At 64.9% G+C, this 56,462-nt stretch carries 54 protein-coding genes (2 of these 54 running past the window's edge); 42 read left to right on the forward strand and 12 right to left on the reverse strand.

The genetic code is table 11. The annotated features are described in order from the left end of the window. The 5 genes from PV773_RS14325 to PV773_RS14345 all read right to left on the reverse strand — a co-directional run. Nucleotides 1–846, reverse strand: partial view of an intradiol ring-cleavage dioxygenase gene (locus PV773_RS14325; RefSeq protein ID WP_347966988.1) — the 5' portion only. It extends 36 nt beyond the left edge of the window; only the first 846 of its 882 coding nucleotides appear in the window; its start codon is at nucleotides 844–846; the stop codon falls past the left edge of the window. A gap of 17 nt (nucleotides 847–863) precedes the next feature. After that, entirely contained in the window at nucleotides 864–2,618 is a 1,755-nt protein-coding gene (locus tag PV773_RS14330) for an FAD-dependent monooxygenase (RefSeq protein ID WP_347966989.1), read from the reverse strand. A gap of 126 nt (nucleotides 2,619–2,744) precedes the next feature. After that, on the reverse strand, nucleotides 2,745–2,915 hold the full coding sequence (locus PV773_RS14335) for a hypothetical protein (protein ID WP_347967056.1): 171 nt from the start codon (nucleotides 2,913–2,915) through the stop codon (nucleotides 2,745–2,747). A gap of 42 nt (nucleotides 2,916–2,957) precedes the next feature. Then, complete coding sequence (locus PV773_RS14340) at nucleotides 2,958–4,025, reverse strand: maleylacetate reductase (protein ID WP_347966990.1); 1,068 nt, start codon at nucleotides 4,023–4,025, stop codon at nucleotides 2,958–2,960. Then, on the reverse strand, nucleotides 4,022–4,888 hold the full coding sequence (locus tag PV773_RS14345) for a dioxygenase (protein ID WP_347966991.1): 867 nt from the start codon (nucleotides 4,886–4,888) through the stop codon (nucleotides 4,022–4,024). Before PV773_RS14345 ends, PV773_RS14340 begins: the two co-directional genes overlap by 4 nt. 101 nt (nucleotides 4,889–4,989) lie before the next feature. Here PV773_RS14345 and PV773_RS14350 point away from each other — a divergent pair, with 101 nt between their 5' ends. The 8 genes from PV773_RS14350 (at nucleotide 4,990) to PV773_RS14385 (ending at nucleotide 13,411) form a co-directional block, all read left to right on the forward strand. Next, nucleotides 4,990–5,940: a LysR family transcriptional regulator gene (locus PV773_RS14350; RefSeq protein ID WP_347966992.1), complete on the forward strand. Its 951-nt coding sequence runs from the start codon at nucleotides 4,990–4,992 to the stop codon at nucleotides 5,938–5,940. 218 nt (nucleotides 5,941–6,158) lie between these two features. Beyond that, nucleotides 6,159–6,983, forward strand: coding sequence for an aldolase (locus tag PV773_RS14355; RefSeq protein WP_347966993.1), 825 nt, complete (start codon nucleotides 6,159–6,161; stop codon nucleotides 6,981–6,983). A gap of 10 nt (nucleotides 6,984–6,993) precedes the next feature. After that, nucleotides 6,994–8,151 carry a Gfo/Idh/MocA family oxidoreductase gene (locus PV773_RS14360; RefSeq protein WP_347966994.1) on the forward strand — a complete coding sequence of 386 codons (1,158 nt, stop codon included), beginning with the start codon at nucleotides 6,994–6,996 and terminating at the stop codon, nucleotides 8,149–8,151. Next, nucleotides 8,148–8,819: a D-lyxose/D-mannose family sugar isomerase gene (locus tag PV773_RS14365; RefSeq protein WP_347966995.1), complete on the forward strand. Its 672-nt coding sequence runs from the start codon at nucleotides 8,148–8,150 to the stop codon at nucleotides 8,817–8,819. Before PV773_RS14360 ends, PV773_RS14365 begins: the two co-directional genes overlap by 4 nt. Further along, a complete protein-coding gene (locus PV773_RS14370; protein ID WP_347966996.1) occupies nucleotides 8,816–9,832 on the forward strand; it encodes a carbohydrate kinase family protein in 1,017 nt (338 codons plus the stop codon). The genes PV773_RS14365 and PV773_RS14370 overlap by 4 nt, the downstream gene beginning before the upstream one ends. 35 nt (nucleotides 9,833–9,867) lie before the next feature. Further along, complete coding sequence (locus PV773_RS14375; RefSeq protein ID WP_347966997.1) at nucleotides 9,868–10,833, forward strand: substrate-binding domain-containing protein; 966 nt, start codon at nucleotides 9,868–9,870, stop codon at nucleotides 10,831–10,833. 68 nt (nucleotides 10,834–10,901) lie between these two features. Continuing rightward, a complete protein-coding gene (locus PV773_RS14380; protein WP_347966998.1) occupies nucleotides 10,902–12,410 on the forward strand; it encodes a sugar ABC transporter ATP-binding protein in 1,509 nt (502 codons plus the stop codon). Beyond that, nucleotides 12,407–13,411, forward strand: coding sequence for an ABC transporter permease (locus PV773_RS14385; RefSeq protein ID WP_347966999.1), 1,005 nt, complete (start codon nucleotides 12,407–12,409; stop codon nucleotides 13,409–13,411). The genes PV773_RS14380 and PV773_RS14385 overlap by 4 nt, the downstream gene beginning before the upstream one ends. A gap of 47 nt (nucleotides 13,412–13,458) precedes the next feature. Here the strand turns inward: PV773_RS14385 and PV773_RS14390 are convergent, their stop codons facing one another. Further along, nucleotides 13,459–14,490, reverse strand: a complete 1,032-nt coding sequence (locus tag PV773_RS14390; RefSeq protein ID WP_347967000.1) for a LacI family DNA-binding transcriptional regulator — start codon at nucleotides 14,488–14,490, stop codon at nucleotides 13,459–13,461. A 299-nt stretch (nucleotides 14,491–14,789) separates the two neighbouring features. Here PV773_RS14390 and PV773_RS14395 point away from each other — a divergent pair, with 299 nt between their 5' ends. The 8 genes from PV773_RS14395 (at nucleotide 14,790) to PV773_RS14430 (ending at nucleotide 22,824) form a co-directional block, all read left to right on the forward strand. Then, on the forward strand, nucleotides 14,790–15,776 hold the full coding sequence (locus tag PV773_RS14395; protein WP_347967001.1) for a sugar-binding domain-containing protein: 987 nt from the start codon (nucleotides 14,790–14,792) through the stop codon (nucleotides 15,774–15,776). A gap of 133 nt (nucleotides 15,777–15,909) precedes the next feature. Beyond that, entirely contained in the window at nucleotides 15,910–17,268 is a 1,359-nt protein-coding gene (locus PV773_RS14400) for an ABC transporter substrate-binding protein (RefSeq protein ID WP_347967002.1), read from the forward strand. A 52-nt stretch (nucleotides 17,269–17,320) separates the two neighbouring features. After that, entirely contained in the window at nucleotides 17,321–18,223 is a 903-nt protein-coding gene (locus PV773_RS14405) for a branched-chain amino acid ABC transporter permease (RefSeq protein ID WP_347967003.1), read from the forward strand. Continuing rightward, nucleotides 18,220–19,302 carry an ABC transporter permease gene (locus tag PV773_RS14410; RefSeq protein ID WP_347967004.1) on the forward strand — a complete coding sequence of 361 codons (1,083 nt, stop codon included), beginning with the start codon at nucleotides 18,220–18,222 and terminating at the stop codon, nucleotides 19,300–19,302. Before PV773_RS14405 ends, PV773_RS14410 begins: the two co-directional genes overlap by 4 nt. Nucleotides 19,303–19,307: 5 nt before the next feature. Then, a complete protein-coding gene (locus tag PV773_RS14415; RefSeq protein WP_347967005.1) occupies nucleotides 19,308–20,006 on the forward strand; it encodes an ABC transporter ATP-binding protein in 699 nt (232 codons plus the stop codon). Further along, a complete protein-coding gene (locus tag PV773_RS14420) occupies nucleotides 19,999–20,703 on the forward strand; it encodes an ABC transporter ATP-binding protein (RefSeq protein WP_347967006.1) in 705 nt (234 codons plus the stop codon). Before PV773_RS14415 ends, PV773_RS14420 begins: the two co-directional genes overlap by 8 nt. Nucleotides 20,704–20,716: 13 nt before the next feature. Continuing rightward, nucleotides 20,717–21,310, forward strand: coding sequence for a transglutaminase domain-containing protein (locus PV773_RS14425; protein ID WP_347967007.1), 594 nt, complete (start codon nucleotides 20,717–20,719; stop codon nucleotides 21,308–21,310). After that, nucleotides 21,307–22,824 (forward strand): FGGY family carbohydrate kinase, encoded by a 1,518-nt coding sequence (locus PV773_RS14430; RefSeq protein ID WP_347967008.1) that lies wholly within the window; start codon nucleotides 21,307–21,309, stop codon nucleotides 22,822–22,824. The genes PV773_RS14425 and PV773_RS14430 overlap by 4 nt, the downstream gene beginning before the upstream one ends. Nucleotides 22,825–22,833: 9 nt before the next feature. Here PV773_RS14430 and PV773_RS14435 read toward each other — a convergent pair whose 3' ends face one another. Then, nucleotides 22,834–23,697, reverse strand: a complete 864-nt coding sequence (locus tag PV773_RS14435) for a MurR/RpiR family transcriptional regulator (protein WP_347967009.1) — start codon at nucleotides 23,695–23,697, stop codon at nucleotides 22,834–22,836. Between the two features lie 135 nt (nucleotides 23,698–23,832). Here PV773_RS14435 and murA point away from each other — a divergent pair, with 135 nt between their 5' ends. The 9 genes from murA to PV773_RS14480 all read left to right on the forward strand — a co-directional run bounded on the left by murA (nucleotide 23,833) and on the right by PV773_RS14480 (nucleotide 34,461). Further along, nucleotides 23,833–25,089, forward strand: a complete 1,257-nt coding sequence (gene murA, locus PV773_RS14440; RefSeq protein WP_347967010.1) for a UDP-N-acetylglucosamine 1-carboxyvinyltransferase — start codon at nucleotides 23,833–23,835, stop codon at nucleotides 25,087–25,089. After that, nucleotides 25,086–25,988 (forward strand): N-acetylglucosamine kinase, encoded by a 903-nt coding sequence (locus PV773_RS14445; protein WP_347967011.1) that lies wholly within the window; start codon nucleotides 25,086–25,088, stop codon nucleotides 25,986–25,988. Before murA ends, PV773_RS14445 begins: the two co-directional genes overlap by 4 nt. A gap of 120 nt (nucleotides 25,989–26,108) precedes the next feature. Then, complete coding sequence (gene murQ / locus PV773_RS14450; protein ID WP_347967012.1) at nucleotides 26,109–27,041, forward strand: N-acetylmuramic acid 6-phosphate etherase; 933 nt, start codon at nucleotides 26,109–26,111, stop codon at nucleotides 27,039–27,041. 54 nt (nucleotides 27,042–27,095) lie between these two features. Beyond that, nucleotides 27,096–28,613, forward strand: coding sequence for an ABC transporter substrate-binding protein (locus PV773_RS14455; RefSeq protein ID WP_347967013.1), 1,518 nt, complete (start codon nucleotides 27,096–27,098; stop codon nucleotides 28,611–28,613). A 150-nt stretch (nucleotides 28,614–28,763) separates the two neighbouring features. Continuing rightward, a complete protein-coding gene (locus PV773_RS14460) occupies nucleotides 28,764–29,723 on the forward strand; it encodes an ABC transporter permease (protein ID WP_347967014.1) in 960 nt (319 codons plus the stop codon). After that, nucleotides 29,723–30,556, forward strand: coding sequence for an ABC transporter permease (locus tag PV773_RS14465; RefSeq protein ID WP_347967015.1), 834 nt, complete (start codon nucleotides 29,723–29,725; stop codon nucleotides 30,554–30,556). The genes PV773_RS14460 and PV773_RS14465 overlap by 1 nt, the downstream gene beginning before the upstream one ends. A gap of 16 nt (nucleotides 30,557–30,572) precedes the next feature. Next, nucleotides 30,573–32,315 (forward strand): ABC transporter ATP-binding protein, encoded by a 1,743-nt coding sequence (locus tag PV773_RS14470; RefSeq protein WP_347967055.1) that lies wholly within the window; start codon nucleotides 30,573–30,575, stop codon nucleotides 32,313–32,315. A gap of 11 nt (nucleotides 32,316–32,326) precedes the next feature. Beyond that, nucleotides 32,327–33,340 carry a serine hydrolase domain-containing protein gene (locus PV773_RS14475; protein WP_347967016.1) on the forward strand — a complete coding sequence of 338 codons (1,014 nt, stop codon included), beginning with the start codon at nucleotides 32,327–32,329 and terminating at the stop codon, nucleotides 33,338–33,340. A 2-nt stretch (nucleotides 33,341–33,342) separates the two neighbouring features. Beyond that, nucleotides 33,343–34,461, forward strand: coding sequence for an anhydro-N-acetylmuramic acid kinase (locus PV773_RS14480; RefSeq protein WP_347967017.1), 1,119 nt, complete (start codon nucleotides 33,343–33,345; stop codon nucleotides 34,459–34,461). Nucleotides 34,462–34,531: 70 nt separating this feature from the next. On the opposite strand, the gene PV773_RS14485 is transcribed toward PV773_RS14480, so the two are convergent. Beyond that, complete coding sequence (locus PV773_RS14485) at nucleotides 34,532–34,954, reverse strand: GNAT family N-acetyltransferase (RefSeq protein ID WP_347967018.1); 423 nt, start codon at nucleotides 34,952–34,954, stop codon at nucleotides 34,532–34,534. Nucleotides 34,955–35,079: 125 nt separating this feature from the next. Continuing rightward, a complete protein-coding gene (locus tag PV773_RS14490) occupies nucleotides 35,080–36,003 on the reverse strand; it encodes a LysR substrate-binding domain-containing protein (RefSeq protein WP_347967019.1) in 924 nt (307 codons plus the stop codon). Between the two features lie 101 nt (nucleotides 36,004–36,104). On the opposite strand from PV773_RS14490, the gene PV773_RS14495 reads away from it, so the two are divergent. The 16 genes from PV773_RS14495 (at nucleotide 36,105) to nuoG (ending at nucleotide 53,187) form a co-directional block, all read left to right on the forward strand. Beyond that, nucleotides 36,105–36,893 (forward strand): 2OG-Fe(II) oxygenase, encoded by a 789-nt coding sequence (locus PV773_RS14495; RefSeq protein ID WP_347967020.1) that lies wholly within the window; start codon nucleotides 36,105–36,107, stop codon nucleotides 36,891–36,893. 53 nt (nucleotides 36,894–36,946) lie between these two features. Next, nucleotides 36,947–38,599: an ABC transporter substrate-binding protein gene (locus PV773_RS14500; protein ID WP_347967021.1), complete on the forward strand. Its 1,653-nt coding sequence runs from the start codon at nucleotides 36,947–36,949 to the stop codon at nucleotides 38,597–38,599. A 230-nt stretch (nucleotides 38,600–38,829) separates the two neighbouring features. Then, a complete protein-coding gene (locus PV773_RS14505; protein ID WP_347967022.1) occupies nucleotides 38,830–39,330 on the forward strand; it encodes an NADH-quinone oxidoreductase subunit J in 501 nt (166 codons plus the stop codon). Next, nucleotides 39,330–39,632 (forward strand): NADH-quinone oxidoreductase subunit NuoK, encoded by a 303-nt coding sequence (gene nuoK / locus PV773_RS14510; RefSeq protein ID WP_347967023.1) that lies wholly within the window; start codon nucleotides 39,330–39,332, stop codon nucleotides 39,630–39,632. Before PV773_RS14505 ends, nuoK begins: the two co-directional genes overlap by 1 nt. A gap of 4 nt (nucleotides 39,633–39,636) precedes the next feature. Next, nucleotides 39,637–41,100 (forward strand): monovalent cation/H+ antiporter subunit D family protein, encoded by a 1,464-nt coding sequence (locus PV773_RS14515; RefSeq protein WP_347967024.1) that lies wholly within the window; start codon nucleotides 39,637–39,639, stop codon nucleotides 41,098–41,100. Then, nucleotides 41,097–41,351, forward strand: coding sequence for a hypothetical protein (locus PV773_RS14520; RefSeq protein ID WP_347967025.1), 255 nt, complete (start codon nucleotides 41,097–41,099; stop codon nucleotides 41,349–41,351). The genes PV773_RS14515 and PV773_RS14520 overlap by 4 nt, the downstream gene beginning before the upstream one ends. Further along, nucleotides 41,344–43,104 carry a Na(+)/H(+) antiporter subunit D gene (locus PV773_RS14525; RefSeq protein WP_347967026.1) on the forward strand — a complete coding sequence of 587 codons (1,761 nt, stop codon included), beginning with the start codon at nucleotides 41,344–41,346 and terminating at the stop codon, nucleotides 43,102–43,104. Before PV773_RS14520 ends, PV773_RS14525 begins: the two co-directional genes overlap by 8 nt. Nucleotides 43,105–43,112: 8 nt before the next feature. Then, nucleotides 43,113–44,588 (forward strand): NADH-quinone oxidoreductase subunit M, encoded by a 1,476-nt coding sequence (locus PV773_RS14530; protein ID WP_347967027.1) that lies wholly within the window; start codon nucleotides 43,113–43,115, stop codon nucleotides 44,586–44,588. Beyond that, the gene (locus PV773_RS14535) at nucleotides 44,585–46,024 is read left to right on the forward strand and encodes an NADH-quinone oxidoreductase subunit N (protein ID WP_347967028.1); all 1,440 of its coding nucleotides are present in this window, start codon (nucleotides 44,585–44,587) and stop codon (nucleotides 46,022–46,024) included. Before PV773_RS14530 ends, PV773_RS14535 begins: the two co-directional genes overlap by 4 nt. 149 nt (nucleotides 46,025–46,173) lie before the next feature. Further along, on the forward strand, nucleotides 46,174–46,539 hold the full coding sequence (locus PV773_RS14540; RefSeq protein WP_347967029.1) for an NADH-quinone oxidoreductase subunit A: 366 nt from the start codon (nucleotides 46,174–46,176) through the stop codon (nucleotides 46,537–46,539). Beyond that, the gene (locus tag PV773_RS14545; protein ID WP_347967030.1) at nucleotides 46,527–47,030 is read left to right on the forward strand and encodes an NADH-quinone oxidoreductase subunit B family protein; all 504 of its coding nucleotides are present in this window, start codon (nucleotides 46,527–46,529) and stop codon (nucleotides 47,028–47,030) included. The genes PV773_RS14540 and PV773_RS14545 overlap by 13 nt, the downstream gene beginning before the upstream one ends. Next, complete coding sequence (locus tag PV773_RS14550) at nucleotides 47,027–47,563, forward strand: NADH-quinone oxidoreductase subunit C (RefSeq protein WP_347967031.1); 537 nt, start codon at nucleotides 47,027–47,029, stop codon at nucleotides 47,561–47,563. Before PV773_RS14545 ends, PV773_RS14550 begins: the two co-directional genes overlap by 4 nt. Before the next feature lie 29 nt (nucleotides 47,564–47,592). Then, nucleotides 47,593–48,807: an NADH dehydrogenase (quinone) subunit D gene (gene nuoD / locus PV773_RS14555; RefSeq protein ID WP_347967032.1), complete on the forward strand. Its 1,215-nt coding sequence runs from the start codon at nucleotides 47,593–47,595 to the stop codon at nucleotides 48,805–48,807. A 17-nt stretch (nucleotides 48,808–48,824) separates the two neighbouring features. Further along, nucleotides 48,825–49,322: an NADH-quinone oxidoreductase subunit NuoE gene (gene nuoE, locus PV773_RS14560; RefSeq protein WP_347967033.1), complete on the forward strand. Its 498-nt coding sequence runs from the start codon at nucleotides 48,825–48,827 to the stop codon at nucleotides 49,320–49,322. Nucleotides 49,323–49,326: 4 nt separating this feature from the next. Beyond that, nucleotides 49,327–50,592, forward strand: coding sequence for an NADH-quinone oxidoreductase subunit NuoF (nuoF, locus tag PV773_RS14565; protein WP_347967034.1), 1,266 nt, complete (start codon nucleotides 49,327–49,329; stop codon nucleotides 50,590–50,592). Nucleotides 50,593–50,610: 18 nt separating this feature from the next. Further along, entirely contained in the window at nucleotides 50,611–53,187 is a 2,577-nt protein-coding gene (gene nuoG / locus PV773_RS14570; RefSeq protein WP_347967035.1) for an NADH-quinone oxidoreductase subunit NuoG, read from the forward strand. A 67-nt stretch (nucleotides 53,188–53,254) separates the two neighbouring features. Here the strand turns inward: nuoG and PV773_RS14575 are convergent, their stop codons facing one another. The 3 genes from PV773_RS14575 to nuoH are packed head-to-tail and all read right to left on the reverse strand — an operon-like array spanning nucleotide 53,255 to nucleotide 55,324. Continuing rightward, complete coding sequence (locus PV773_RS14575) at nucleotides 53,255–53,695, reverse strand: CBS domain-containing protein (protein ID WP_347967036.1); 441 nt, start codon at nucleotides 53,693–53,695, stop codon at nucleotides 53,255–53,257. A gap of 44 nt (nucleotides 53,696–53,739) precedes the next feature. Continuing rightward, nucleotides 53,740–54,309 carry an NADH-quinone oxidoreductase subunit I gene (locus PV773_RS14580; RefSeq protein WP_347967037.1) on the reverse strand — a complete coding sequence of 190 codons (570 nt, stop codon included), beginning with the start codon at nucleotides 54,307–54,309 and terminating at the stop codon, nucleotides 53,740–53,742. 28 nt (nucleotides 54,310–54,337) lie between these two features. Beyond that, a complete protein-coding gene (nuoH, locus tag PV773_RS14585) occupies nucleotides 54,338–55,324 on the reverse strand; it encodes an NADH-quinone oxidoreductase subunit NuoH (protein ID WP_347967038.1) in 987 nt (328 codons plus the stop codon). 413 nt (nucleotides 55,325–55,737) lie between these two features. On the opposite strand from nuoH, the gene PV773_RS14590 reads away from it, so the two are divergent. Next, nucleotides 55,738–56,462: the 5' portion of a DUF427 domain-containing protein gene (locus PV773_RS14590; protein WP_347967039.1), read on the forward strand. The gene runs 187 nt beyond the window's last position; 725 of the gene's 912 nt are visible here — the first part of the coding sequence; the start codon lies at nucleotides 55,738–55,740; the stop codon falls past the right edge of the window.

A 56,462-nucleotide genomic window follows, 5' to 3' on the forward strand; every position in this document is an offset into this window, starting at 1 on the left:
GGACCAGAACGGGTTCGCGAATTCGAGGTCCCGGGCGCGGTCTGCGTCGTCGACCCTCTCGAACTCCGCGAGCAGGCTGGCCTTCACGCCGAAGACCGCATCCGAATTGATGTAGGGATCGTCCGGCACGAAGATGTGCGTGGTCAGCGTCTCGAAGCCATCGGCCGACAAGATGAAATGCAGGTGCGCCGGCCGGAACGGATGGCGGCCGAGCTTGCCGAGCAACTGGCCGACCGGACCATCGTCGGGGATCGGGTAGAAGCGCGGCTTGACGGCGCGGAACCAGTATCGACCCTCCTGGTCCGTGCGGAAGACGCCGCGCAGGTTGAAGTCGGGCTGGAGGCCCTTCTGCTGTACGTCGTAGAAGCCGTCGTCATTGGTCTGCCACACGTCGATCTTCGCATTCGCAAGCGGGCGGCCCGCGGTATCGCGGACGACGCCGGCGATGACCATGTCCTCTCCCTTGCGGTCGAGGCAGATGTTCGTGCCGAGCGGCAGTTCAGGCGCATCGTCCACGTGGAAGGGCCCGAGCACGGTGCTTTCCGATGCGCCGGCCGGCTTGCGGTTGTTCACCGCGTCGACCAGCATCGATACGCCGAGCACATCGGACAGCAGGATGAATTCCTGCCGCCAGTCGGTGCACATGTGGCCGGTGCGGGTGAGGAAGGTGATTGCCTCGAACCATTCCTGCTGGGTCGGCTCGATCTCCTTCACCGCCTCGTGCAACTTGCGCGTGATGACGGCCATCACCTGCTTGAGGCGTTCGTCCTTCGCGTTCCTGTTGCGGCCGATGACAACTTCGGCCGAGTTTAGTTCGGTGAAGAAGCCCTGTTCGTGATCGTTCATCGTCTCGTCCCGATCTGTCAGTTCGCCAAGATGGCCTTGAATACGAGGCGCAGTGTGCCTTCCGGGTCGTCCACCATCGCATCGCTGCGCCAGCACACATGCTGGTCGGGCCGCGTGAGCACGAGGCCGCTGTCTCCCGTCTCGCGCGCGCGGGCCCAGTCGCCGCTGAGGTCCTGCCACTCCTGTCGAGGGCCGATCACGTGCGCGTCGATGGTGATGTCGAGCACCTTGCCCAGCTTCTTCGCCGCCTCTACCCAGGGCCTGCCGCCGATCCCGGTAAAGACCGTGAAGCGGCTATGGCCGGCAAGGTCGAGCGTCGACATCTTGTCCCCGTTCCGGCCGTACAGCCAGGCATGCGGAAGCCGCGCTCCGGGCCAGGTCGTCTGCTGGAAATGCAGCTGCCTGTCCTTCTCGAATGCCGGTTCCTCCTGGCCGTCGGCGAAGATGGCGTCGGACCTGTAGCGATGGTTCATCTCGACGCCATGCGCGTCGAACTCATAGACCTTATGGGCGATCGTTTCCCGGATCCTGGCACGCTGCGCTTCTGCCGTGGGAGTGTCGCCGCAGCGGGCATCCATGTTCTGCTGCATCTTCACTGGATCGATGGAATCGAGCAGGCCGAGTGCCTTGAAGATCGGACCGAACTCTTCGATCGACTGGTTGGCGCGGGTGACGATCTGCCTGGCGACGGGCGCGCGCTCTATCGTGTAGCTGTCGAGCAGCTTGGGCCCGGCCTGACCCTTGACCACGTAGGCGAGCTTCCAGGCCAGGTTGAAGGCATCCTGGATCGACGTATTCGAGCCAAGGCCGTTGGACGGAGGATGGCGGTGGATCGCGTCGCCCATGCAGAAGACGCGGCCGTTCGATGTCTTCGTGGCATACATGTTGTTGACCGTCCAGGTCGACACGGATTGCAGCTCGATCTTGAGTTCGGGGTCGCCCACGAGATCGCGCGCGACCTTCGTGGCGAAGCCCTCGTCGACCTGGGGTGCCTGTTGGTTGATGTCGTATCCCCACACGATCAGCCACTCGTTCCAGGGCCGCACCATGCGTACCAGGCCCATGCCGATGCCGCCGACATCGGCGCCTGGCTGGACCACCCAGTAAAGCACCGAGGGGCGGTGGGCGACGTGGCGCGAAAGGTCCGCCTTGAACAATATGTTCATCGAGCCGCCGACGCCCATCCTGCCCTCGAAGGGCAGGCCGGCATGCTGCGCGACCAGCGAGTTGCTGCCGTCGGCGCCGATCAGGTATTTCGAGCGGATGCTGAGCTGCCTGCCGGTCAGCCGATCGAGCACGGTGGTCGTGACGCCGTCCTCGTCCTGCGTGTGGCCCACATATTCGGTCGACATGCGCGCCTGCGTGCCGCGCGAGCAGGCGGTCTTGAACAGCAGCGGCTCCATGTAGGTCTGCGGCAGGTCGTTCATCTTCGCCGGCGAGGAAAGCTGGTGCTCCGCGCGCGAAACCGGATGCGTGCCCCAGCTTTTCATGCGGCCGATCTCCTCGCCGGTGAGCGAGGTGCAGAACACGTTCTCGCCCATCAGGTCCTGGTGCGAGGCGAACATGTAGGCTTCGTCCTCGACGTCGCGGCCGAGGTCACGCAGCACCTCCATGGTGCGCTGGTTGGTGATGTGGGCGCGCGGCGTGTTGGCGAGCCAGCGATAGCGGTTGATGACGACGTTCCCTACTCCATAGGTCGAAAGCAGTGCCGCGGCGGCCGATCCGGCCGGTCCGGTGCCGATGATCAGTACGTCGGTGGTGATGTCGGCCATGTGGCCCTCCCTTTGGTCGATGTCAGTTTGCGATGGTTCCGCCGTGCAGGTTGCGCCGGACGGGCAAAAGCCGGACCCCGGTACGGTCGGCGAACAATCCCCACAGCCTACGTGGCGCGATCAGCATCACGGCGCGGCGTCGGGAGAGATGGGCGCCGTCTGCACATAGACAACTCCGCCGGCGAGCCCGGTGAGGAGCGCGGTACCGCCGCAATGCCGCGCCATGCCCTGCGCATACGCCGGGGCCGCGAGACGATGCGTGGCGGCCAGCAGCCCGCCGGCGGCGAAAGTCTTCAAAACGAGCGTCGTGTGATCATGTCTGCTCCTCCCAGAGCCAGATCAAAGCTGTGGTTCTTGTCCTTCCCATGCCTGCTGAAGCAGGGCGCGGATGCTGTAACGGTCGAAAGGACGCGGATTTGGGTAAGGCCGCGCGACAGCCATTTCGGCCGCCCGGTCGAGATCGGCCTCGGTCAGGCCGAGATCCCTCAGCTTCGTCGGCGCTCCGAGCGATGCGGAGAACCGATGCAGCGCCTTGCCGGGAGTGCCTCCCAGGGCATCGGAAACCGGCCGCAGCAAGTCGCCGGCTTCGACCGCGTTGTATCCGACCGTGTGCGGCAACAGGATCGCATGGGTTTCGGCATGCGGCGTGTCGAAGCTGCCTCCGAGCGTGTGGCAGAGCTTGTGGTGGAGGGCCATCGACGCACCACCCAGGGAGGCTCCGGCAAGCCATGCGCCGTAGAGTGCGCCTGCCCGGGCGTCGCGATCGGAAGGGTTCGCGACCAGGGCCGGCAGCGCCGTGGCAAAAGCCCGAACCGCCTCACCGGCCATCATGGAGAGGATCGGATTGCGGTCGGGGGCATAGAGCGCCTCGGCCGCGTGCGCGATGGCGTTGAGGCCGGATGTCACGGTCATGCCGACGGGAAGCGTCAGCGTGAGATCGACATCATAGATCACCGTTTCGGGCAGGATGGAGGGATCCCTGCGCGTGATCTTGTCGCCGTTCATGGTTTCACCCAGGATATCGGTCATTTCCGACCCGGCATAAGTGGTCGGAACGACCACCTGGTCTGCTCCGGTGCGGGTGGCGATGGCCTTGCCGAGGCCGGTCGTCGAACCGCCGCCGAGCGAGACGACGCAATCGGCCCCGTTTGCGCTGAAAGCCTCGACCGCCGCTTCCGTTACCTCGACAGGGGTATGCATGGTCGCACCGGCGAAGACACCGGCGCTCAGTTTGCCCAGGTTCGCCGACAGGGCGTCGGCCTCCCTTGCTTGCCGGAGTGTCGACAGCACCAGCGCCTTGTTCCGGCCGAGCCTGCCGATCTCTGCCGCGGCCTGGCCGATGGTTCCGCGGCCGAAGACGACGCGCGAGCCGATGCCCGGGAAGACGAATGGCTGGACGCTGGTCATACGACACCTCTTGCGTTGCGGGCGCGGGCCATGACGAAGGTGAAGTCCAGTGCCCATGGCACGTCTTTCGAGCCGGACGGCTTGAAGTCGCCGATCAGGTTCGGGCGAACCGAAAACAGCGGATCCTCGACGATCTCGGCTTCGGACCTCACGAAGATCTGCGTCGTGATCGTCTCGAAGCCGCCTGCATTGATGATGAAATGAATGTGGGCCGGCCGCTGCAACGGGCAGCCAAGGGCGTCGAGAAGCTGCCCGACGGGACCATCGTCAGGGACGGAGTAGCCGCCGGGCATCACGCTGCGATAGGAGAAGCGCCCTCGTGCGTCGGTGGAAAAGACCCCGCGCAGATTGAATTCGGGCTGATTGTCGGGCTCCTGGTTCTCATAGAGGCCCGAACCATTCGCCTGCCATGTCTCCACCGTGGCACCGGCGATCGGACAACCGTCGAGGTCGGTGACCCGGCCGCGCACTTCGAGTTTCACTCCGACACCGTCGAGGCAAATGTCTGCACCCACGGAACGCCGCGGTGCGTCGGAACGATAGAACGGCCCTCTCGGCGTGTTGGGGGTGGCGCCAGCTGGCCGCCGGCAATTGATATCCTCGACCAGGGCCGTGGCTCCGATCAGGTCGGCGAGCAGCACCCATTCCTGCCTGCGCTCGTCGGTCGCGTGGCCGATATCGGTGAGGTAGGCGACGGCTTCGCGCCACTCGGCCCGCGTTGGCTTCAGTTCGCGGATCACCTGGTGAATGTGCTCGACCACGGCGACGAGGCTGCTCGAAAGACGGCTTGCACCGGATCGCATGAGGCGCTGCGCGACGATCTCGCTGGATGTGTCGGCACCGAAAACGACGGTAGTAGGCATCTGCTCGATCCTTTCTGACAGGCTCGGTGCCTGAAAAGGAAACTAGCAACTCCGCTCATGACCGTTGATGATTTGTCGGCCGATTGTTATAGCAAATTGCTATGAAACTCGATGAACGCCATCTGATCCAGCTCGCAGCGGTGATCAACGCTGGAGGTGTCACCGAGGGCGCGGAAGCGCTCGGCATGACCCAGTCCGCGGTGTCCCGCACCCTGGCCGTGCTGGAGAGGCGCCTGGGGGAACCGCTGTTCGTCAAGGGACGCCGGCCGTTGCGCCCGACGCCGCTCGGGCGGGCACTCGGCGAGCATGGTCAGGCGATGCTCTTGCAGTCGCGCAAGGCGTCGGAACTTGTCGACAGCTTCCGGCACGGCCACTCGGGCGCGGTGCGCGTCGGCGGCACCCAATTCTTCATGGACGCCCTGATCTCAGGCATGATCGCGAAGTTCCACAATGTGCGGCCGGAAGTGCGGGTGGAGCAGAGCTATGGCTACCTGCCCGAACTGCAAGCCGCCATCCGTGCTGACAGGATCGATCTGGCCATCTGTCCGGTGGACGTGCTTGAAGAAGGGTCGGGGTTCGAGTTCGAACGCATACTTCCCGGACACAACATGGTGGCGTGCCGCGTCACGCACCCGCTGCTGATGAAGCGCCGGCTGAAGGGACCCGAAATCCTGGACTATCCATGGATCGCGCCCCCGCCTGGAAGTCCACTGCTTGCGGACATGCGCGCGATGCTTGTCGGGCTGGGCGCCACCGAGGTCCGCATCCCCTATGTCGGCGGGTCGCTGGCCAGCGCAATGAACTACATGAAGCATAGCGATGCCTTGACGGTGCTGCCACACAGCGTCGTCTTCGCCTACCGGAAGGAGCGTGAAATCACCGCGCTGCCTCTGCGGATACATCATCCCGAGCGCACGCTTGGCATATTGACGCTCGCCGGCAGTCCGCAGTCACCTGCCGTTGCCGCGTTCTCAAGGCACATCGCAGCCAGCTTCGAGAAGCTGGCCGGCCTCATCAAGCGACACGAGCAGACGGTCATCTGGACCGGCTAGGGCCGCCCGCCCGCCATCGACGGAGTCTGGTCGGAACGGGCGGCTGCGTCATGTTTCCAGCATGGCAGGATCGATCGCCCCTTGCATCGCGCCCGGACCTCTTCGGGACTCTCCTGCATCTTATCATCCCTGACGCTGCCGGTGCCCGATCCAGTCCCTTGACAGGGACGGCACGGTCGTGGTTTCAATGTGGAAACGTTTCCACATTTGAGGACTTCATGAAAACCGCGCGCATGAACCGGCTATTTGGTGTGTCGGGCAATTGCTTCGACGTGGCCATCGACCATGGCATGTTCAACGAGAAGACCTTCCTCGGCGGTATCGAGGACATGCACCGCGCAATCAGGATTGTGGCGGACGCTAGGCCGGATGCGATCCAGCTGCCGCCCGGGACGGCGCCGATCCTGCAGGCGATCAAGGGCAAGGACCGCCCCGCGCTGGTGCTCCGCACCGATATCGCCAACGTCTATGGCACTCCGCTGCCGAGGACGCTGTTCTCCGAGGTTGTCGATCGCCCGGTCGAGCAGGGGGTGGTGCTGGATGCGGCCTGTGTTGTCGTCAACCTGCTGCAGCTGCCCGACCAGCCGGAGATCCATCACGCCTGTGTTCGCAACGTGAACGCGCTGAAGCGCGAATGCGAGATCATGGGCATGCCGCTGATGGTCGAACCGCTGGTGATGCAGGACAATTCCAAGGGCGGCTACATGGTCAACGGCGATATCGGCCAGATCCTGCCCCTGGTCCGCCAGGCGGTCGAGCTCGGCGCCGACATCATCAAGGCCGACCCCTGCGACGACGTGCAGGAATACCACCGCGTGATCGAGGTCGCGCAGGGCATTCCGGTCCTTGTGCGCGGCGGCGGCAAGGTCTCCGACCGCGAGATCCTCGTCCGCACGGCGGAACTGATGAAGCAGGGCGCGCGCGGCATCGTCTATGGCCGCAACGTGATCCACAACGCCAATCCGACAGCGATCACCCGCGCGTTGATGGCGGTGGTGCACGAAGGCGCCGCAGCCGACGCGGCGACGAAATATCTGGGCTGAGGAGGCGGCCATGGGAGGAAAGGTCATACGCTTCGGCATCATCGGCTGCGGCCTGATGGGGCGCGAATTGGCGAGTGCTGCGGCGCGCTGGCTGCATTTGACAGGCGCCAAGGCCCGTCCCGAGATCGTGGCGGTCTGCGACACCAACCCGGTGCTGATGGATTGGTTCGCCACTCATTTGCCCGGCGTCAGGCAGACGACCACCGACTATCGCGAATTGCTGGCGAACCCGGAAGTCGACGCCGTCTATTGCGCCGTGCCGCATCTGCTGCATGCCGAAATGTACCCCGAGATCCTGAAGGCCGGGAAGCATCTGTTCGGCGAAAAGCCCTTCGGCATGGATGCCGCACAGAACCGCATCATCGACGCGGCGGTGAAGGCGCATCAAGACGTGCTGGTGCGCTGCTCGTCGGAGATGCCCTTCTTCCCCGGCGCGCAGAAGGTGATCGACTTCGTTCGCAAGGGGCACGTCGGCGAAATCCTGGAAGTCGAATCCTGCTTCCTGCATTCGTCCGACATCAACCCCGACAAGCCGATCAATTGGAAGCGAGTGGTCGGCGTGAACGGCGAATATGGTTGCATGGGCGACCTGGGAATGCATGTGCTGCATGTTCCCCTGCGGCTCGGCTGGAAGCCTGAGGCAGTCAGCGCGACCCTTGTAAAGCGCGTCACCACTCGTCCTGACGGCAAGGGCAACCAGGTCCCCTGCATGACCTGGGACAACGCGACGGTCACCGGCACGGTCAAGGCCGAGGGCGGCGATTTTCCGCTGGTGTTGAAAACCTGGCGAATCGCGCCCGGCGAAAGCAACACCTGGTCCATCCGGGTGCTGGGCATGAAAGGCTCGGCCTTCTTCACCACCAAGTCGCCACGCCAGTGGCAGTTCATGCACTACGAGGCCGGCGGACCGCAGTGCTGGCAGGTCGAGGATCTCGGCTATCAATCGCTCTTCCCCACGATTACCGGCGGCATCTTCGAATTCGGCTTCACCGACGCGATCCAACAGATGTGGGCGGCGTTCGTCGACGAGCTTTCGGGCGGCGACGCCAACGGCTTCCAGTGTGCGACACCGCAGGAGGCAGCCGATCACCACGCCGTGCTGACCGCAGCTCTCGAGGCCGGGAAGACCGGCCGCGTGGTGCCCGTCGCCTATGGACGCGCGGCATGAAGCGGTCTGCAATCAATGCGGCGCTGCGCCGGGCCGAAGCGATGCTTGCGGATCACTGCTGGCTCCTGCCCGATTGGGCCGGCTGGTCGCCTGCGGACCATGCGTCGGATCCTGGCCTGTCAGCCTTCCTTCGCCAGCGTCAGCTCGGGTGGGACGTGACGGATTTCGGTCTCGGCGATTTCGCCCACCGCGGCCTGGTCCTCTTCTGCGTCAGGAATGGCGCGCAGGGTAATCCGGCAACGCTTCCCTATGCCGAAAAACTTCTGTTCGTAGCGGAAGGGCAGGTGACGCCCTTCCACGCCCACAAGGTCAAGGTCGAGGACATCATCGTGCGCGGCGGCGGCCATCTGTGCGTTGCCTTCACGCGGCACGGTTCGTTCGCCGAAGCGCCGGTGCTGGTGGACGGCCGCGTCGTGACCGATCCTTATGACACGCCGATCCGGCTGCGTCCGGGGCAGAGCATCACGATCCCGCGCGGCATGCAGCACAGCTTCTGGGGCGAAGCCGGGGCGGGCGACGTGTTCGCGGCCGAGGTCAGCCAATGCAACGACGACCTGGCGGACAATTTCTTCCTCGAACCTCTGGGCCGCTTCGCCGAGATCGAAGAGGACGAGCCGCCGCATCACCTGCTTTGGAACGAGAGTTCGCCCGGAGGCGCAACACCATGACGGGTATGATGCCCAAGGGCGATGGCGTCGTTTGCGCCGGAAACTGGATCGTAGATATCGTCCACACACTGGACCGCTGGCCGGCGAAAAGCGACCTCGTGCATATCCTGTCGGAAGCCGAGGGCGTCGGTGGCGGGGCGGCCAATGTGGCCATCGACCTTGCCGCGTTCGACACCGGCCTGCCTTTGTTCGCGGTCGGCCTTACCGGCACCGACCGTCATGCCGAAACGGTGCGTCTGGCCTGCCGGGCGGCGGGGCTGGACAGCCGCCACCTCGGCGCCACCGCCGCTGCGGCCACCGCGCATACGCATGTGATGAACCTGCCCGGCGACAGCCGCACCTTCCTCTACCATGCGGGGGCCAATGACCTGTTCGATGCAGCGCAGCTGTCGATCGGGGCCTTGGCCGAAATGGACGCGCGCATCTTCTATCTGGGCTATCTCAATTTGTTGAACGGGCTCGATGCGATCGGCCCCGACGGCAGCACCGGTGCGGCCGCACTGTTGCGACGGGCGCGGTTGGCCGGGATGCAGACCTGCGTCGACCTCGTCTCCACGGACGGGCCGCGCTTCCGCACCACGGTCGAAGCGACACTCGCCGAAATCGACCATCTTTTCCTGAACGAAATCGAGGCCGCTCGTGCCACGGGGCTCGCCATTTCGGGCCCGCAGGATGCCAAGGGCATGGAGGCGGCTGGCAGGCAGCTGCTGGCGGCTGGGGTGCGGCAGACCGTGATCCTGCATTCACGGGACCTGGCGATCTGGTTGCCGAAACTTGGATCGGCGGTCCGTCTTGCCTCCATACCCATGCCTGCCTCGGAGATCGTAAGCCCGGTCGGTGCAGGCGACGCGTTCTGCGCCGGGGTGATCTTCGGCATCCATGAGCACTGGCCGCCCAATTACGCGCTGCTGCTCGGCCATCGCGCCGCGGCCGCGGCGCTGCGCTCGCCGACTGCGACGGGAAGCATCCCGCCGCTTGTGGCCCTCATGCCCGAGGCGTTCGCAACCAGTTGAATCCACGAAATGGTTTGTCAAAAAGGGAGGAAACCGTGACGACAACCACCAAGCGTAGCTTGTTGAAAGCCACCATCGCAGCGTTGGCAATTGGCCTGGCCCTGCCGGCGCTGGCCCAGGAAAAGCCCGTCATCGCCAGCATCGTGTTCCAGGGCGATTCCTTCATGAAATCGCTGCAGCAGGGCGTCAAGGAAGGTGCCACTGCCGGCGGCGCCGAGGTGCTGGAAATCAACATCGACGGCGACCAGGCCAAGGAAACCGAGGCGATCGATACCTATATTGCCCGCAAGGTCGATGCGATCGTGATCGCCCCGCTGTCGGCAACCAATTCGGCCGCTGCTCTGAAGCGTGCCAAGGATGCGGGCATCACCGTCATTGCGCTGAACGGCGGGCTTGAGGATGCCTCGATCGCGGCGGCCACGTTCTCGACTTCAAATACCGACCTCGGCAAGACCTCGGGCGAGGCGGCTGCCAAGTTCATCACCGAAAAGCTGGGCGGCAAGGCGAAGGTCGGCATCCTCGCCTTCTCGTCGCTCCTGCCGGAACAAAGCGGCGAGCGCACCGGAGGGTTCAAGGGCGCGGCCGCGCAGGGCAATCAGATAGACATTGAGGCCGCACAGGATGCCTGGCTGCCTGAAAAGGCCGTGACCGTCGCAACCGACATCATGACCGCCAATCCCGAGATCAACGTGATCTTCGCGGCCAATGAGGGCGGCACCATCGGCGCCATGCAGGCGGTGCGCAATGCGGGCAAGGCCGGGCAAGTCTTCGTCTTCGGCATCGACGGGTCGGAACAGCTTGCCAAGGGGCTGATGGCCGGGGACGACGTGCTGCAGGCCGTCACCGCCCAGTCGCCGCGCGAAATGGGCAAGATGGGCGCAGAAGCTGCGCTCAAGGTGCTGAAGGGCGAAGCGGTCGAAGCGAAGACGGTCGTGCCGACTTTGCCGCTGAACCGCAATGACCCGGCCGGGATCGAAGCGTTCCTCGCATCGCTCAAATAGGGCGAATGCCGGTGCCGCCCGGCCTTCGGGCGGTGCCGCTTTTCACTGCAGCAGGCAGGGCGTCAGCAATGGATCTGCACCTCGAGGGACTCACGCGCCATTATGGCGCCGTGCGCGCCCTGCACAATTTCACCCATAGCTTCGCGAGCGGCCAGGTCCATGCCCTGATCGGCAAGAACGGCTCGGGCAAGAGCACCTTCATCAAGATGATGGCGGGGGCCACCTCGCCAACCTCGGGACGCATCCGCCTGGGGGCGCGTGCCGTTCAGTTCCGCACTCCACAGGACGCGCTGGCCGAAGGCGTGGTGACCGTCTACCAGGAACTCAGCCTCGTGCCTGGCCTTTCGGTGGCCGAGAACATCTTCCTTGGCCGGCTGCCACGCCGGGGCAAGTGGATCGACTGGGCCAGATTGCACGATCTTGCCGGGGCACTTCTGGAAGAAATGGGCGCGACCGACATCGATCCGCGCCAGTCGGTCGAAAGCCTGTCTGTAGGGCGGCAACAGCTGGTCGAGATCGTCAGGGCCTCGAGCCTGTCGCCCAAGGTACTGCTGCTGGATGAGCCGACCTCCGCCCTTGCCGCCGCCGAGGTGGAACGGCTCTTTGCGTTGATCCGCCGGCTAAAGGCCAAGGGCGCGACGATCATGTACATCTCGCATCGCCTGGCCGAGCTGCCGCGGATCGCCGACACCGTGACGACGCTGCGCGATGGCATCTTTGCAGGATCGTTGCCGATGGCCGAGGCCGGCCCGCGCGAGATCCTTGGCATGATGTTCGGCAACCTCGTGCCGCTGGACCGCCCCGCCAGCAGGCCGGTTGGCAAGTTGTTGCTGGAAGTCCAGGGCCTGCGCATCGAGCCGTGGCTGAGAGACGTGAGCTTCAGGCTGCGCAAGGGGGAGGTGCTGGGGATAGCCGGCATGCTGGGCTCGGGCCGGACGGAGCTTCTGCACGGCATCTTCGGCGCACGACCCATAGACGCCGGGCGTGTCCTGCTGGACGGGCGCGACATCACCAGCTACGGCCTCCCCGGCCGCAAGGCGGAGGGGCTGGCCTATGCCTCCGAGGACCGCAAGCATGCCGGGCTGGTGCTGGATCACTCGATCCACGCCAACCTCGTCACGGCCCCCCTGCGCAAGATCGCCAAATGGGGGCTGACCTGGCTCGGGCTGGAGCGGCCCCATGCCGAGCGCCAGGTGGCAGGGCTGCAGATCAAGGTTTCGGACCTGATGCTGCCGGTCAACTCCCTCTCGGGCGGCAACCAGCAGAAGGTCGTCGTTGGCAACTGGCTGAACAGCGGCCCGCGCGTCCTGCTCCTGGACGAGCCGGGACGCGGCGTCGACGTCCAGGCCAAGCGTCAGATTTACCAGATCATCTGGGACCAGGCCGCCCGGGGGCTGTCCTCGATCGTCGTCTCGACCGAACTCGAGGACCTGGCCGAATGCTGCGACCGCGTCCTGGTGCTGCGCGACGGGCGCATCGCGGCCGAGTTTTCAGACAAGGGGCTCGATCCCAAGGCCCTCTACGCCGCTACCATGATGACCACTCCCGACGCTTCCGCCGAAAGGTCCGCCCCATGACCGCAATTCCCGATGCCTCCGCCGTCGAAGGCCCGCGCCGCCTATCCGGGCTGTTGCGGCGCCAATCCATGCTGCTGATCCTGATCGCCTTCTACATCCTGGTGGCGCTGACGGGGCGCGGCTTCCTGACCCCTGACAACCAGCTCAACATCCTACGCACCGTGGCCGTGCCCGGGATGATCGCCTTCGGCATGACGCTGGTCATCATCGTCGGCGAGATCGACCTGTCGGTCGGTTCGATGGTGGCCGTCTCGGCCTGCATCACCGCTTGGATGGTGCAGCTTCTATCGCGTGGCGCGATGGAGCCCTCGGCGCTTGCCGTGCTAGGGGCCATGCTGATCGCTCTGGCTTTTGCTGCGCTGGTGGGTTTCTTCAACGGCCTCATGCGGCAGAAGATCGGCGTGCCGACCTTCATCTCGTCGCTGGCCATGATGGCGACGCTGGCGGGCGTGGCGAATCTCATCACCGGAGGATCGCCGATCGAGAGCTTTCCTTCGTGGTACTACATCATCGGCAGCGGCCGCTTCCTGCATATTCCGGTACCGGTGTTTCTCCTGGCGGCGGCCTTTGCCTTCACCTTCCTTCTGACGAACTACACGGCGCTTGGCCGCGAGATTTACGCTGTCGGCGGCAATATCGAGGCGGCACGATTGTCGGGCATCAATGTCTGGCGCACCAAGACGATCTGCCTGGTCATCACCAGTGTCTTCGCGGCGATCGGCGGGGTCGTTTATTCCTCGTTGATCAATTCCGGCAATTCGACCATCGCGCGGGGACTGGAGCTCGAGGTGATCTCGGCCTGCATCATCGGCGGCGTCAGCCTGTTCGGCGGCAAGGGCTCGATCTGGGGGGCCTTTATCGGGGTGCTGTTCCTGGGCGTGCTGTTGAACGCCATGACGCTGTGGGGCTTCAACCCATATGCGCAGCAGGTCGTGAAGGGGGCGCTGATCCTTGGCGCCGTCTTCGTCAATTTCGCCATCGACGGGCGATCCCCCCGCTGACGGCTGGGGCAGGGCGCCCCGGCAAGCGGCAGGCAACAGCGGCGTGGCTACCGGCCCGGCGTGGAACTGCCGGAACGCCGAACGACCGCTCCCGTGGTTCCGCGCAGCACCATGCGCAGGCCCAGCGCGCCCGGCAGCGGCGCCGGTGGCGCTTCGCCGGCGATCAGGGCCAGCAATTCGTTGACCGCCTGCCGCCCGATGGCTCTCACAGGCTGCGCCACGGTGGTCAACTGCGGCACGACATAGCGCGCGGCCGGCAGGTCGTCGAAGCCGGTGACCGAGACGTCCTCGGGCACCCGCAGCCCGCGCTGCCTGGCGGCATGGATCGCGCCGATCGCGGCTATGTCGGTCATGCCGAGGATCGCGGTTGGACGATGGCCCTGATCGAACAACGACAGCATCAGGTCGCGGCAGGCCTCGAAGCTATGGGTCTCGCCGATGCCGATACAGAGCGGCGCAATCCCGGCGGTCGCCAATGCTTCCCTCGCGCCTTCCAGGCGTTCCTGGATTGGCCAGCTATGCCCTGGCGCGCCGAGAATGGCGATCTCGCGGTGGTCGAGCGCCAGAAGATGCTCGGCTGCCATCCGCATCCCCTGCCGGTGATCGGCCTTGACCGCATGCGGCGTGACATCCGGCAATTGCCGGTCGATGGCGACGATCGGGATGCCTGCATCCTGCAGTCTCTGGAAGGCGTGCGAATCCTCGGTGACGCTGACGACCAGGACGCCATCCACTTTCTGCGACAGGAGCGCGGCGACATAACGCGCTTCGCTTTCGGGGTTTTCCGCGGTCGAGCAGATCATCGCGGTATAGCCCCGGGCGAACAGCTCCTGTTCGATTTCGTGGGCGAGGATGCCGAAGAAATGCACGTCCAGCGCCGGGAGCATAAGTGCCACCATACGGCTTTCCTGCATGCGTATCAGCCTGGCACCCGCGTTCGGCTGGAAGCCCGTCTCCTGGATCGCGGCCTCGACCTTCTTCCGCACGCCGGCAGAGACATAACCGGAATTGTTGATGACGCGGGAAACCGTCGCGATGGACGTTCCGGAAAGCCTCGCAACGTCGCGTATGCCAGCCATTCTATGGATTGCCTTCGGAAATGGGTGCCTGCAGCGGCCTATCCTTTCAGCAGGCCTGCTGCAGCCTATCTCGAAGTCGGGCCGGATCGAAGCTGCGGCTGCCGTTTCCCGCAGGATTTTGACGGTGCGCAGTGGGCCGGGTGCGAACAACCTCTGCAGCGACCGACGGCGGCAAGCGCTGCCGACCGCCCAAACCCTGCTTCGATTTCCGAATTTCTCCTGTCGCTGTCGGTCGCGCTTGACATGAACCGCATAACGATTCTATCCATATGCGCAATAGACGCGCATATGAGCAAACCATGGCAACCTCATCCCTCCTGCTGGCCAAGATCTGTCAAGCCTACTATCGCGAGCGCCTGACAATGGCGGAGGTGGGGACGCGTTTCGGGCTTTCCCGTCACAAGATCGGCCGGATGCTGCAGGAGGCCGAGGAACTGGGCGTCGTGCGCATCGATGTTCGTGCCCCGGTCAGTCAGGCCAGCGACCTGGAGCGGGCCATCGAGGTCGGTCTCGGCGTCAAGACCTGTGTCGTTGCCAGGGTCGAGCCGAATCTTGCCGCCGACGAGGTGAAGCGGCGTACCTGCGCCCTTGGCGCCGAGTTCCTCGGCGAGATCTTGCCAGAGAACGGCGCCATTGGAATTGGCTGGGGCAGCACGACCTTCGAATTGGTGACGCAGCTCAAGACGCTCGATTTTCCCGGATCCCAGGTGATTCAGATCACGGGCGGAAACAAGCGCGTCGAGCACCTGTTCGATTGTCAGGAAGTGACGCGGCGACTGGCCGAGAAGCTCGGCACGGCACCGCATCTCCTTCATGCGCCTGGCATCGTGGATCGCAAGGAGACCCGTGACCTGCTTCTGGGCGAAAGCTCGATCGCCGATGTCTTCAAGCTTTTCTCGATCCTCGACATGGCGATCGTCGGTATCGGCTCGCTGGTGCCGTCGGAGGCATCCATGCTGCTTGCCAGCGGCTACTTCGAGCTGCCGGAGCGGGCGGCGCTGAAGCGCGCGGGAGCCGTCGGGGACGTCTTCTCCTACTTCGTCGATGCGGCCGGTGACGTCGTCCGGACGGAGATCTACGACCGGATGATCACCATCGGCCTCAGCGACCTGATGCAGGTGCCCGCGCGCGTCGGGATCGCGACCGGCGCGGTGAAGGCCAAGGCCGTGGTCGCGGCCGCCAAGGGCGGCTTTGTCAATACATTGATCCTGGACTCGGTCCTGGCCGGCGCCGTGCTTGCCGAAATTGGCTCGCCCGCACCGTCGGAGGTGCACGAACCCGCATGATCGGAGCCGGATTACGCGAGCTTGTTGAGGCGCATTTGTAGAGTAGATGCGCATTTGGAGGAGGAGTAGCATGTCGGAACAGGAAGCAGGGAGTGACAAGGAGTCGGCCATCCGCAATCTGGAGGCCGACGCAATGCCAAGAACCACACGCAGGCAATTTCTTGCCGGATCCGCGGCCGGCATCGCCGCCGTCGGGACACTCGGCTTTCCTGCGATAAAGGTGAGGGCCGCTGAGAATGGCCCCGTCAAGTTCGGTCTGCTCGAGGACCAGTCGGGCAATTTCGCGCTTTTCGGCCTGCCCAAGCTGCATGCCACGCAACTGGCGATCAAGGAGATCAACGACGGCTTCACGCTGCTCAGTGGCCCGACCGGCCCAGGCGGTACCGGCAAGGACGGCGCCTACAGCGAGTTGGCCGACACGCTGGTCGAATCCGGCGACAAGGGCATCAACGGGCGGCAGCTGGAGCTCATTTCGCCCGATCCGCAGTCAGAGCCGCGCATGTACCAGCAGCTCACCAAGCGGCTGGGCCTCGAGGACGAGGTCGATGTCATCATGGGCGCCTTCGCCAGCGCCAACCGCGAAGCGATGCGGCCGGTGATCGACCAGATGAAGAAGATGTACTGGTACAACAACCAGTACGAGGGCGGCGTGGCCGACAAGTACACGTTCTGCACGGGTGCCGTTGCCGAGCAGCAGATCATCCCGGCGATGCAGTACTGCATCAGCAAGTTCGGCAAGCGCATCTACATTCCGGCAGCCGACTACAATTTCGGGCAGCTCAGCGCCATGTGGACGCGCGCCATGGCCCCGCTGCTCGGCGGCGAGGTGGTCGGGCAGGAGTTCATTCCGCTCAGCGTCACCGACTTCACCTCGACGATCGCCCGCATCGAACAGGCCAAGGCCGACTGGCTGATGATGTACATCACCGGTCAGAACCACGCCAATTTCTACCCGCAAGCCAATGCCGCGGGCCTCAAGCGGCCAATGGGATCAAGCATCAACCTTGCCCAGGGCTACGAGCACAAGCGATTTGCCGCGCCAGCCCTTGCGGGGATGAACGTGGCGGTCAGCTACATGGAAGAGATCCCGACGCCGCGCAACCAGGCGTTCGTCAAGCGCTTCCGCGCCATGTTCCCGGACGAGCCCTACATCCAGCAGGAGGCGCACAGCGCCTATGTCGCGACGCACCTCTATGCGGTCGCCTGCCGGCTCGCCAAGACGACGGAGCAAGGGGCGGTGATGGAGGTGCTGGAAAGCGGCATCGGCATCGAGGCGCCCGCGGGATGGATGTTCATGGATCCCGCGACGCATCACATGAGCCAGCACATCCGCATGGCTTCGTGCGACGAGAACCACAACATCACCTTCGTGCAGGAATGGCCGTCCATCGAGCCGTGGTGGACCCGCAGGCTCGGCGTGAATCTGGTGAAGAACCCGGAATTCAAGCAGTACACGCCTGCCGACGATCCGGCCTTCAAGCAATTCATCTGATTGCAAAGTCACCCGCGACGGTCGCCTGGCGACCGTCGCCTATGGGGCAACCATGACCAGTGATCTGTTCAATCTCGGCTATCAGTTCCTGGTGAACATCTCTTTTTTGATGTTCGCCGCGATGGGCCTCATCATCGTGTTGGGCATGCTCAACATCATCAATCTCGCGCATGGCGAGTTCATCATGATGGGCGCGTATACGGCAACGATTGCCGTCCACAACGGCGTGCCGTTCGTCCTGGCGGTGATGCTCGCCACGTTCGCGGTCGGCATCTTCGGTGCCGTCATCGAGCGGCTGGTGATCCGCCGCTTCTACGGAAACAAGCTCAACGCGCTGGTGGCGACATTCGGGCTCAGCCTGATCATCAGCCAGGGCACGCTGCTGCTGTTTGGCCCGTTCCTGCAGGGCATAAAGATGCCGCTGGGCGGTTTCAAGGTCGGCGATTATTCCTACGCGTCCTATCTCCTGGTGATCGCCGGCCTCGCCTTCGTGGTGCTGGGCGCGCTCTGGTTTCTGTTCTACCGCACGCGCCTCGGTGTCGACATGCGTGCAACTATGCAGAACCCGGACATGGCACGTGCCCTCGGCGTCAACACCAGCCGGATCTACATGTTCAGCTTCGCCCTCGGCGCGGCACTGGCAGGCCTGACCGGGGCGCTCTACGCTCCGACCACGACCATCGTTCCCTTGTTCGGATCCTCTTTCATAGCGCCTGCGTTCATTACGGTCGTGATCGGCGGCGGCGCCAATCCGCTCATTGGTGCCCTGGCGAGTTCGTCGCTGCTGGCGCTGGTCCAGACACCGCTGTCGTCGGAATTCAGTGCCTTCGCCGGCCGCATTGGCTTGATGTTCGCCGCGTTGCTGATGATGCGTTTCCTGCCCGACGGTCTGTCCCACTACATTCAGGCGGCCTTTCTGAACCGGCGCAGGGCACGCGCGGAGAAAATCCGATGAGCAGCTACCATTCCCTTGCCGCGTCCGGCACCTCGGCTTCGCTGCGCAGTTTTCTGGAGAGGGCAGGTCTCGACGGTCAACTGACCGTCTTCGGCGGCCGCTGGTACTGGTCGTTGTTCATCCTCGTCTTTGGCGCCGCGGCGACGTTCCCCATCTATGGCTCCGTCTTTACGGCGCTCAACTTCACCAGCTTCCTCATCAACGTTCCACTGGCGCTCGGACTGGCACTTCTGTGGGGCTATTGCGGGGTGCTCAGCTTTGGACAGGTCGCCTTCTTCGGCATCGGCGGCTATGCCTATGGCGTTCTCGCCATCAACTGGGGCCTGGGTGCTGCGACGGTGGGCGCGGCGGTCTGCGCTCTCGGCCTGACGGCGCTGGCGGCTGCCGCGTTCGGCTATTTCCTGTTCTATGGCCGCGTCAGCGCCTGGATCATCCCCGTGCTGACGCTCGTCCTCACGCTCATGCTGGAGACTTTTCTCGGCCAGACCGCCGGGTTGGAATGGCGCATCGGCGATGCCCAGCTCGGCGGCTTCAACGGCATGACCAATATTCCCTCGATCACGGTCGGCCCATTCAGCTTCGACGGCTTCAGCCTGCCGTTGTTCTATCTAGTGCTTGCGTTGGTTGCCTTGACCCTGGCGGGGCTGCGGATGCTCGCCAACAGCCATTTCGGACATATCTCGATGGCCATACAGGAAGACCAGGAGCGGGCCGAGCTGCTGGGTTACGACATTCGCCGCTATCAGCTCGCGATCTTCGTCATCGCCGGCTTGCTGGCCGGGCTCAGCGGCATCCTCTACGCCAGCTGGGGCAATTTCATCCAGCCGACATCGGTCGGCCTGCTCGCTTCCACCTTCCCGGTACTGTGGGTCGCCGTCAGCGGCCGTCGCAGCCTGACATCGGTGGCGATCGGTACCGTCGCGCTGTCGGCGCTGTCCGACACGCTCGCGGTGTACAGCGGCGAACTCGCATTTGTCGCGATGGGCGCGATCCTGCTGTTTGGAATGATGGCGGCGCCCAACGGCATGGTCATTACGCTGCTCCGGGGCATTGCCCGTCTCTCCCGCGCGAGGAAATGATGTCTTTGCTGGAACTCAAGGCAGTCCGCCGCGCGTTCGGCGGCATCGTGGCGGCCGATGGTATCGACTTCTCACTGGCGGCTGGCGAGCGCCGCTGCCTGATCGGGCCAAACGGTGCGGGCAAGTCGACATTCTTCAAGCTCATCATGGGCTTGATAAAGCCGGACTCGGGAAGCATCCATCTCGACGGCTCCGATATCAGCCGTGACGAGCCGTTTCGCCGCGTTCAGCGCGGCGTCAGCATGAAATATCAGACGACCCGCATCTTCCCGACGCTCACCGTCGCCCAGAACATGTTCATCGCAAGTCCCGGCGGCAAGCTGTCGGAGGTGGCCGCATGGGGTCTCGAGCGGCTCGAGCTGGCGCGCAACACTGCCCGCCCGGCGGGGGAGCTGAGCTACGGGCAACAGCATTGGCTGGAAATGTGCATGGCGCTCGGCAATACGCCGCGCGTCGTGCTGATGGACGAGCCGACCGCCGGCATGACGCCGCAGGAAAGCCAGCGGACCGCGCAATTCATCAAGGAGCTCGGCGACCGCGGCATCGCCGCGATCGTCATCGAGCACGACATGGGTTTCGTGCGCGGCCTGGAGGCGCCCACGACGGTGCTGCATCAGGGAAGGGTCTTCCGGCACGGCAGCATCGCGGAAATCGAACGCGATCCGGACATTCAGCGCATCTATCTGGGGGACGCTCATGGCTGAGCCGTTGCTTAGTGTCGACCATGTACGGAGTGGCTATCGTGGCGGCGATATCCTGAACGACGTCTCCATGCAGGTGCACAGGGGAGAGATGGTCGCCGTTGTCGGCCGCAATGGCGTCGGCAAGACGACGCTGATGCGCACGATCATGGGGCTGCTGCCGCTGCGCGCCGGGGATATCCGTTTCAAGGGCGTCTCGGTTGCCTCGGACGCTCCTCAGAAGCGTGCGCGCGCCGGCTTCGGCTACGTGCCGCAGGGAAAGATGATCTTCCCGTTCCTGACGGTTGCCGAAAACCTCAGGATGGGCGAGCGCATCGGCGGAGCGGCTGGGTCGCTGGATCGCGTGTTCGAAATGTTTCCGATCCTGCGCGAGCGGCTTGGCCAGCATGGCGGAACGCTGAGCGGAGGCCAGCAGCAGGCGCTCGCCCTGGCGAGGGCGCTGGCGGGTAATCCGCAACTGCTCATCCTGGATGAGCCGTCGGAGAGCATACAGCCGAACATCATCCAGGAAATCGGCCAGATCCTGCAGCGCCTCAATCGCGACCATGGCCTGACGATCATCCTGGTCGAGAACAATTTCAGCCTCATCCGAGCAACCGCGCAGCGGGCCTATGTGCTGGATCGCGGGCGCTGCGTTGCAGAGCTTACCACCGCCGACGTTGCCGATCGCGAGCGAATGCTCCGCCACCTTTCTGTTTGATTGGAGAATACCGATGAATCTGGACGCGTATGATGAATTCCTGGCAGGCATCGGCGAAACGCCGAACCGGCTTGCCGCCATATATCACGCCGTCCGCAACATACCCTATGGCTCGGTCGGCACGCGGGATCCGCTGGTGGTGATGAAGCAGCGCAGCGGCTCCTGCTCGGGAAAGCATGTCCTCCTGCGCAACCTGCTGCGCCGCGCCGGCTATGAGGCAGGCGTCGTGACCATGTTCACCTATTTCGATTCCAAGCTGTCGACCAACCCGTCCTTTCCGGCCGAACTGAACGACATGATCAGGGAGGGCGAGGTCTGCGATTTCCATCACTTCGTGCGGGTCGGCGGCGAGGGCGGCCTGGAACTCGACGCGACCTGGCAGGACGGCCTTGAGAGGTATGGCTTTCCGGTAAACTCGAACTGGACCGGCGAGACCAATACCGAGCTTGCGTCGGTGCCGCTCGAACTGTTTGAACCCGAGGAGGATCTTATTGCGTTGAAGATCAGGCTGGTCGCCACGCTCACACCCGAGCAGGCCCAAAGGCGCAGCCGCTATTTCGCGCTGCTCAGCGCCTGGATAGCCAGTACCCCCGGCGTGCACGGATGAGTGGCGGGCCGCTGTTCGTCGGTATCGACGCCGGAACGACCGGCGTTACCGTCGCCTTGTTCGACAGGCGCGGCCTCATGGTCGCCAGCGGCGACCGCGACTATTCCTGCATCTTTCCTCAGCCTGGCTGGGTCGAACAGGACATGGATGTCGTCTGGCGCGCTGTGTGCGAAGCCAGCCGCCAGGCCATGGCGGGGATCGATCCCGGCCGGATCGTTTCGGTAGGGCTGTCCAGCCAGCGCGGTACCTTCGCCCTGCTCGACGACCAGTTCCGACCGCTGGCGCCTGCCATCGTCTGGAACGACGCGCGTGCCAGGGACATGGAGGCGACGATTGCTGCGAACATCTCGCCGGCAAGGTTCCGTTCGCTCACCGGCATGCCTCTCGCGGCTTCCTGGGCCGTGGCCAAGATCGCCTGGCTGGCCGCGCACAAGCCCAGACTTCTCGACGCCACGAGGTGGATCTGCAACGGACAGGAATACCTGCTTCGCCTGCTGGGAGCAGAGCGGTTCGAAGGCGACCCGTCCAGCCTGACCTTGAACGGCATGCTCGACATACGCCGGCTTGGGTGGAGCGACGAGGTCTGCAAGGCCGCCGGTATCGACCTCGCCAAGCTTCCGCCGCTCGGCGAGCCCGGGGCCGAGGTCGGCGTGATTTCGAAGCAGGCGGCGGCGTTGACCGGACTGCCCGCCGGCGCAGTACTTTGCCGTGGAGCGGGCGACCAGCAATGCGCCGCGCTGGGTGCGGGCGTGGTGCGGCAGGGCATGGCCGAGATCACCATAGGCACCTCGGCGATGATGGTGGCTCACCTCGACCATCCCGATCTCGCGGTCGGAGAGCAGACCTACATCGGCGCGCATGCCATTCCCGGCAAGTGGGACCTGGAGGGCGGTTGCTTTGCCGTCGGCGCCTGCCTGCAATGGTGGCGCGACCAGTTCGAAGGTCCGGCGTCCGGTTATGAGCAGATGATGGCGGAAGCGGCCAAGGCGCCGGTTGGGAGCCAGGGACTGGTGTTCCACCCCTTCTTCGCCGGGCAGATCACACCTCACTACGATGCCACCGCCCGCGGGGCGTTTCTCGGCCTGACGCTGAAACACGCGCGCGCGGACCTCATCCGGGCCATGCTCGAAGGTTTCGCCTGCGAAATACGCATGATGGTCGAGGCCTTCGACGCCGACCTCATGTCCGGGATCACCGATCTGCGGCTCACCGGCGGCGGCACGCGATCCTCGCTTTTCGCGCAGACGATCGCGGACGTCCTGGACCGTCCGGTGAGGCTGCTGCGCGAACGCGAATGCAGCGTACTCGGTGCAGCACTGCTGGGTGCCGTGGGTTCCGCCCATTTCGCCTCGATCGAGGAGGCGGCGGCGGAAATGGTCTGCGCTACGCATTCACTCGAGCCGAACATCGAGCACCGGGGCGTCCTCGACAACCTTTACGGACTGTTTCGCGAGAGCTATTCGGCCCTGGCTGGGGCGGACTTCTATCGGCAGCTCGAACTGGTGCGCCAATAGGTACTCCGTTCAGCGCAATCTTCCGTCCAGCTTGAGGGCCGCCACGGCGGCCTCGCTCTTGCGGATGTGATCGCCGGCGTCGGCCTGCCGTTGCACCAAGAGGATGAAAAGCAGGTCTGTCAGCGCAAGCTGGGCATCGCGGACGGTGATCGATGACGAGCGGACGTCGTCCTCGTCGCTTGCCGTGTGCAGCACGATGTCGGCGATCGCGCTCAGCGGATTGTCCCTCAGCGATGCAATGGCCACGACCGTCGCGCCACCTTCGTTGGCGAGTTCGGCGATGCGCAGCGTCTCGATGCTCGTGCCGGAATGCGAAAGAGCGAGCATCACGTCCCTGGGCCCCAGCGATGCGGCGCTCGCCAGTTGCACGTGGCTGTCGCTGTCGTGCAGCACGTTGCGGCCGAGCTTCATGAGCTTGATGGCGAAATCGCGCGCCACCAGCGAAGAGGCGCTGACTCCGGCGAGGTGGATCCGGTCGGCCTGGTCGAGCAGGTCGAGAACGCGTGCCACGGTCTGTTCGCTGTTCACCGACATCGTCTGCTGCATGGCGGCCAGCTTGCCCGCCACGAGCTTCTGCTGCACGGCGACATAACCGTCGGCGCGGTCGATGCTGCCATGCACCATGCCGGGCGGCGCCTGCCATTGCTGGACCCGGGCCTCGCTGACCGCGAGCTTCAGCTGCTGGTAGCTCGGATAGCCCAGCTTCTGCGCGAACTTCACCACACTGGACTGGCTGCGGCCGGTCTGTTCGGCAAGCGCAACGGACGATAGCCGCAGCATCTCGTCCGGCTTGTCGACGATGAATTGGCCGATCTGCCGGTCGGCCGGCGCCATGGTGTCGAGCGTCGCAAGGATTTTCGTGAGAACCGACATGAAGTTCCTCGCGCCCTCTCATCCGGCAAAGAGTGGGAATAGAATATTCCATCCAATGTTGACAGAGAAGAATAATCTGATCAACTCTCTCGCCAGTTCGGCTGGTCTCGACCGGCTGCTGAACGGATCTAGAACATGGACAAGTTGCGAATCGTCGGTGGCCAGAGGCTGCAGGGGGCAGTTGCCATCTCCGGCGCCAAGAACGCGGCGTTGCCGCAGATTGCTGCGTCGCTGCTGAGCCCCGAACCGCTCGAACTGACCAACCTGCCGGCAGTGAGCGATGTCGAGAACATGCTCGGCGTCATTGCCCAGCACGGCGCGGGAGTCAGCCGCCAGGGCCGTTCGATCATTGTCGACGCGAGCGCCGCTTTTTCCAAGGAGACCAGCTATGACACCGTGCGCAAGATGCGCGCCACGGTGCTGGTGCTGGGGCCGCTGCTGGCGCGTTTCGGCAACGCGCAGGTGTCGCTGCCCGGCGGCTGCGCGATCGGTGCGCGGCCGGTCGACATGCATATCAAGGCCCTTGGCCAACTCGGTGCCGATATCGGCATCCAGGGCGGTTCGATCGTCGCTGTGGCGCCCCGCGGACTGACGGGCGCGCGCATCGTACTCGGCTCGCCGTCGGTGGGCGCGACCGAGACGGCGATGATGGCGGCCACTGCCGCGCGCGGTGAGACGGAGATCGTCAATGCCGCCCGCGAGCCAGAGGTGATGGACCTCGCCGCTTGCCTCAACGCCATGGGTGCGAACATCGAAGGGGCGGGGACGCACCGTATCCTCGTCCAGGGCGGCACGTCCTGGCGCGCGGCCATTCACCACACGATTCCCGATCGCATCGAGGCCGGGACCTATGCCATCGCCGCGGCGATCACCGGCGGCCAACTCGAACTGACGAACGCACGGCTCGAGCATCTTGCGTCGGTGGTACAGGTGCTGGAAGCGGCGGGCGTCAGCGTCTGGCCTGGCGATCGCGGGCTCATCGTCTCGCGGGGCGACCCGTTGTCGCCCGTCGACATCACCACGGAACCCTATCCCGGCTTTCCGACAGATCTCCAGGCGCAGTTCATGGCACTGATGTGCTGCGCGCCGGGAGCGTCGCTGCTGCGCGAGACGGTGTTCGAAAACCGCTTCATGCATGTTCCCGAGCTGGTTCGCCTCGGCGCCAACATCACCCTGCAGGGCACGACGGCGCTCGTGCGGGGTGGCGCGCCGCTGCGTGGCGCTCAGGTGATGGCGACGGACCTCCGCGCCTCCGTTTCGCTGGTGCTTGCCGCGCTCGTTGCGGAGGGCGAGAGCATCGTCAACCGCGTCTACCATCTCGACCGGGGCTATGAGAGCCTCGACCGCAAGCTCCGCATGTGCGGCGCGACCATCGAGCGGATAGCAGGATGACCAGCGCCGCCGTGCCTCGCTTTTACCTCGGTGTCGACGGCGGCGGCACGGGCTGCCGCGCACGCATCGTCGACGCGGCCGGCAATGTGCTCGGCCAGGGCCTTTCCGGTCCGGCGACGACGCGGCTCGGCATCGACGTCGCCTGGGCGTCGATCGCGCGTGCCTTTGGCGCAGCCGTGGAGGAGGCAGGCCTCGGTGATGCCGAACTGGCTCACACCTTCGCCGGCATCGGCCTTGCCGGCATTGGCCGCAAGGGCGCGCTGGAGGCGTTGCAGGCGATCGAGCATCCGTTTGCCGCGATCGACTTCGCCAGCGACGGCATGGGGGCCTGCCTTGGCGCCCATTCGGGCAAGGACGGGGCGATCGTCATCGCGGGCACCGGCTCGATCGGACTGGGCTTCGTCGAGGGTCGGGACCTCAGGGTTGGCGGCTACGGATTCCCGATCTCGGACGAGGGCAGCGGCGCCGATCTGGGCTTGAAGGCGGTGCAACTCGCGCTCCGGGCGCATGACGGCCGGCACGACCGCTCCGCGCTGCTGGCGGAAGTGATGCAGCGGTTCCATGACGATCCGATGGAGGCGGTGGCCTGGATGGACCGGGCCACCGCCACCGACTACGCCGCGCTTGCGCCGACGGTCATGCGCCATGCCGACCAGGGCGACGCGGCCGGCCGCCGTATCGTCCAGGCTGCCGCCGAGCAGATCGACACGATCGTCCGCACGCTGTTCGACAAGGGCGCACCCCGCGTGACCCTGCTCGGAGGGCTGGCGAGCCCTCTCGAACCCTGGCTCGCGCCCGACGTTCGCCGTCGCCTCAAGCCTGCCGATGGGGATGCAGTGTCCGGCGCGATCATCCTGGCCAGGTGGCTTGACAGCGTGGCAGACGCGTCAATCATCTAGGAATATTTCATTCCAAAATTTGTTGACATTAGGAATATTACATTCTAAAACGTTAAGGAAAGCCTCATGGGATCCGGCCCGGCGAGGCTCTGCATCTCAAGAACCGGACAGGTGGCGAACGTGTCGGAACAAGCCTTGATTTCGGAGCTGGGACGCTTGGTTTCCGAGGAGCGGAACCCGCGCACCATGGATATCGACCTGTTGCCGACGGTCGACGTCCTCAGGAAGATCAACGACGAAGACAAGAGCGTCGCCTCCGCTGTCGAGAAGGTGATCCCAGAGATCGCCGCCTGCGTCGATCGCATCACCGCCGCGTTCCGGCAGGGCGGGCGCCTGATCTACATGGGTGCCGGCACCAGCGGCCGCATAGGCGTGCTCGACGCGTCCGAGTGCCCGCCGACATTCCGCGTTCCGCCGACGATGGTCGTCGGTCTCATCGCCGGTGGCTACAGCGCGCTGCTCAAGGCGACGGAAGGTGCCGAGGACAGCCAGGCCAAGGGCGCCGAGGCGCTGGCCGAGATCGATCTGACGGCCAAGGATGTCGTGGTGGGCATCGCCGCAAGCGGCCGCACGCCCTATGTCATTGGCGGTCTCAACTATGCAAAAAAGGTCGGCGCGACCGCCGTCGCCCTTTCGTGCAATCCCCAGTCGGCAATCGCTGCCATAGCCGACATCGCCATTTCGCCGGTCGTCGGCCCCGAGGCATTGACCGGGTCGACGCGGATGAAGTCGGGCACGGCCGAGAAACTGGTGCTCAACATGCTGACCACCGCGAGCATGATCCGCATCGGCAAGACCTACGAAAACCTGATGGTCGACCTGAAGGCCTCGAACAAGAAACTCGTGGCACGCGCCGCCCGCATCGTCATGCAGGCGACCGACTGCACCCTGGAAGAGGCGCAACTGGCACTGGCCCAGACCGAAAATGACGTGAAGCTGGCCATCCTCATCGTCATGACGGGGATGAACCTTGCCGATGCGCGATCGGCGCTGAAGAGGTCGAGCGGGTTCTTGCGACAGGCAATCCAGGACGCGAGGCGAGCGTCCGAGTGATCCGGGAGCGGCCATTCCGGCCGCACCGAGGGAAAGAGCTAAAGGGAGGATGAAATGACCAGCAAGTTCAAGTATTTCCTTGGGGCAACGACGGCCGTGATGATCGGCCTGTCGGCCGTTGCAGGGCATGCCGATGCAGCCACGCTGCGCATGGCCTGGGCGCAGGACGCCACCGGCCTCGACCCGCACAAGCAGACGGCATTCTCGTCGCTGCGACTGCTGGAGCTGATCTACGAGCCGCTCGTGCGCCTCGACGCGGATCTGAAGATCGTTCCAGGCATCGCCACGTCCTGGGAATTCGGTGCCGACGGCAAGCAGCTCACCTTCAAAGTCGATCCCAAGGCGAAGTTCCAGAACGGCGCTGCCGTCACCTCGGCCGACGTCAAGGCATCGTTCGAGCGCATCCTCGACGAGAAGACGGGTGCCGCGAACCGCGCCAACTACCTGTCGATCGAAGGCATCGAGACCCCCGACGCCGGCACCGTCGTCTTCAAGCTGAAGCAGCCCGACGCGCCGATCCTGACGGCGATGACCGACACCAATTCGTCGATCGTCCCGGCCAGCGAGATCGCCGCCGGCACCATCGGCACCAAGGCGATCGGCTCGGGTCCGTTCAAGCTGGAGAAGTGGGATCCCAATTCCAAGGAAGTGCTCGTCGCCAACAAGGACTGGGCTGGCGGTGCGACCGGCGTGGACGGAATCGAGATCAGCGTGCTGCCGGACGAAACCGCGATCCTCGCCGCCATGCGCACGGGCCAGGTCGACTTCGCCCTGCTCAACGATCCGCTGATCGCCACGCTGGTGCCCAACGAGCCCAAGCTTCAGCTCAACCGCGCCCCGCTGCTCGCCTATCACGTCCTCCAGCTCAACCCGGCGCGCAAGCCGATGAACGAGCTGGCCGTGCGCCAGGCGATCTCGTGCGCCGTCGACCGCCAGGCCGTGCTCGAAACCGCATCGCTCGGCGAAGGCCGGGTGACCGGGCCACTGACGATGCCGTTCTTCGCCTCCGATCCCAACTCGCTGTTCTGCTACAAGCAGGATGTCGAGAAGGCCAAGAAGCTGATGGCCGATGCCGGTTTCGCCGATGGCTTCACCGCCACCGTGATCGCCGCGACCGCCGAGCCGCCGACGGCAGCCGCCGAGGCCCAGGTGCTGCAGTCGCAGCTGGCCGAGATCGGCGTCAAGCTCGACATCAAGATGATGGAGCTCAACGTCTATGTCGACACCTGGCTGAAGGGCGACTTCGACATGGCGGTGGCGCTGAACGGCGGCCGTCCCGACCCCTATACCATGTACAACCGCTACTGGACCAAGAGCGGCAACCTACAGAAGGTCTCCAACTTCGCCGACGACACGCTCGACAAGCTCCTGCAGGACGGTCGCGCCGAGACCGATCCGGAAAAGCGCAAGGTGATCTTCGCCGACTTCGACAAGCAGCTCGCCGAGAAGTCGCCTTGGGTCTGGCTCTACACCGGCTATGGCTACACCGCGCAGCAGAAGAACGTGCAGGGCTTCGTGCCTATGCCTACCGGCTCGCTGTTCAGCCTCGGCAAGGTGACCATCCAGCAGTAGCAAGAGCTTCGGGCGGCGCGCTCTCCCTGTCGTCGCCTGAAGGCGGTCGCCATCGCGTCGATGGCGACCGCCAAGGCAGCGTAAGTCGTGCACCGGCCGGCTCCGTTGCAGAACCGACGCGGTTCCTCAACCCGATATGGGACGCATGCCATGAGTTACGTGATACGTCGCCTTCAGGCCTTCCCATTGGTCCTGATCGGGGTCTCGGTCATCGTCTTCATCGCCATACGGCTTGTGCCGGGCGATTCCATCACGGCGATGCTGGGCACCGAGGCAGGCCTCCTGACCCCGCAGCAGCGGGGTTCACTCGCCGCCTATTTCGGCATCGACCAACCATGGCCGATCCAGTATTGGCGCTGGTTCACCGGCCTGTTCAGCGGCGACCTCGGCATATCGGTGACCTACGGCAAGCCGGTGCTGACGGTCATCCTCGAACGCTTTCCGCTGACGCTTGAACTTGCGCTCTTGTCGATGCTGATCGCGCTGACGATCGGTGTTCCGGCGGGCGTCTTCGCCGCCACCCGCAATGAACGCCCCGCCGACCTCGGCGTCCGCATCGCCGCCATGATCGGCCAGTCGACGCCGAGCTTCGTCGTCGGCCTCGTCCTCATCTACATTCTCTCGGCCGGCTTCGGCGTGCTGCCGACGATGGGTGTCTTCACGCCGTTGTGGCAGGACCCGCTGCAGAATCTCGGCCAGATGATCCTGCCGGCGATCACGCTTGGCCTTGCATTCGCCGCTTCGGTCACGCGTGTTTCGCGCTCGGCCATGCTCGATGTGCTGAGCGACGATTATGTGCGCACGGCGCGGAGCAAGGGTGCTCCAGAACGCCGCGTCATCTGGCGCCATGCGCTGCCCAATGCGCTGGTGCCCGTCGTCACGCTGAGCGGCATCGAGTTCGGCTACCTGCTCGGTGGCGCCGTCATCGTCGAGCAGATCTATGCTCTGCCCGGCCTCGGGCGCATGGTGCTGGAAGCAATCCTGCAGCGCGACTATGCCCTGGTCCAGGGCGCGGTGCTGTTCATCGCCCTCAACTTCATGATCGTCAATCTGCTCGTCGACCTTGCTTATGCCGCGCTCGACCCCCGTATCCGCCTGGAGGGACGCTGATGCGCATCCTGAAATCGATCTTTTCCCATCCGAGCGGCCGCATCGGTGGGGCCATCGTGCTGACCTACTTGCTTGTCGCCTTGCTGGGCGCCGCTGGCGCGACGCCGCACGATCCGCTGATGCAGTACCGTATCGACCGCCTGCAGGCGCCTTCGTCCTCCTACCTCATGGGCACGGATCTGTTCGGCCGGGACGTGATGAGCCGCCTGATGAAAGGCGTCGGCCAGTCGTTCACGGTGGCCTTCTTCTCCGTCGCCCTGGCGACGCTTGCCGGTACCGTGCTCGGCCTCACTGCAGCTTGGTACGGCAAGCGCTGGGATACGGTGATGATGCGGCTGATGGACGTGCTGCTGGCGTTTCCCGCAATTCTGCTCGCGCTGCTGATCGTCACCATCATCGGTCCCGGCACCTGGACCAGCGTTGCGGCGATCAGCATCGTCTACACGCCGATCTTCACCCGCGTCGTGCGCGGTCCGGCACTGTCGCTCAAGGAGCGCGACTTCGTCGATGCCGCCCGCACCTTCGGGTCGAGCCGCTCCTACATCCTGACGCGGCACCTGCTGCTCAATCTGGTGGCGCCGCTCACCGTGCAGGTGACGCTGGCGCTCGCCTGGGCGCTGCTCACTGAAGCCGGTCTCAGCTTCCTCGGCCTCGGTACCCAGCCGCCGGCCTCGTCGCTCGGCCTGATGCTGAGCGACAGCCGCAACCTGATGGAGCAGGCACCCTGGCTGCTGGCCTTCCCGGCTGTCGCCATCATGCTTTCCATCCTCGGCTTCAACCTGCTCGGCGATGCGCTGCGCGACATCCTCGACCCCAAGACGAGGAGGGCGTGACATGGGAGGGCATCAGATGAAGCCGATCCTTTCGGTCCGTGACCTGCACGTGAGTTTCGGCCCGGCAGCCAGCGCCAAAGAAGTGGTGCATGGCGTGAGCTTCGATGTCGGCGTCGGCGAGGTCCTTGCGATTGTCGGCGAGAGCGGTTCCGGCAAGTCCGTGACCGCGCTCTCCAGCAACCGGCTGATCGACTATGCCGGTGGCCGGATTACCAATGGCAAGATCGAGCTGCTGCGCGCCGACGGCAGGGTCATGGACGTCACCGCCGCAAGCAAGCAAGATCTCGTCGGCATACGCGGCGCCGAGATCGGCGTGATCTTCCAGGAGCCGATGACGTCGCTCAATCCGGTGCTGACCATCGGTACCCAGATCGAGGAGTCGTTCCGACTTCATCGCGGCCTCACCGGCAGGCAAGCCAGGGCGGCTGCCCGCGAGGCGCTTGAGCGGGTGCGCATCCCCGATGCCGATCGGCGGCTCAAGGCGACGCCGAACGAGCTGTCGGGCGGCATGCTGCAGCGCGTGATGATCGCCATGGCGCTGGCCTGCAACCCGCGCCTGCTGATCGCCGACGAACCGACCACGGCCCTCGATGTGACCGTGCAGGCGCAGATCATGGCGCTGCTGGCCGAGCTGCGGCGCGAGACGGGCATGTCGATGATCTTCATCAGCCATGACATCGGCCTTGTCGCCGGCATCGCCGACCGCGTGATGGTGATGCAGGACGGTCGGGTGGTGGAACAGGGCGAACTCAGCCAGATCCTCGACGCCCCGCAACATCCCTACACCCAGCACCTGCTGCACGCGGTGCCGCATTTCTCCAGCGGCGTGGCGGTGAGAGCGGACGGAGCGCGAAAGGCAGCGCCGCTGCCCAAGCCGACGCTCGAAGTCGACGACCTCGTCGTACGCTATCCGCTGAAGGGCGGCTGGTTCAGCAAGCCGGTCGGGGCCGTGCATGCCGTCGACGGCGTCGCCTTCGACCTGATGCCCGGCGAAACGCTGGCGATCGTCGGCGAGAGCGGTTCGGGCAAGTCGACCACCGCACGTGCCGTGCTGGGCCTCGTCTCGCCGACGCGCGGGGCCTTGGAGGCCCGGGCGGCGAGGCCCGGCCAGAGCCGGCTGCCGGTGCAGATGGTGTTCCAGAACCCCTATGCCTCGCTCAACCCGCGCCTCAACGTCGAGCAGATCCTGGCCGAGCCGGTGATCGCAACCGGCCAGCCAATCGACGCTGCCGTTCGCACTCGAATGGTGACGCTCCTCAGGCGCGTTGGTTTGCCGGAGGACAGCCTTGCGCGCTATCCGCACCAGTTCTCTGGCGGTCAGCGGCAGCGCCTGTGCATTGCGCGTTCGCTGATGCTCAACCCGTCGGTCGTGGTGCTCGACGAGGCGGTCTCGGCGCTCGACGTTTCCGTCCAGGCCCGCGTGCTCGAACTTCTGGTCGACCTGCAGCGCGAATACGGTCTCGCCTATCTTTTCATCTCGCATGACATGGCGGTGGTCGAGCGCATCGCCCACCGCGTCGCGGTGATGTACGCCGGCCAGATCGTCGAGATCGGCGACGCGAAGTCGGTCCTCGCCGATCCTCAGCACCCCTATACGAAGAAGCTCATCGCAGCCGTGCCCACCATCGACCGCCGTAATCAGCACTTCGAGCTCGACACCCGCCAGGTCCCGTCGCTGGTGCGCCCCGTCGGCTTCGAGCCGCCGGCGGCGAAGTGGCTTCAGTTTGGCGCAGATCACAAGGTGCGGGCCGAGGCCTGAGGGAAACGAAGATGGCAACGGACGACCTGCCCAACCGTTTCGACCGCGCTTTCGCACTGCTTGCACATTCCGTCGAGACCGGGCGCATTCCGGGTGGCGTGCTGGGCATCGTCGACAGGGGCGGCCAGCGCATCACCAGGTCGATTGGCCTTGCGCAGCGCGTTCCCGCCTCGCGGCCGATGCGCGACGACACCTGGTTCGACCTGGCGTCGCTGACGAAGGTCATCTTCACCACGCCGCGCATCTTGGCGCTGGCCGAGGCCGGCACGATCGACATCGACGCGCCGCTGATTTCGGTGCTTCCCGATCTGCGCCAGTATGACCCTAATGCCTGGGAACGGCAGGTCACCTTCCGCCAGTGCCTTGGCCACCAGACGCCGTTCCCTGCGGTTGAGCCGATCTATACCTATGGCCAAGACCCCGACTTGCTGCGCACCTTCATCCTGCAGCGCGAGTGGCGGAAGCTCGAGGCGCCTGTTTACTCCGACATCAACTTCATCCTGCTCGGCTTCGCCATAGAGCGCCTGTCGGGCAGGTGGATCCGCGACATGGACGCCGGCCCGGGCTTTGCCTTTGCTGCCGATCCTGACCGGTCGGCAGCGACGGAGGACTGCACCTGGCGCCATCGCGTGCTGTCGGGCGAAGTCCATGACGACAATTGCTCGGCCCTGCAGGGAGCCGGCCACGCCGGCTTGTTCGGCACGGCGGCCTCCGTGCTCGACTTCGCGCAGGGCCTGCTCGACGGCAGCGGCGCCTCGCCGAAAGCCATTGGCCTGATGCGCACGCCACTGTCGGACACGCGCACCCATGGCTGGGAACATGCCTACATCGGCTGGTCCGGCGGTGACCGCTGCAGCGCAGCCACCATCGGGCACACCGGCTTCACTGGCACCGGCCTCTGGATCGATTTCGACATCGGCCGCGCCTGGACCCTGCTCACCAACCGCATCCACCCCACCCGCCATTTCGACAGCGGGATCGTCGATCTTCGCCGCCGGACCGGCGACACCATCAACGGAGCTTGAACATGAAACCCATCTGGTCGGTCGGGCTGATGACCGGAACCGTGCTCGACGGCAACATCGACGTCGCGCTGCTCAAGACCGATGGCGAGTGCATCGAGGCGTTCGGGCCCTACGCGCTCGTGCCTTACGAGGCGTCGGTGCGGCCGATGCTGGAGCAGGCACAGGCCGAAGCCCGCGTGTGGAATTTCGAAGGCCCCGAGCCGGCGATCTTCGCTGCGGCGGAAGAAGCGCTGACCCGCGCCCAGTCGGCCGCGGTCAGGCAGGTCGTCGAAGGCGCCGGTATGACGATGGCCGATATCGGCGTCGTCGGCTTCCACGGCCAGACCGTGCTGCACCGCGGACCCCAGAAGGGCGGCCTGCGCGGCGAGACCCGTCAGTTGGGCGACGGCGAACTGATGCAGTCGCTGCTCGGCACAAAGGTGGTCTACGATTTCCGCACCGCCGACATCCGTGCCGGCGGGCAGGGGGCGCCGCTGGCCGCGGCCTATCACGCCGCCCTGCTCGGCACGGCCGGCGCCAGCGGCGACAGCGCCATCCTCAATCTCGGCGGCGTCGGCAACGTCACCTGGTGGGACGGCAGGTCCGATCTCGTCGCCTTCGACACCGGCCCCGCCAACGCGCCGATCAACGACTTCGTCAAGGCTAGGGGGTTGGGCGAGATGGACCGGGGTGGGGCGCTCGCTGCGGTTGGCACGGTCGACGAGGCAAGGCTTGCGCGCCTTCTCGAGCATCCCTATCTCGCCGCCCCTTATCCCAAGTCGCTCGATCGCTTCGACTTCACAGCTGCGATGGCCGACGGGCTCAGCAATCAAGATGGTGCTGCGACGCTTACTGCTTTCAGCGCCTCTTGCGTCGGCAAGGCGCTCGACCTTCTGCCGCAGCGCCCGACAAAACTCTTCGTCTCCGGCGGCGGCCGTCACAACCCCACCTTCATGGCCATGCTGCTCGAACGCGCCGGCGTCGAGGCGGTCTCGGCCGACACGATCGGCTGGCGCGGCGATGCCGTCGAAGCCGAGTGCTTCGCATTCCTGGCCGCGCGCGTGCTGCGCGGCATGCCCATCAGCTTCCCGAGCACCACGGGCGTCCCCCGGCCGATGACAGGCGGCTGTGTCGCCGGCTGACTTGCGGCGGCAGCAAACGATCGAGATGGGCGACCGTCGGCGACCATGACGGCCGCCGACGCTTCCCTTTTCAGGCCTGCTCCAGGGGCTTCGCCAGGAAGATCCGTGTGCGGCCCTTCGGAAAGTCCGGCAACTCGCCAAACGGCTTGTAGCCCTGGCGCTGATAGACCTTCAGCGCCGTCGGGCTAAAGGTGTCGATATAGGCGCCGTGGCAGCCGCGTGCCGCAGCTTCGTCCTCGGCCGCCTGCAGCATGCGCGAAGCCGCGTTCTGTCCGCGCAGGCTCTCGTCCACCCACAGCCATTGGACATAGAGCCAGCCCCAAGCGGTGTAGCCGGATATGCCGGCGACGACGGAGCCATCCTCGCCTCGAACGAACACTGCCAACGGGCGCTTGTCTGCCGGTCCGACGTCCGCCGCGTTGAAGGCGGTCAGATGGTCGCCGACCGTGCCGAGGTCTTCGGACGATGGGGCGTCGGTGACTTCGTACTTCATGCGTTGCCTCTGTCTGTCCGGCCTAGATGGCCTGCAACGCGTCGTCGGTGCAAGGGGCAGGACCCGATGTCCACCGTAGCTGGAGAGGGCGATCGGAGCGCTTCCGGTGCCGACAGAGCGCGAACTCACCAGGCAACGGGATCGCCGGCCGAACCATCGGCCTTCAGCAGGCCGATCAGCCGACTGACATCGGCGCGATCGATCTTGGCGGGCGGCACGAAGGCGCAATACGGGTGACCGAGCCTGACAGTCGCCGAAGACAATGCGACGAGACGGCCGGCCTCGAGATCGGCGCGCGCAAGTGCATATTGGCCCAGCGCAATGCCGAGCCCGAGGCGGGCGGAGGAAATGGCGAGGCTCGACAGGCCCACGCGCCTTCCCCGGGAAGGATCTGGCCTGCGCGCGCTTCCCTGCTCCACGAACCAATCCGACCACGTCGGATGCGAAGCGTAGTTCGGACCCCAATTGGTGTGGATGAACGCGCTTTCGTGGACGTCGGCGAGGCTTGCAACGTCCCCGCCGAGGCTGCGCCAGAATTCCGGCGAGCAGACGGGCAGGACTTCGTCGTGCAGCAGCCTTATCCTAACGAGTTCGGGGTAGTGGTAGTCGCCGTAGCTGATGCGGACGTCGGCGCCCTGGCGCATGATGTCGATCGGATCGTCTTCAACTCGTATGTCGATCGCCATGCGCGGGTAGCTGTCCAGCATCGCGCGCAGCCGAGGCGCAAGCCAGTTTTCAGCCAGCGAAGAGGGAGCGCTGACGACCAGGCGCATGCGCACCTCGTCGGCCAGGATGCGGGCGGTTACGGTGGCGATGTCGCCAAGCGCTCGCGCCGTCTGTGGGTAGATCGCATGGCCCGCGTCGGTCAATGCGATGCGGTTGCCGGTCCGCAGGAACAGCTGCTTGCCGAAATAGCTCTCGAGATTGCGCACCTGCTGGCTGATGGCCGCCGACGAGACGCCCAGCTCACGGGCTGCGAGGGTGAAATTGCCGGTCCGCGCCGCCACCTCGAATGCCTTCAGCGCGTTGAGGGGCGGAAGCCGCTCCATAACTTCTCCATAAGGTTTTCTTTCGCAAGCCTAACAATTTTGCGCGTTGAAGCGAAGATTTATTTGCGGCCTGATGCGTCCATCAGCCTGTGGAGAACCTCATGAAGCACATCATCGATCTCGACCGTTTCCCTCTCGACCGTCCGGGCAGCGACGACTGGAACGCGCTCGTCGCCAAGTCCCGGGAGGCGCTTGCGTCCAATGGCATGTTCGACCTGGAGGGCTTCCTGCTGCCGGGCGTTGCCGAGCGGGCGGCAGCGGAGATCAAGCCTGCGATGGACAGCCGCTCCCACGAGCACCGCCGGGTGCACAACATCTATTTCAGGCCGGAGATTCCCGAACTGCCGGCCGATCATCCCGCCCTGCGCAAGGTCGAGACCGTCAGCCATACGCTGTGCGCCGACCAGATGCCCGCAAGCATCGTGCTCGCCATCTACGAATATACTCCGCTGGCGCATTTCCTGGCCGCGACGATGGACAAGCAGGCGCTCTACGTGATGGACGACCCGCTGGCGCGGGCCAATGTGATGGCCTACCGGGCGGGCGAAGCGCTGAACTGGCACTTCGACCGATCGGAATTCACAACCACGCTGCTGCTGCAGGCGCCCGACGAAGGCGGAGCCTTCGAATACCGTACCGATCTGCGCTCCGACGCCGACCCGAACTACCGCGGCGTCGCGCAACTGCTCGAAGGCCGCGATCCTCTCGTGCAGACCACCCGCCTCAAGCCGGGGACGCTGAACGTCTTCAGGGGCAAGAACACGGCGCACCGCGTCACGCCGGTCGGCGGCGCGCGCGAGCGGATCATTGCGGTCTTCTCCTACTACGAACGGCAGGGCGTGATGTTCAGCCCGGAGGAACGGCTCGGCTTCTACGGTCGGGCAGCTTGAGACCGTGCGGCCGCCAGACGACGCCATCGTGACGCAATCCAAGGAGAACGAGCATGACATTTTTCAGGCGCAACGGGTCGCCGATCCCAGCATCCGTAGAACGGCTGGGGGAGGCTGCCCGCAAGGGACGATACGATCGCCGCGAGTTCCTGGCGATCGCGACTGCGATCGGTGCGTCGACGGCGGTGGCCTATGCCATGCTCGGCCTTCCGGCGCCGGCCAGAGCCGAGGAGACGCTCACGCCGAAGAAGGGCGGAACGCTGAAGGTCGCGATGTTCGTCAAGCCGCTCAAGGATCCGCGCCTGTTCGACTGGTCTGAAATGTCGAACGTCGCCCGGCAGGTCGTCGAGCCGTTGGTGCGCTACACGCGGCAGGCGACCTTCGAGCCGGTGCTGCTGGAAAGTTGGGAAACCAACGACGACGCCACCGAATATGTCCTGCACGTCCGCAAGGGCGTGACGTGGAACAACGGCGACGCCTTCGGCGCGGACGACGTCATCTTCAACATCCAGCGTTGGTGCGACAGCAAGGTCGAGGGCAATTCCATGACCACGCCCATGGCGTCCCTGATCGATTCGTCCACAGACAAGGCAAGAGAGGGGGCCATAGAGAAGGTCGACGATCACACGGTGAAACTGGTGCTCGGCTCGCCCGACATCTCCATCATACCGGGCCTGGCGGAGTATCCCGCGCTTCTGGTGCACCGGACTTTCGACGAAACGGGCGCGGATCTGGTCAGGAACCCGATCGGTACCGGCGCATTCGAACTGGTGGCCTGCGATGTCGGGCAGCGCGCGGTGCTTAAGCGGCGAACGAACGGCGCCTGGTGGGGCGGCGAAGCGCTGCTCGACGGGGTGGAGTTCATTGACTACGGCACCGACCCATCGGCGATGGTGAGCGCATTCGAGTCGGGCGAGGTGCAGGCCAATTACGAGACGTCCGGCGACTTTGTCGCGGTCCTCGACGACATGGGCCTGGTGAGGTCCGAGGCGATAACCGCCGGGACCATCGTGGCGCGGACCAATCTTACCGCCAAGCCATATGACGACCAGCGCGTGCGCAACGCGCTGCAGCTGGCTGTCGACAATGCCGCCGTGCTGGCTCTGGGCTATGGCGGCCGCGGCGTGCCGGCCGAGAACCATCACGTCTGTCCCATCCATCCCGAATACGCCAAGCTGCCTCCGGTCGGCCGCGACATCGAGAAGGCAAAGGCGCTGATGGCGGAGGCTGGCCAGCTCGACTTCGAGCACGAGATCATCAGTGTCGACGAGGAGTGGGAAAAGAATACCGGCGACGCCATTGCGGCCCAGCTCCGCGAGGCGGGCTTCAAGGTGAAGCGGACGGTGCTGCCGGGTTCGACCTTCTGGAACGACTGGACGAAATATCCGTACTCGCTCACCAACTGGGCGATGCGGCCCCTGGGGGTTCAGGCCTTGAACCTCGCCTACAGGTCGGGCGGCGCCTGGAACGAGACGGCGTTCGCCGACGAGACCTTCGACGCCAAGCTTACGGAGGCGCTGGCGATACCCGATGCCGACAAGCGCCGGGCGGTGATGGCCGACATCGAAACCATCCTGCAATCCTCCGGCATCATGATCCAGCCGTTCTGGCGCAGCCTTTTCAACCACACCGCGCCGCAGGTCAAAGGCATGGAGATGCACCCGACCTTCGCTATGTTCCTGGAGAAGGTCTGGCTCGACGCGTAGCCTTCGGCCCGGCGACCGGTCGGCGTTCCAGACCGGTGGAAGGCCGGTGGGGTGACGCCGGTCCGGCTGTCGAGAGGACGATGGCGCCGAGCACCGAGACGGTGCTGCCCCGACAATCTTGAGAAACATCCAAGATTAGGGCACAATTTGCGCACGCATCGGAAGTGCGCAACTGTCTCATATGCGGCCGGCTGAAACCGAGTGACGGCTCGCGTGGAGGGGCGGCGTCGATGGTTCAGGGGCTGTATCTTCTGTTCGGCGCAGCGTCCGTGGTCACGGCCCTGACCCTGGTCCTGGCGCGGAATCCGGTCCACAGCGCCTTGGCGCTGATGGCCTGTTTCCTGCAGGTCTCCGCCATCTTTGTCCTGCTCGAGGCGCCGCTTCTCGCCGTCATCCAGATATTCGTCTATGTCGGCGCGATCATGGTCCTCTTTATCTTCGTGATCATGATGGTCGACGTGCGCGAGGCGGTGCTGCAGCGCTTCCTGCCGGGCAGCAATCTTCCGGCGCTGGTGCTGCTCGTCCTTCTGGGCACCGAGATGCTCGTGCTGGTGCTCTGGAGCGGCGCGTTTTCGGTCACGCCGCCACCCGCCGGAGGCGAGGGCATCGCGCTCAGGCAACTCGGCACGACCCTTTTTGCCGAGTATCTGCTGCCGTTCGAGGTCGCCTCCGTCATCCTGCTCGCCGCCCTGGTGGGCGCCATCGTACTGGCGCAGAAGGAGCCGCGCTGATGGTGCCGCTCTGGTGGAACATCGTTCTCGGCGTGGCCCTGTTCGTCATCGGGGCAGGGGGCGTGCTGTTGAGACGTAACATCCTCGTCGTGCTGATGTCGCTCGAGCTTCTGCTCAACTCGGTCAACATCAATTTCATCGCCTTCGGGCACTATTACGCCGACAGCCGCGGACAGATCTTCGCGATCTTTGTCATCGCGATCACCGCAGCCGAAGTCGCCGTGGCCCTTGGCATTTTGGTCGCCCTCGTGAGGAACACGTCCACGCTGAGGGCCGACGATGTGACGTTGCTGAAAGGGTAGCGGCTTGGACCCGGTGACATCGATCCGGCCATTGCTTGCCGTCGCTGTCGCGGGCCTCGCCGCCCTTGCCGTACTTCTCCTGAAGAATCGCGAGAGCCTCCGCGACACCGTCTCGCCCTTGGCGGCCGTGGTCATGTTTGCGATCGTCGCCTCCATGGCCCCCGCGGTTCTGGCAGGCCAAACGGTCGAGCTGAAGCTGTTCGAGATCCTGCCGGGGGTCGATTTCGCCTTCCGGGTCGATGCGCTCGGCATGGTGTTCGCCACCGTTTCGTCGCTGCTGTGGATCGCGGCGTCGATCTATTCGATCGGCTACATGCGGGCCCTGAACGAGCACGCCCAGACCCGGTTCTACGCCTGCTTCGCCACCAGCCTTGCGGCGGCCGTCGGCGGCGCCTTCGCCGCCAATCTGTTCACGCTGGTGATCTTCTACGAAGCGCTCAGCCTCGTGACCTATCCGCTCGTCTACCATCACGAGGACGAGGAGGCCTGGACGGGCAGCCGCAAGTATCTCGTCTACCTGATGGGGGCGTCGAAGAGCGTGCTTCTCGCCGCCCTGGCGCTGACCTACCAGATTGCCGGATCGCTCGACTTCGTGGACGGAGGCCTGCTCGCGCGTGCCGACGCATCTGCGCCGCTGCTGACGGCCGTCTACTTCTGCTATCTCTTCGGCTTTGCCAAGTCGGCCGTCATGCCGATGCACGCCTGGCTGCCTGCCGCCATGGTGGCGCCGACGCCCGTGAGTGCGCTGTTGCATGCGGTGGCCGTGGTCAAGATGGGCGTGTTCTGTATGCTCAGGGTGATCTTCGATGTCTTCGGCACCGGGCTGGTGGCGGCCCTGGGGCTCGGCGTGGCCACCGCCTACCTTGTCTCGTTCACCATCCTGACGGCATCGATCTACGCGCTGACCCGAGACGACCTCAAGGCGCGGCTCGCCTATTCGACGGTCAGCCAGCTCTCCTACATCGTGCTCGGCGCGGTTCTCTTGTCGCCGGTCGCGATGGTCGGCGGGATCATCCACATCGCCGTGCATGCCTTCTCCAAGATCACGCTCTTCTTCTGCGCCGGCTCGATCTACTGCGCCTCCGGCAAGCGCAACATCAGCGACATGGCCGGCATCGGCCGCAGGCTGCCCTGGACGATGGGCGCGTTCTTCGCCGGCTCGCTCAGCATGATCGGAATACCACCCACCGGGGGCTTCGTCAGCAAGTGGTACCTGGCGCTGGGCTCGGTGGAAGCGGGCGAGATCGCCTTCCTGGTGGTGCTGCTTGCGAGTTCGGTGCTGAACGCCGCCTATTTCCTGCCGGTCAGCTACGTCGCCTTCTTCGGGACCGAGAACCCTGACAGCGCCGCGCCGGTCCGCGAAATTCCGATGATCGCCATCCCGCTGGTGGCGACCGCCGTCCTGTCGGTGGCCGTGGGCCTGTTCCCCGGCTACTTCATCGCTCTCGCCGAAAGGGTGGTCGGATGATCAAGCGCGTCGTCGACTTCTTTGGCAACGAGGCATTTGCCGTCCGTCGCCGCCGGCTGTTCTACCTGGCCCTTGCAGCGATCGTCATCGCCGACTTCCTGGTTTTTCGCGAACACGCCGAATACCTCTGGGACCGCTTGCCGGGCTGGTCGGCCGCCTACGGCTTCGGCTCCTGCGTGCTGCTGATCTTCGTCTCGAAATTCCTCGGCCATCGTTGCGGTCTGATGCGGCGCGAGGATTATTATGACTGACTTCGTCCATCCCTCAGCGCTGTTCATCCTTGGCGCCCTGGCGATCCCGTTCCTGTCGGGGACCATCCGCAAGGCATATCTGGTGGCGATCCCGGCGCTGGCGATCGTCGCAGTGCTAACCATGCAGCCGGGCAACTATGGCGCGGCGCAGTTCATCGGCCAGGACATCCTGGTAGCCAGGGTCGACAGGCTGAGCATCGTCTTCGCCACCGTCTTCACGATCATGGCGCTGATCGGCACGGTCTATGCGCTTCATGTCACGCGTCCAGGCCAGCATGTGGCGGCGTTCGTCTATGTCGGCAGCGCGCTTGGCGTCGTCTTCGCCGGTGACTACCTGACCCTCTACGTGTTCTGGGAGGCGATGGCGGTCGCTTCCGCCTATCTGGTCTTCGCCCAGGGCGGCGGGCCTGCGATCCGCGCCGGTTTTCGCTATCTGATGGTCCACATCACCGGCGGTGTCGTGCTGCTCGGCGGCATCGTTCTGCAAGGGATTGGCACCGGATCGCTGCTGTTCGGTCCGATCGAAGGGCAGATGGGCGCTGCCGCACTCTTGATCCTCGCCAGTTTCATGCTCAACGCGGCGGTGCCGCCGCTCAATGCCTGGCTGACCGACGCCTATCCGGAAGCAACGGTGACCGGGGCGGTGTTCATGAGCGCCTTCACGACGAAGACCGCGGTCTATGTGCTGGCGCGCGCATTTCCGGGGACCGAGCTGCTGGTCTGGTTCGGTACCGCGATGGCGATCTACGGCGTCATCTACGCCGTGCTCGAGAACGACTGCCGGCGGCTGCTCGCCTATCACATCGTCAGCCAGGTGGGCTACATGGTGGCGGGTATCGGGATCGGCACCGAAATGGCGGTCAACGGCGCCGCCAGCCACGCCTTCGCGCACATCCTCTACAAAGCGCTCCTGTTCATGGGCGCGGGGGCGGTGATCTACGTCACCGGGCGGCGCAAGCTCACCGAACTCGGCGGGCTCTACAAGTCGATGCCGATCACGGTTGCGCTCTACATGATCGGCGCCTTCGCGATCTCGGCATTCCCGTTCTTTTCGGGCTTCGTCACCAAGTCCATGGTGGTGGCGGCCGCCGGGCAGGACCAGCGTGCGCTGGTCGTGCTGGCGCTGACGATGGCGTCGTCGGGGACGTTCCTGCACACCGGGCTCAAGCTTCCCTTTTACATGTTCTTCGGCACCGACCGCGGGCTGGAGGCGCACGAGCCGCCCCGCAACATGCTGATTGCAATGGCGATGGCGGCGGCGCTGTGCATCGCGATAGGCGTGTACCCCGGGCCGCTCTACGCGCTGCTGCCCTATCCGGTCGATTTCGAGCCCTACACCGGCGTCCACGTCACCGAGAGCCTGGGCCTGCTGTTGTTCACCGCCCTGGGCTTCGTCCTGTTCCTCAGGGCGCTCGACCCAGAGGCCACGATCAGCATCGACACCGACTGGTTCTACCGGATGGGCGCGCGGTCTTTCATGTGGTTTGCCGAAAAGCCGCTGGCGCGCTGCGAGAAGGCGGTGAGCAACGTCTCCGAGACCGTTGTTCTGCCGTTGATGCATGGGATGGCGCGTGTCGGGCTGCGCGTCGACCTCAACGGCGTCGACGGCATCGTGAACGGCATCGCCCGCTCGATCCTGCGCGGCGGAGGCACGCTGCGGCGGCTCCAGACGGGTGTCGTCAACCACTACGCCCTGGCCATGATCGCCGGACTGATCGGCGCCACCGCCGTTTTCGCCGTCGTGTGGCAATAGGGGGACCGATGGCGCTGCCGCTGCTCAGCCTCATCGTGTTCACGCCGGCGGTGGGGGCAGCGGTTCTGGTATTCATGCGAAGCGAGCAGTCAGTGCGCTGGACGGCGCTTGGCTTCACGGTGCTGGATTTCGCCTTGGCCGTGGCGATGCTGGCCGGCTTCGACGCGACCAGTCCCGAGATGCAATTCACCGAGGCGCGCCCCTGGGTGCCCGCGCTCGGCATCACCTATGCGCTCGGCGTTGACGGGATCAGCGCGCTCTTCGTCTTCCTGACCGCGCTGCTGGGCTGGATCTGCGTGCTTGCCTCGTGGACCGCGGTCGACATCAAGGTCAAGGAGTTCATGATCAGCCTGCTGGTCATGCAGTCGCTGATGCTGGGGGTGTTCTGCGCGCTCGACCTGTTCCTGTTCTACGTCTTCTGGGAGGCCATGCTGATCCCGATGTACGTCATCATCGGCGTCTGGGGCGGTGAGGGCAGGGTCTACGCGGCCTTCAAGTTCTTTCTCTACACGCTGGCCGGCAGCCTGCTGTTCCTGGTCGGCGTCATCGTGCTCTATTTCCAGGGCGGCCAGACCTTCGACATCGTCGCGCTGAGCTCCCGGGACATACCGTTCTCGGTCCAGTCCTGGCTGTTCCTCGCGTTCCTGGTCGCCTTCGCCGTCAAGGTGCCGATGGTTCCGGTCCATACCTGGCTGCCCGACGCCCATGTGCAGGCGCCCACGGCGGGCAGCATCATCCTGGCTGCGGTGCTGCTGAAGATGGGCGCCTACGGCTTCCTGCGGTTCTCGTTGCCGATGCTGCCGGAGGCCTCGGTGTATTACGCGACGCCGATGCTGATGCTGTCGGCGCTGGCGATCGTCTATGGCGGTCTGCTCGCCCTGGCGCAGGACGATTTGAAGAAGCTGGTCGCCTATTCCAGCATCAGCCACATGGGGTTCGTGACGCTGGGCATCTTCACGCTGAACCTGCGCGGGCTCGAGGGCGCGCTGCTGCAGATGTTCAATCACGGGGTGACGACTGGCGCGCTGTTCCTGTTCGTGGGCCTGATCTACGAGCGCACCCACACGCGCAGCATCGCCGCCTATGGCGGGTTGATGAAGCTTGCACCGGTCTGCACGTCGTTGCTCGCGCTGTTCGTCCTGTCGTCGATGGCATTGCCGGGCACCAATTCGTTCGTCGGTGAGTTGCTGGTGCTGTCGGGCGGGTTTGCGGCCAATGCCGCCATCGCTGCCGCGGCAGTCCTCGGTGCGCTGCTGGGTGCGGCCTACCTGCTCGGGATGTACCGGAAGGTAGCACTGGGCCCGGTCCGGCTGGCCGCGGGATCGAAAGTCCGTGACGTCAACGCCCGTGAGCTGGTGGCGATCCTGCCGCTCGCGGTCCTGGTGTTCTGGGTCGGGTTCTATCCGAAACCCTTTCTCTCGATCATCGACGCATCGGTGAAGCATCTGCTCGTGCGGGTCCATGGCGGGGGGAGCGGCCCATGACCGCCTCGCTGCTGTTCCAGTCGGTGCTAGCGAGCCTGCCCGAGATCGTGGTCGTCGTCGGGGCCTGTGCCCTGCTGATCCTGGGGCAGCTGCTGCCGAAGGGGCAGGGGCATTTCCTGGTCTGGGGGTCTGTCGCGATCGTGCTGACGGCTGGCCTGGCGACGCTTCTGCTCGCCGGCGACGTGCGGCCGGCCTATTCGGGCATGTTCATCGCCGACCGCTTCGCGGTCTTCTTCAAGGGCGTGTTCTACCTGGCCACCGTGCTTACGTTCCTCCTGTCGCGAAAATATGCCGAGATCGAGGGGATCGAGAGCAGCGAATATTACGTGCTCCTGCTGTTTGCGCTTTCCGGCATGATGATCATGGCCTCGGCGACGGACCTGCTGTCGATTTATGTGGGTCTCGAACTGATGGCGCTATGCACCTATGTGCTCACCGGCTTCCTGCGCAGCGAGCGGCGATCGAACGAGGCGGCGCTGAAATATGTGATTCTTGGCGGGGCAGCGACGGGGATGTTCCTCTACGGCGTCTCGCTGGTCTACGGGCTCACCGGAACGACCAGCCTCGACGGGGTGGCCATAGCCGTGGCTAACAACGCGGGCGATCCTGGATTGCTGCTGGCGGTGGTCTTCATCGTTGCCGGACTGGCCTTCAAGGTCGGCGCTGTGCCGTTTCACATGTGGGTGCCGGACGTCTACGAGGGCGCGCCGACGACGGTCACGGCCTTCATGTCGGTGGCTCCGAAGGCGGCCGGCTTCGCGGTGATCCTGCGCGTTTTCCTCAATCCGCTGGTCGCTGCCTCGAACGCGTGGATCGTCATTGCGGTCATCGCGGTGGTGACGATGGCGCTCGGCAGCTTCGTGGCGCTGGTCCAGGACAACTTCAAGCGCCTGCTCGCCTATTCCAGCATCGCCCATGCGGGCTTCGCCATGTTCGGCGTCGTGGCCGGCGGGGCGGATGGCATCGCCAGCGTCATGCTCTACCTGCTGATCTATGCGTTCATGAATCTGGGCATCTTCGCGACCATCATCCTGATGCGGAACGGCGATTTCTCGGGCGAGGCCATCGACGACTACGGGGGCCTTGCCAAGTCGCATCCGGGGCTCGCGCTCCTGATGCTGCTCTATCTCTTCTCGCTGGCCGGCATTCCCCCAACCGCGGGGTTCTTCGCCAAGTTCTACGTCCTCGTGGCGCTGGTGGAGCGGGGGTTCGTCGCGCTGGCGGTGGTGGCCGTGCTGCTGAGCGCGATTGCCGCCTATTTCTACATCCGCATCGTCATGGTGATCTACATGCGTGAGCCTGGGGAGCAAACCTATCCGGCACTGACGCCTTCGGTCCGCGCCACGCTCGCCCTCACCGCCGCCGGAACGGTCGGCATCGGACTGTTTCCGGCGTGGTTTCTGAAGCTTGCGCAAGACTCGGTGTTCGGCGGCTGACCGATTGAGTTTGCAATGCCAATCCCGACCGAATATCCTCGAAGATGGACGAAAGGAAAGCCCAAGTCGCTTCCTTAGGCCTGCCTACTTGGCCCCAAGGGGCAGCCGTTCCATGCGGGAGCCTTCGGCACCGACTTGGACAACGCGCCATGGCTGGAATGGAATTCCTGCCGGTTCTTTTCATGACCGCCGGAATTGTCCTGGTGGCAGCGGCGACGTTGTTCGTTTCCTCCCTGTTGCGTCCTGCCAATCCCTATCCTGCCAAGAACATGCCCTATGAATGCGGCATGGATCCCGCAGGCGAAGCCGCCGGCGGAAATTTCAGGGTTCAGTTCTTCGTCCTCGCCATTCTGCTGGTGGTTTTCGATGTCGAGGCGATGTTCCTCTTTCCCTGGGCGGTCGTGCTGAAGGAGATCGGCCTCGTCGGCTACATCGAGATGTTCGTCTTCATGCTGCTGCTGCTCGTGGGGTTCGCCTACGCCTGGATGAAGGGAGCACTGGAATGGGAGAGGTAGGCGGCACCATCCGCGACAGCGTGCTGTTCACGACGGCCGACAGCCTGATCAGCTGGGGCCGCCGGTCGGCGCTGTGGCCGGAGACTTTCGGCATCGCCTGCTGCGCCATCGAGATGATCTCGGCCGGTTGCGCCCGCTATGATCTCGATCGTTTCGGCGTCGTCTTCCGGCCGTCGCCGCGCCAGTCCGACGTCATGATCATCGCCGGCACCGTGACGCGGAAGTTCGCGCCGGTCGTACGACGGCTTTACGACCAGATGCCCGAGCCGCGCTGGGTCATCGCGATGGGCACCTGCGCGATCTCGGGCGGGGTCTACAACACCTATGCCGTGGTGCAGGGGGCGGAGACGTTCGTGCCGGTGGACGTGCATGTGCCCGGCTGCCCGCCACGGCCCGAGGCACTGATGCACGGCTTCCTGCTGCTTCAGGAGAAAATCAAGAATTCCAGGGCGTTGGCCGGGACGCCCCTGGAGCGGGTCGTTGCGCCATGAGCGAGGAGACGCCCCTCATCTGCGCGCTGGTTGCGGAACGCTTCGGCGGGGCGATCGAGGATCGCGGCTTCGCGCATGGCATCCAGGTCCTGGCCGCCCCGCGGGAAACGATCGTCGAGCTTTGCCGGTTCCTGAAGGAAAATCCGGCCCTGCGCTTCGATTTCCTGTCAGACGTTTGCGGGGTGGATCATTACCCCGAAAGGCCGCGCTTCGAGGCCGTCTACCATCTCTATTCGCTGCCCAACAAATGGCGGGTTCGCATCAAGTGCCGCCTCGGCGATCCGCCGCGCGTCGCTTCGGTGACGGAGGTCTGGCGTACCGCCAACTGGCATGAGCGCGAGGCCTGGGACATGTACGGGATCGTCTTCGACGGCCACCCCGACCTGCGCCGCATCTACATGTGGGAAGGTTTCGAGGGCTTCCCGCAGCGCAAGGATTTTCCGCTCAGGGGCTACAGGGACAAGCTCAACCCATTTGGCGCGGAGGGCCAGCCGCCGACGCAGCCGGACCTCGCCACCAGGGACATACCGTAAGGGAGTCGGCTGCACGACGGTGCCTTGAGATGACCGAAGTCACGGAACTGAGCAGGCCGGAAGGCGAAGCCACCGCCATCAAGGAGGTGCTGCTCAACCTCGGCCCGCAGCATCCCAGCACGCATGGCGTGCTGCGGCTCGTGCTGGAGCTGGAGGGCGAGTATGTCGCGCGCGTCGACCCGCATATCGGCTACCTGCACCGCGGCACCGAAAAGCTGGCCGAAAGCTTCACCTACACCCAGATATTCCCGCTGACCGACCGGCTCGACTACGTCTGTCCGCCTTCGAACAATCTGGCCTTTGCGCTTGCGGTGGAGAAGCTGCTGGGCATCGAGGCGCCGATCCGCGCCCAATATATCCGCGTTCTGATGGCCGAGCTGGCGCGGATTTCCGGCCACCTCCTGATCACCGGCGCGCTGCCCATGGATTTGGGTGCCATGACCGCGCTGCTCTACGCCATGCGCGAGCGTGAAATGGTCATGGACCTCCTGGAAATGATCAGCGGGGCCCGGATGCACACCTCATTCTGCCGGGTCGGCGGCGTGCGCGAGGACCTGCCCGCCGAGTTCTTCCCGAAGATCAGGGAATTCTGCGACATCTTCCCGAACCGGATCCGCGACTATGAGCGGCTGCTCGAGGACAATCGGGTGTTTCTCAAGCGCACGCAGGGGGTCGGCGTGATCTCGGCCGAAGACGGCATCGATCTCGGCCTGAGCGGCCCGAATTTGCGCGCCTCGGGTGTCGACTGGGACATCCGCCGCGACGAACCCTATGAGGTCTACGATCGCCTCGAGTTCAAGGTCGTCACGCGCGACGAAGGCGACTGCTACGCCCGATGGCAGTGCCGGGTGGACGAGATGCGCGAGAGCATACGGATCATCGAACAGTGCCTGGAACAGATGCCCGAGGGGCCGTTTCAGATCGACATGCCCACCGTCGCCTTCCCGGTGAACAAGGACAGGGTGCACTGTTCGATGGAGGCGCTGATCCAGCATTTCGACCTCGCGGCCTATGGCTTCAAGGTGCCGAAGGGCGAGGTCTATTCGGCGATCGAGGCGCCGAAGGGCGAACTCGGCTTCTACATCGTCAGCGACGGGTCGGAAAAGCCGTTCCGGATGAAGGTCAGGGCGCCGTCCTTCGTCAACCTCCAGGGCCTCTTCGGGGTCGGCAACGCGCGCTATCTCGCAGACATGATCGCGGTCCTGGGCAGCCTCGACCCGGTCATGGCCGAGGTGGACAAGTAGCAAGGGAGCCAGCCGCGATGGGCATGCGTGAAAGGATCGAGGCAGCGGCGGAGCGCTATCCCGATCGCCGGTCGGCGATCATGCCCGCGCTGCTAATCGCGCAGAAGGAGCATGGCCACTTGCCCGGCCCGGTGCTGGAAGAGGTGGCCGATGTTCTCGGCGTCGAGCGGATCTGGGTCTACGAGCTGGCGACCTTCTACACCCTCTTCCACACCGAGCCTGTCGGCATGTTCCATCTGCAGCTTTGCGACAATGTCTCCTGCATGCTGCGCGGTGCGGAGGCCCTCCTGGCCCACATGGAGCAGGTCCTGGGGATCGCGAGGGGCGGCACGACATCCGACGGGCTGTTCACCTTGTCGACGGTCGAATGCCTCGGCGCCTGCGAGATGGCCCCGGTGATGCAGGTCGGCGACGACTATCACGGCGATCTGGACATCGCGCGCATGGACGCCCTGTTGGCGAGGCTGCGCATGGCAGGCGCCGGCGTCCCGTCCGCTCCGGCGCCGGGAGCGTAGTGCCGTGTTCGAGCAGGTACTCCTCAGAAACGTGGGTGTGCCGGACGGCCACCTGATTTCGGCCTACGAGGCCGGCGGCGGCTATCGGGCGCTGGGGAAGGCGCTGCGCAAGCACACGCCCGACGAGGTCATCGAACTGGTCAAGAACTCCAATTTGCGCGGCCGCGGCGGAGCCGGTTTCGCGACGGGGATGAAATGGAGCTTCGTGCCGAAGCAGACGGGCAAGCCCAAATATCTGTGCTGCAACGCCGACGAGGGCGAGCCGGGCACCTTCAAGGATCGCATCGTCATGGAGCGCGATCCCCACCAGCTGATCGAGGGGATGGCGATCAGCGCCTACGCGATCGGCGCCGAAACCGCTTATGTCTATGTTCGCGGCGAATACGTGCTGGCGATCCGGCGTCTCGAGCAGGCGATCTCCGAGGCCCATGCCAGGGGCTATCTGGGAAAGCGCATCCTGGGGTCGGAGTTCAATTTCGCCGTGCACGTCCATTGTGGGGCCGGCGCCTATATCTGCGGCGAAGAGACCGCCATGCTCGACTCGCTCGAAGGCAAGCGCGCGCAGCCGCGCCTCAAGCCGCCGTTTCCCGCGGTCGCGGGGCTCTATGCCAGCCCGACGGTGATCAACAACGTCGAGACCCTGGTCTGCGTGCCGCATATCGTGAACCGCGGGGCCGACTGGTTCCGCGGCATCGGCCCGGACAAGAGTCCCGGCCCGAAGCTCTATTGCCTGAGCGGACAGGTGCGCAAGCCGGGTCTCTACGAGCTGCCCATGGGCATATCGTTGCGCGAACTGGTCGATGAGCACGGCGGCGGGCCGCTGCCGGGGCGCAGCATCAAGGCGGTGATCCCCGGTGGGGTGTCGGCGTCGGTCATACCGGAGAGCGGCCTCGACGTCAGCATGGACTTCGATTCGCTGGCCGCCGTGGGATCCATGCTGGGCTCCGCGGGGGTGATCGTGATCGACGACACGACCTGCATGGTGAAGGTCGCCACCCGCATCATCGAGTTCTTCCACCATGAATCCTGCGGCAAGTGCACCCCCTGCCGGGAGGGGCTGAACTGGGTCGTCAAGGTGCTGCGCCGGATCGAGGCGGGGCAAGGAGCGCCGGGCGACATCGAGCAGTTGCAGACGCTCTGCAAGGGCATTTTCGGCAACACCTTCTGCGCCTTGGGCGATGGCGCAGCGATGGGCCTGCGCGCGGCGCTGGCGCATTTCGAGCATGAGTTCGCCGCCCATATCGACGAGCGGAGATGTCCCTTCCATTGAGAAGGCCGCGAGGAAGCGATGGCACGCGTCACGATCGACGAGCATGAGCTCGAAGTGGAGGCCGGCTCCACGATACTGCAGGCGGCCCAGGCGCTGGGCATCGAGATTCCGACCTTCTGCTACCTGAAGCGGCTGCCGCCGCTGGCTTCCTGCCGCATGTGCCTGGTGGAGATCGCCGGGCAGCGGCGGCTTCAGCCGGCCTGCGCCACGGCCGTGACCGACGGCATGGTGGTGCGGACGAACACGCCGCTGATCGCCGAGACGCGCTCCTCGATGCTCGACATGCTGCTCGCCAACCATCCGCTCGACTGCCCGGTCTGCGACAAGGGCGGCGAGTGCGAGCTGCAGGACATGGTGATGGCCTATGGGCCGCGCCGAAGCGGCTTCAACGATCCCAAGCGCGTGTTCCACTCGCACGACATCCGCCTCAGCCCCGTCATCATCATGAACGTCAACCGCTGCATCCAGTGCCAGCGCTGCGTGCGCATGTGCGAGGAGGTGGTCGGCGCGGTCGCCCTGGGCACGGTCGAGAAGGGCATGGATACCGCGGTCACCGGCTTCGAGGGCAGCCTCGCCAGTTGCGACCAGTGCGGCAATTGCGTCGAGGTCTGCCCCGTCGGCGCCCTGATGAGCTTCCCCTATCGCTACAAGGCGCGGCCCTGGGATCTGGTCGAGACGGACACGGTCTGTCCGCATTGCGGCACCGGCTGCCAGCTCACCGTGGGTTCTCGCAAGGGCGAATTCATGCGCGTCCGTTCCAAGTGGGAACACGGGGTCAATCGCGAAACGCTTTGCGCCCGCGGCCGCTTCGGCCTCGACTTCGTGGCCAGCCGGGACCGCATCCGGACACCGATGGTCCGCCGTGACGGCGGGCTGGTGCCCGTCTCCTGGGACGAGGCCGGAGCTTACCTTCGCCGCCGCCTCGCGGAGGTCGGAGACAAGAGCGTGGGCGGACTGGTTTCGCCGCGCCTGCCCAACGAGGTGCTCTACCAATTCCAGAAGCTCATGCGCACGGTGTTCCGCACCAACAGCATCGATTGCTCCTCGCGCTGGTCGACGCCTTTCGACACGCTCGGGCCGCTGGCCCGCTTCTACACCCGTGCCCCGCTGGAGGAGGTGACCGGCAACGACCGTGTGCTCGTCGTGGGCGGCAACGTGACGGAGGAAAACCCGGTCACCGAGTATCTGCTGCGGGACAGCGCGCGGCGGCGACGGGTCGAGCTGCTCATGCTCGCGGCCCGACCGTCACGCCTGGACGCCGACGCTCGTGCGGTCCTTCGCGTGCGGCCGGGCGCCGAGGCGGCCGCCCTTGCCTCGGTGGTGGCCGAGTTGACGGTCGCCGCGGGCCAAGCCCTGCCAGACAAGGCACCTCCGGACCACGCAACCAATGGCGGCGCGACCGTCGGCGATGATGGACCGCATCGCCTTGCCGCAGCCCTTCTGGACGGCGGGAGCGCGACGGTCCTCGTCAGCGTCGACCTGATGAGATCGCCGGAACAGCGCACGACGCTGCAGCAGCTTGATCGCCTCCTGCAACTGCTTCAGGCCCTCGGCAAGGCTCCGGCCATGCAGTTTCTCTTCGACCGCGCCAATCAGTTGGGTGCCTGGGACATGGGGGCATTGCCGGCAGCGCTGCCCGGCTGGCGTGTGATCGAGGACGGTTCGGCGCGTGCAGGCTTCGAACAGGCATGGGGCACGGAACTCCCGACGGCGCCGGGGGCGGATTTCGAAGCCATGCTGGATCTCTGCGAACAGGGCCGGATGGGCGCGCTCTACATCGTCGGAAGCGATCCGCTGGCGTCCTTCCCCGACCGCGGATTCGTGCACCGGGCGCTCGGCGCTGCTGGCCTGCTGATCGTGCAGGACGCATATCTGACAGGGACGTCTGCCCTTGCCGACATCGTGTTGCCCGCCTCGGGCTATGGTGAGGAGTCCGGGACCTTCACCAACAATGAAGGCCGGGTCCAGAAGCTGTCCAAATTCCGCGATCCCCCCTTCGAGGCGCGAAGCAACCTGGCGATACTCGATTTTGTCGCCGCACTTCGCGACGAGGGCCTGCATCCGTCAGGGCAGGACGAGATCTTCGACGAAATCGCCAGGCTCGTTCCCGCCTACCAGGGATTGACGCGGGAAGCGCTGGGCCCGGATGGCGCGTTCACCGGGGCAACCGGGGTGTCACTGGCTGTTGGTGGTCCTGCTCCGGTACCTGCGCCCACAGTCTACGACCAGCTCGCCCTGGTCACCGGCAACGGCCTGTTCCACAACGGCTATCTCTCGGAACGCTCGGAGATACTGAACACGATTGCCGATGAGCCATATGTCGAAATGAGTCCGCTGGATGCCGCGCGGCTCGGCTTGACCGAAGGCGATCCGGTGGTGGTGCGGTCGGCCCGGGACGAACTGTCGGCCAAGCTCAGGCTCAACCGGCATTTCCCCGCAGGGCTAGTCTTCGTGCCGGAGAACTACAGCGTGTTGCGTCTCAACGCCCTGATGAGGCGGGGCCAGTATCCGTGCCCGGTCAAAGTCGAGCCGGCGCAAACTGCGGTCGCTGTCGACAGCGCATCCGGGACGCAACCCTTGGAATTGGGTGGTTGACTCCGGACGAACTCAGGCGCGAATTCGACCGACACTTCACGCGACGCGACGCCGGCGCGGATGCATGTCAATGATAACCGGTGCCGGCGATGTAGTCGTGCAGCGCCTGCTCGTTGCGCAGCGATTCGTCGAGCCGGTGCTTGACCACGTCGCCGATGCTGACGACGCCGACAACGGCCCTGCCGTCGAGGACCAGCACGTGACGCGTCCGCCGTTTGGTCATGATCGCCATCACCAGCGGGAGCCCGTCACGTGTAGAACAGGTCGCCACCCGGCGGTTCATGATGTCGGCGACCGCCATGGTCGGCGCGGCGGCTCCGTATTCGGCCACGGCATTGCAGCAGTCCCGTTCGGAGAGGGTGCCGAGATATTCCCCGGGAGAGCGGTTGACGACCACGAAGCCGATGTTGCTGTCGCGGAACAGCCGCAGCACCTCCACGATCGTCATCTCCGGGGCAACCGCAATGACCCCGGGAGCCTTTGTCTTCAATATCTCGCAGATCAACATCTGAACCTCCCGTCTGTGGCTCCGGCTCGGCAGCTTGGACGCCTTCACCTCCGTCGGATATTCCGCCACCAGTTGTATCCCCGGTGTTCTCTGGCCTCGACGCGCACATCCTGCTCGGCTGCCCGCAGCCGGGCAGCGACCACGGCGCCGCCTGTCGCCGCCTTGCCCGGCTTTGCCAGCAGATCGTCGCGCCCAACCACCAGGTCGCGCGAGGAAAAGCTCGAGAATTCGTATTCTTGGCCGAGCGCGATCGCGTCCGCCGGGCAAGCGTCCTCGCACAACCCGCAGAACAGGCAGCGGCTCATGTCGATCTCGAATTTCGCGGGGCGCCGGTTGCCCTTCTCATCCTCGTAGGGAACAACCTCGATGCAATAGCAGGGGCAAATCCGTGCGCAGAGTTCGCAGGCCACGCACTTGATTTCGCCCTCCTGGTCGCGCTTCAGGAAGTGATGCCCGCGATAGCGCGGATAGGGTAGCCACTTCTCCTTGTCCGGATACTGCATGGTCACGGATCTGGAGAACATGTAGCTGAACGTAAGGGCCAGCGCTTTGCCGAGATCGGCGAAGTACGTCCAGCCGATCCATTTTCCGCTACTGTCTGCCACACGCGACATCGCCGTTTCGCCATGGAAAACCATGGCCCTAAAGAAGGGCAACACCAGTCACGATTATGTTCGCCAGCGAGAGTGGAAGCAAGACTTTCCACCCAATTGCCATCAACTGATCGTAGCGGTAGCGCGGCAACGTGAAACGGAACCAGATGAACAGGTAGACGAAGAACGCGACCTTGATCAGGAACCAGAGCAGCGGCGGCAGCGGGATCAGCACGCCGTTCCAGCCGCCGAAGAACAGCACCACCGAGAGCACTGAGATCAGCAGCATGATGGCGTATTCGCTGACCATGAAGAGCGCAAAGCGGATGCCGCTGTATTCGGTGTGGAACCCGGCACCCAGGTCGCCTTCCGCTTCCGCCAGGTCGAAGGGGATGCGCTGGGCCTCGGCCATGCCCGCCACGAAGAACACGAAGAAGCCGATCGGCTGGTAGACGATGTTCCAGACATCGGCCTGGGCGCGCACGATGTCCAGCAGGCTCATCGACTGCGCCAGCATGACGACGCCGATGACCGCGAAGCCCATGGGAATCTCGTAGCTGATCATCTGGGCACAGGTCCTGAGGCTGCCGAGCACGGCGTATTTGCTGTTTGCGGCCCAGCCGCCGAAGATGACGCCGTAGACCTCGATGCCGATCACCGCCAGGACGAAGAGCAGCGCCACGTTCATGTTCGAGGCATAGAGCGTGATCTCGGTGCCGAGCACCGAAACGCTTTCGCCGAAGGGAATTGCGACGAACACCACGAAGGGCGGGGCAAGGGCGAGGATCGGCGCCAGCTTGAACAGTAGCCGGTCGGCGTCGGAGGGGATGTGGTCCTCCTTCGCCAGAAGCTTGATGCCGTCTGCGAGCGGCTGCAGCAGGCCGTGCCAGCCCACCCGCATCGGCCCCATCCGCTGCTGCATGTGTCCGGCTATCTTGCGTTCGAGCCAGGTCAGGGGCAACGGCAGCAAAAGCAGCGCCGCGATCAGGAAGGCGACCTTGAGGACGATGAGGCTCAGCGCGAGGAAAAGCTCCATTCGGCGGCACCATGAGGCGACAACACGTGCCGCAGCCGATTTTCCTGCCCCGGCCAGGCACCTGACGCTTTCAAGCCGCGCGGGCACCTCAACCCGCCGGGCTCCAAGCTCCGCGCGATGGTATCACAGCCGGGCTGGGATGTCCTCGGCCTGCCGCACCTGGCGGGAACTGCAGGGAGGCGGGCCGTTGCCGCGACGCCGGAAGTCTCCGGGTCGCAGCCTCTCACGCCTGCGCTGAAGATATTGGTAGGCGATGCCGCTATTTCGGAAGAAGCGGCTTTCGTGTCGAAGGATCATGCGGCCCGACGGCGCCGCGTCGGACCAGACAATCCCAGGTCGTCCGATCGCGCGCCGCGAAATTCCTCGCGGGGCGGTCGGGACACGCCTCGAACGAAGTGCAAGGAGACCGAAGGATGCGCCAGCAACATCTCAGGGGCCGCGGCCCGCATATTCCGCCGCTCGACAGCGTCGTTCAGTTCGAATTCGAGCCGGGATACGTGCTGTTTCCCGTAGCGGTCCAAAAGCGCCTGCGCGTGGAAGCCGGCGGCGCCGTGATCGCCGACACGGTCCGCGGCGTGCTTCTCTACGAATCGGACCACCTGCCCGTCTATTATTTTCCGATCGAAGACATACGCACCGATCTGATGGCCGAAAGTGGCCAGCTTGCACGTGATCCGTTCAAGGGGGCCGCCACCTACTATTCCCTTCAGACACCGGCGGGCAGGATTGAAAACCTGATGTGGCGCTACGACGGGGCGGTGGCAGGGTGCCCGGATCTCTCCGGCTACGCCAGCTTCGACTGGCCGAAGGCGGATCGCTGGCTCGAGGAGGACGAGGAGATATTCGTCCACCCCCGCGATCCGTTCCGCCGCATCGATATCCTGCCGTCCAGCCGGCATGTCCAGATCCATCTCGGGGGCGGCATGGTTGCAGAGACGCGTCGCGCGCACCTCCTGTTCGAGACGGGACTGCCGACACGCTACTACCTGCCGATCGAGGATGTGCTGCCTGGCATCCTGCAGCCGAGCGGAACGGTCAGCCGCTGTCCCTACAAAGGCTTGACGAGCTATTACAACGTCATGCTGGAGGGCAGGCTCTATCCCGACCTTGTCTGGTACTACCCCGAGCCGGTGTACGA

The sequence above is a fragment of the Mesorhizobium sp. CC13 genome, from assembly GCF_039907765.1.
GTDB lineage: Bacteria > Pseudomonadota > Alphaproteobacteria > Rhizobiales > Rhizobiaceae > Aminobacter.

Excerpts from the sequence above, each read along its gene's own strand:
- PV773_RS14330 (WP_347966989.1), bottom strand. The coding sequence starts at position 2,618 with ATGGCCGACATCACCACCGACGTACTGATCATCGGCACCGGACCGGCC.
- PV773_RS14340 (WP_347966990.1), bottom strand. The coding sequence starts at position 4,025 with ATGACCAGCGTCCAGCCATTCGTCTTCCCGGGCATCGGCTCGCGCGTC.
- PV773_RS14345 (WP_347966991.1), bottom strand. The coding sequence starts at position 4,888 with ATGCCTACTACCGTCGTTTTCGGTGCCGACACATCCAGCGAGATCGTC.
- PV773_RS14350 (WP_347966992.1), top strand. The coding sequence starts at position 4,990 with ATGAAACTCGATGAACGCCATCTGATCCAGCTCGCAGCGGTGATCAAC.
- PV773_RS14355 (WP_347966993.1), top strand. The coding sequence starts at position 6,159 with ATGAAAACCGCGCGCATGAACCGGCTATTTGGTGTGTCGGGCAATTGC.
- PV773_RS14360 (WP_347966994.1), top strand. The coding sequence starts at position 6,994 with ATGGGAGGAAAGGTCATACGCTTCGGCATCATCGGCTGCGGCCTGATG.
- PV773_RS14365 (WP_347966995.1), top strand. The coding sequence starts at position 8,148 with ATGAAGCGGTCTGCAATCAATGCGGCGCTGCGCCGGGCCGAAGCGATG.
- PV773_RS14370 (WP_347966996.1), top strand. The coding sequence starts at position 8,816 with ATGACGGGTATGATGCCCAAGGGCGATGGCGTCGTTTGCGCCGGAAAC.
- PV773_RS14380 (WP_347966998.1), top strand. The coding sequence starts at position 10,902 with ATGGATCTGCACCTCGAGGGACTCACGCGCCATTATGGCGCCGTGCGC.
- PV773_RS14385 (WP_347966999.1), top strand. The coding sequence starts at position 12,407 with ATGACCGCAATTCCCGATGCCTCCGCCGTCGAAGGCCCGCGCCGCCTA.
- PV773_RS14390 (WP_347967000.1), bottom strand. The coding sequence starts at position 14,490 with ATGGCTGGCATACGCGACGTTGCGAGGCTTTCCGGAACGTCCATCGCG.
- PV773_RS14395 (WP_347967001.1), top strand. The coding sequence starts at position 14,790 with ATGGCAACCTCATCCCTCCTGCTGGCCAAGATCTGTCAAGCCTACTAT.
- PV773_RS14400 (WP_347967002.1), top strand. The coding sequence starts at position 15,910 with ATGCCAAGAACCACACGCAGGCAATTTCTTGCCGGATCCGCGGCCGGC.
- PV773_RS14405 (WP_347967003.1), top strand. The coding sequence starts at position 17,321 with ATGACCAGTGATCTGTTCAATCTCGGCTATCAGTTCCTGGTGAACATC.
- PV773_RS14410 (WP_347967004.1), top strand. The coding sequence starts at position 18,220 with ATGAGCAGCTACCATTCCCTTGCCGCGTCCGGCACCTCGGCTTCGCTG.
- PV773_RS14420 (WP_347967006.1), top strand. The coding sequence starts at position 19,999 with ATGGCTGAGCCGTTGCTTAGTGTCGACCATGTACGGAGTGGCTATCGT.
- PV773_RS14425 (WP_347967007.1), top strand. The coding sequence starts at position 20,717 with ATGAATCTGGACGCGTATGATGAATTCCTGGCAGGCATCGGCGAAACG.
- PV773_RS14430 (WP_347967008.1), top strand. The coding sequence starts at position 21,307 with ATGAGTGGCGGGCCGCTGTTCGTCGGTATCGACGCCGGAACGACCGGC.
- PV773_RS14435 (WP_347967009.1), bottom strand. The coding sequence starts at position 23,697 with ATGTCGGTTCTCACGAAAATCCTTGCGACGCTCGACACCATGGCGCCG.
- murA (WP_347967010.1), top strand. The coding sequence starts at position 23,833 with ATGGACAAGTTGCGAATCGTCGGTGGCCAGAGGCTGCAGGGGGCAGTT.
- PV773_RS14445 (WP_347967011.1), top strand. The coding sequence starts at position 25,086 with ATGACCAGCGCCGCCGTGCCTCGCTTTTACCTCGGTGTCGACGGCGGC.
- PV773_RS14455 (WP_347967013.1), top strand. The coding sequence starts at position 27,096 with ATGACCAGCAAGTTCAAGTATTTCCTTGGGGCAACGACGGCCGTGATG.
- PV773_RS14460 (WP_347967014.1), top strand. The coding sequence starts at position 28,764 with ATGAGTTACGTGATACGTCGCCTTCAGGCCTTCCCATTGGTCCTGATC.
- PV773_RS14465 (WP_347967015.1), top strand. The coding sequence starts at position 29,723 with ATGCGCATCCTGAAATCGATCTTTTCCCATCCGAGCGGCCGCATCGGT.
- PV773_RS14470 (WP_347967055.1), top strand. The coding sequence starts at position 30,573 with ATGAAGCCGATCCTTTCGGTCCGTGACCTGCACGTGAGTTTCGGCCCG.
- PV773_RS14475 (WP_347967016.1), top strand. The coding sequence starts at position 32,327 with ATGGCAACGGACGACCTGCCCAACCGTTTCGACCGCGCTTTCGCACTG.
- PV773_RS14480 (WP_347967017.1), top strand. The coding sequence starts at position 33,343 with ATGAAACCCATCTGGTCGGTCGGGCTGATGACCGGAACCGTGCTCGAC.
- PV773_RS14485 (WP_347967018.1), bottom strand. The coding sequence starts at position 34,954 with ATGAAGTACGAAGTCACCGACGCCCCATCGTCCGAAGACCTCGGCACG.
- PV773_RS14490 (WP_347967019.1), bottom strand. The coding sequence starts at position 36,003 with ATGGAGCGGCTTCCGCCCCTCAACGCGCTGAAGGCATTCGAGGTGGCG.
- PV773_RS14495 (WP_347967020.1), top strand. The coding sequence starts at position 36,105 with ATGAAGCACATCATCGATCTCGACCGTTTCCCTCTCGACCGTCCGGGC.
- PV773_RS14500 (WP_347967021.1), top strand. The coding sequence starts at position 36,947 with ATGACATTTTTCAGGCGCAACGGGTCGCCGATCCCAGCATCCGTAGAA.
- PV773_RS14505 (WP_347967022.1), top strand. The coding sequence starts at position 38,830 with ATGGTTCAGGGGCTGTATCTTCTGTTCGGCGCAGCGTCCGTGGTCACG.
- nuoK (WP_347967023.1), top strand. The coding sequence starts at position 39,330 with ATGGTGCCGCTCTGGTGGAACATCGTTCTCGGCGTGGCCCTGTTCGTC.
- PV773_RS14520 (WP_347967025.1), top strand. The coding sequence starts at position 41,097 with ATGATCAAGCGCGTCGTCGACTTCTTTGGCAACGAGGCATTTGCCGTC.
- PV773_RS14525 (WP_347967026.1), top strand. The coding sequence starts at position 41,344 with ATGACTGACTTCGTCCATCCCTCAGCGCTGTTCATCCTTGGCGCCCTG.
- PV773_RS14530 (WP_347967027.1), top strand. The coding sequence starts at position 43,113 with ATGGCGCTGCCGCTGCTCAGCCTCATCGTGTTCACGCCGGCGGTGGGG.
- PV773_RS14535 (WP_347967028.1), top strand. The coding sequence starts at position 44,585 with ATGACCGCCTCGCTGCTGTTCCAGTCGGTGCTAGCGAGCCTGCCCGAG.
- PV773_RS14540 (WP_347967029.1), top strand. The coding sequence starts at position 46,174 with ATGGCTGGAATGGAATTCCTGCCGGTTCTTTTCATGACCGCCGGAATT.
- PV773_RS14545 (WP_347967030.1), top strand. The coding sequence starts at position 46,527 with ATGGGAGAGGTAGGCGGCACCATCCGCGACAGCGTGCTGTTCACGACG.
- PV773_RS14550 (WP_347967031.1), top strand. The coding sequence starts at position 47,027 with ATGAGCGAGGAGACGCCCCTCATCTGCGCGCTGGTTGCGGAACGCTTC.
- nuoD (WP_347967032.1), top strand. The coding sequence starts at position 47,593 with ATGACCGAAGTCACGGAACTGAGCAGGCCGGAAGGCGAAGCCACCGCC.
- nuoE (WP_347967033.1), top strand. The coding sequence starts at position 48,825 with ATGGGCATGCGTGAAAGGATCGAGGCAGCGGCGGAGCGCTATCCCGAT.
- nuoG (WP_347967035.1), top strand. The coding sequence starts at position 50,611 with ATGGCACGCGTCACGATCGACGAGCATGAGCTCGAAGTGGAGGCCGGC.
- PV773_RS14575 (WP_347967036.1), bottom strand. The coding sequence starts at position 53,695 with ATGTTGATCTGCGAGATATTGAAGACAAAGGCTCCCGGGGTCATTGCG.
- PV773_RS14580 (WP_347967037.1), bottom strand. The coding sequence starts at position 54,309 with ATGTCGCGTGTGGCAGACAGTAGCGGAAAATGGATCGGCTGGACGTAC.
- nuoH (WP_347967038.1), bottom strand. The coding sequence starts at position 55,324 with ATGGAGCTTTTCCTCGCGCTGAGCCTCATCGTCCTCAAGGTCGCCTTC.